At 55.8% G+C, this 55,426-nt stretch carries 60 protein-coding genes and 1 other annotated feature; of the genes, 23 read left to right on the top strand and 37 right to left on the bottom strand.

Features of this window, described 5'->3' with window-relative positions:
• Positions 1–280: 280 nt before the first annotated feature.
• The 12 genes from ACOT1A_RS20655 to thrS form a co-directional block, all read right to left on the bottom strand.
• The gene (locus ACOT1A_RS20655) at positions 281–745 is read right to left on the bottom strand and encodes an NlpC/P60 family protein (protein ID WP_015570730.1); all 465 of its coding nucleotides are present in this window, start codon (positions 743–745) and stop codon (positions 281–283) included.
• 72 nt (positions 746–817) lie between these two features.
• Positions 818–1,573 (bottom strand): vitamin B12 ABC transporter ATP-binding protein BtuD, encoded by a 756-nt coding sequence (gene btuD / locus ACOT1A_RS20650; RefSeq protein ID WP_022647841.1) that lies wholly within the window; start codon positions 1,571–1,573, stop codon positions 818–820.
• Positions 1,573–2,124, bottom strand: a complete 552-nt coding sequence (locus tag ACOT1A_RS20645) for a glutathione peroxidase (RefSeq protein WP_022650905.1) — start codon at positions 2,122–2,124, stop codon at positions 1,573–1,575. The genes btuD and ACOT1A_RS20645 overlap by 1 nt, the downstream gene beginning before the upstream one ends.
• 33 nt (positions 2,125–2,157) lie before the next feature.
• On the bottom strand, positions 2,158–3,138 hold the full coding sequence (gene btuC / locus ACOT1A_RS20640) for a vitamin B12 ABC transporter permease BtuC (protein ID WP_023305965.1): 981 nt from the start codon (positions 3,136–3,138) through the stop codon (positions 2,158–2,160).
• Positions 3,139–3,241: 103 nt separating this feature from the next.
• Complete coding sequence (ihfA, locus tag ACOT1A_RS20635; RefSeq protein ID WP_003857805.1) at positions 3,242–3,541, bottom strand: integration host factor subunit alpha; 300 nt, start codon at positions 3,539–3,541, stop codon at positions 3,242–3,244.
• Positions 3,542–3,545: 4 nt separating this feature from the next.
• Positions 3,546–5,933, bottom strand: coding sequence for a phenylalanine--tRNA ligase subunit beta (gene pheT / locus ACOT1A_RS20630; RefSeq protein WP_105322683.1), 2,388 nt, complete (start codon positions 5,931–5,933; stop codon positions 3,546–3,548).
• Positions 5,934–5,948: 15 nt separating this feature from the next.
• A complete protein-coding gene (gene pheS / locus ACOT1A_RS20625) occupies positions 5,949–6,932 on the bottom strand; it encodes a phenylalanine--tRNA ligase subunit alpha (RefSeq protein ID WP_069596463.1) in 984 nt (327 codons plus the stop codon).
• 62 nt (positions 6,933–6,994) lie between these two features.
• Positions 6,995–7,119: a sequence feature (Phe leader region), on the bottom strand.
• The gene (gene pheM, locus ACOT1A_RS20620; protein ID WP_001386830.1) at positions 7,070–7,114 is read right to left on the bottom strand and encodes a pheST operon leader peptide PheM; all 45 of its coding nucleotides are present in this window, start codon (positions 7,112–7,114) and stop codon (positions 7,070–7,072) included. (Overlaps the previous feature by 45 nt.)
• A 117-nt stretch (positions 7,120–7,236) precedes the next feature.
• Positions 7,237–7,593: a 50S ribosomal protein L20 gene (gene rplT / locus ACOT1A_RS20615; RefSeq protein WP_000124850.1), complete on the bottom strand. Its 357-nt coding sequence runs from the start codon at positions 7,591–7,593 to the stop codon at positions 7,237–7,239.
• Between the two features lie 50 nt (positions 7,594–7,643).
• Positions 7,644–7,841, bottom strand: coding sequence for a 50S ribosomal protein L35 (gene rpmI / locus ACOT1A_RS20610; RefSeq protein ID WP_001124225.1), 198 nt, complete (start codon positions 7,839–7,841; stop codon positions 7,644–7,646).
• Positions 7,842–7,938: 97 nt separating this feature from the next.
• Positions 7,939–8,481, bottom strand: coding sequence for a translation initiation factor IF-3 (infC, locus tag ACOT1A_RS20605; protein ID WP_059443439.1), 543 nt, complete (start codon positions 8,479–8,481; stop codon positions 7,939–7,941).
• 3 nt (positions 8,482–8,484) lie between these two features.
• Entirely contained in the window at positions 8,485–10,413 is a 1,929-nt protein-coding gene (gene thrS / locus ACOT1A_RS20600) for a threonine--tRNA ligase (protein ID WP_006809077.1), read from the bottom strand.
• Positions 10,414–10,736: 323 nt separating this feature from the next.
• Here thrS and yncL point away from each other — a divergent pair, with 323 nt between their 5' ends.
• Both yncL and yniD read left to right on the top strand, forming a co-directional pair.
• Positions 10,737–10,829 (top strand): stress response membrane protein YncL, encoded by a 93-nt coding sequence (gene yncL / locus ACOT1A_RS20595; RefSeq protein WP_071785204.1) that lies wholly within the window; start codon positions 10,737–10,739, stop codon positions 10,827–10,829.
• A gap of 98 nt (positions 10,830–10,927) precedes the next feature.
• A complete protein-coding gene (gene yniD / locus ACOT1A_RS20590; protein ID WP_003857815.1) occupies positions 10,928–11,035 on the top strand; it encodes a small membrane protein YniD in 108 nt (35 codons plus the stop codon).
• Between the two features lie 149 nt (positions 11,036–11,184).
• On the opposite strand, the gene ACOT1A_RS20585 is transcribed toward yniD, so the two are convergent.
• From ACOT1A_RS20585 to ACOT1A_RS20575, 3 genes are all read right to left on the bottom strand, one after another.
• Positions 11,185–11,418, bottom strand: coding sequence for a hypothetical protein (locus ACOT1A_RS20585; protein ID WP_032622263.1), 234 nt, complete (start codon positions 11,416–11,418; stop codon positions 11,185–11,187).
• A gap of 264 nt (positions 11,419–11,682) precedes the next feature.
• Positions 11,683–12,441, bottom strand: a complete 759-nt coding sequence (locus tag ACOT1A_RS20580) for a DUF481 domain-containing protein (RefSeq protein ID WP_022647833.1) — start codon at positions 12,439–12,441, stop codon at positions 11,683–11,685.
• 5 nt (positions 12,442–12,446) lie between these two features.
• Positions 12,447–12,719 (bottom strand): hypothetical protein, encoded by a 273-nt coding sequence (locus tag ACOT1A_RS20575; protein ID WP_032624395.1) that lies wholly within the window; start codon positions 12,717–12,719, stop codon positions 12,447–12,449.
• A 17-nt stretch (positions 12,720–12,736) separates the two neighbouring features.
• Between ACOT1A_RS20575 and pfkB the strand changes: the two genes are divergently transcribed.
• The 3 genes from pfkB to ACOT1A_RS20560 all read left to right on the top strand — a co-directional run bounded on the left by pfkB (position 12,737) and on the right by ACOT1A_RS20560 (position 15,017).
• Positions 12,737–13,669: a 6-phosphofructokinase II gene (gene pfkB, locus ACOT1A_RS20570; RefSeq protein WP_048966334.1), complete on the top strand. Its 933-nt coding sequence runs from the start codon at positions 12,737–12,739 to the stop codon at positions 13,667–13,669.
• A gap of 91 nt (positions 13,670–13,760) precedes the next feature.
• Positions 13,761–14,051, top strand: a complete 291-nt coding sequence (gene ghoS, locus ACOT1A_RS20565) for a type V toxin-antitoxin system endoribonuclease antitoxin GhoS (RefSeq protein ID WP_003857822.1) — start codon at positions 13,761–13,763, stop codon at positions 14,049–14,051.
• A 105-nt stretch (positions 14,052–14,156) separates the two neighbouring features.
• The gene (locus tag ACOT1A_RS20560) at positions 14,157–15,017 is read left to right on the top strand and encodes a fructosamine kinase family protein (RefSeq protein ID WP_276170322.1); all 861 of its coding nucleotides are present in this window, start codon (positions 14,157–14,159) and stop codon (positions 15,015–15,017) included.
• 32 nt (positions 15,018–15,049) lie between these two features.
• On the opposite strand, the gene ACOT1A_RS20555 is transcribed toward ACOT1A_RS20560, so the two are convergent.
• Entirely contained in the window at positions 15,050–15,586 is a 537-nt protein-coding gene (locus ACOT1A_RS20555) for a YniB family protein (RefSeq protein WP_252065745.1), read from the bottom strand.
• Positions 15,587–15,727: 141 nt separating this feature from the next.
• On the opposite strand from ACOT1A_RS20555, the gene hxpB reads away from it, so the two are divergent.
• From hxpB to tcyP, 4 genes are all read left to right on the top strand, one after another.
• Positions 15,728–16,399 carry a hexitol phosphatase HxpB gene (gene hxpB / locus ACOT1A_RS20550; RefSeq protein ID WP_022647828.1) on the top strand — a complete coding sequence of 224 codons (672 nt, stop codon included), beginning with the start codon at positions 15,728–15,730 and terminating at the stop codon, positions 16,397–16,399.
• Positions 16,400–16,527: 128 nt separating this feature from the next.
• The gene (kduD, locus tag ACOT1A_RS20545) at positions 16,528–17,289 is read left to right on the top strand and encodes a 2-dehydro-3-deoxy-D-gluconate 5-dehydrogenase KduD (RefSeq protein WP_276170321.1); all 762 of its coding nucleotides are present in this window, start codon (positions 16,528–16,530) and stop codon (positions 17,287–17,289) included.
• Positions 17,290–17,384: 95 nt separating this feature from the next.
• Positions 17,385–17,975, top strand: coding sequence for a metal-dependent hydrolase (locus tag ACOT1A_RS20540; RefSeq protein WP_015570742.1), 591 nt, complete (start codon positions 17,385–17,387; stop codon positions 17,973–17,975).
• A 127-nt stretch (positions 17,976–18,102) separates the two neighbouring features.
• Positions 18,103–19,494, top strand: coding sequence for a cystine/sulfocysteine:cation symporter (gene tcyP / locus ACOT1A_RS20535; protein WP_180243823.1), 1,392 nt, complete (start codon positions 18,103–18,105; stop codon positions 19,492–19,494).
• Positions 19,495–19,542: 48 nt separating this feature from the next.
• Here the strand turns inward: tcyP and cedA are convergent, their stop codons facing one another.
• Positions 19,543–19,782, bottom strand: coding sequence for a cell division activator CedA (gene cedA / locus ACOT1A_RS20530; protein ID WP_022647825.1), 240 nt, complete (start codon positions 19,780–19,782; stop codon positions 19,543–19,545).
• 201 nt (positions 19,783–19,983) lie between these two features.
• Here cedA and katE point away from each other — a divergent pair, with 201 nt between their 5' ends.
• Positions 19,984–22,233 (top strand): catalase HPII, encoded by a 2,250-nt coding sequence (gene katE / locus ACOT1A_RS20525; protein WP_022647824.1) that lies wholly within the window; start codon positions 19,984–19,986, stop codon positions 22,231–22,233.
• Between the two features lie 92 nt (positions 22,234–22,325).
• On the opposite strand, the gene chbG is transcribed toward katE, so the two are convergent.
• The 7 genes from chbG to osmE form a co-directional block, all read right to left on the bottom strand.
• Positions 22,326–23,075: a chitin disaccharide deacetylase gene (gene chbG, locus ACOT1A_RS20520; protein ID WP_038415892.1), complete on the bottom strand. Its 750-nt coding sequence runs from the start codon at positions 23,073–23,075 to the stop codon at positions 22,326–22,328.
• Positions 23,076–23,086: 11 nt separating this feature from the next.
• Positions 23,087–24,442 carry a 6-phospho-beta-glucosidase gene (locus ACOT1A_RS20515; RefSeq protein WP_022647822.1) on the bottom strand — a complete coding sequence of 452 codons (1,356 nt, stop codon included), beginning with the start codon at positions 24,440–24,442 and terminating at the stop codon, positions 23,087–23,089.
• 109 nt (positions 24,443–24,551) lie between these two features.
• Positions 24,552–25,397 carry a transcriptional regulator ChbR gene (chbR, locus tag ACOT1A_RS20510; protein ID WP_255248587.1) on the bottom strand — a complete coding sequence of 282 codons (846 nt, stop codon included), beginning with the start codon at positions 25,395–25,397 and terminating at the stop codon, positions 24,552–24,554.
• Positions 25,398–25,399: 2 nt separating this feature from the next.
• A complete protein-coding gene (gene chbA / locus ACOT1A_RS20505; protein WP_022647820.1) occupies positions 25,400–25,747 on the bottom strand; it encodes a PTS N,N'-diacetylchitobiose transporter subunit IIA in 348 nt (115 codons plus the stop codon).
• Between the two features lie 47 nt (positions 25,748–25,794).
• Complete coding sequence (gene chbC / locus ACOT1A_RS20500; protein WP_017384664.1) at positions 25,795–27,153, bottom strand: PTS N,N'-diacetylchitobiose transporter subunit IIC; 1,359 nt, start codon at positions 27,151–27,153, stop codon at positions 25,795–25,797.
• 80 nt (positions 27,154–27,233) lie between these two features.
• Positions 27,234–27,557: a PTS N,N'-diacetylchitobiose transporter subunit IIB gene (chbB, locus tag ACOT1A_RS20495; protein WP_225303350.1), complete on the bottom strand. Its 324-nt coding sequence runs from the start codon at positions 27,555–27,557 to the stop codon at positions 27,234–27,236.
• 275 nt (positions 27,558–27,832) lie between these two features.
• The gene (gene osmE, locus ACOT1A_RS20490) at positions 27,833–28,177 is read right to left on the bottom strand and encodes an osmotically-inducible lipoprotein OsmE (RefSeq protein ID WP_022647818.1); all 345 of its coding nucleotides are present in this window, start codon (positions 28,175–28,177) and stop codon (positions 27,833–27,835) included.
• Between the two features lie 231 nt (positions 28,178–28,408).
• Here osmE and nadE point away from each other — a divergent pair, with 231 nt between their 5' ends.
• Positions 28,409–29,236 (top strand): ammonia-dependent NAD(+) synthetase, encoded by an 828-nt coding sequence (gene nadE, locus ACOT1A_RS20485; protein WP_022647817.1) that lies wholly within the window; start codon positions 28,409–28,411, stop codon positions 29,234–29,236.
• A 115-nt stretch (positions 29,237–29,351) separates the two neighbouring features.
• Positions 29,352–30,230, top strand: a complete 879-nt coding sequence (cho, locus tag ACOT1A_RS20480; protein WP_032624399.1) for an excinuclease Cho — start codon at positions 29,352–29,354, stop codon at positions 30,228–30,230.
• Here the strand turns inward: cho and ves are convergent.
• From ves to astC, 7 genes are all read right to left on the bottom strand, one after another.
• On the bottom strand, positions 30,208–30,765 hold the full coding sequence (gene ves, locus ACOT1A_RS20475; protein WP_022647815.1) for an environmental stress-induced protein Ves: 558 nt from the start codon (positions 30,763–30,765) through the stop codon (positions 30,208–30,210). The genes cho and ves overlap by 23 nt on opposite strands.
• Before the next feature lie 167 nt (positions 30,766–30,932).
• Positions 30,933–31,427, bottom strand: coding sequence for an ATP-independent periplasmic protein-refolding chaperone Spy (gene spy / locus ACOT1A_RS20470; protein ID WP_022647814.1), 495 nt, complete (start codon positions 31,425–31,427; stop codon positions 30,933–30,935).
• A 337-nt stretch (positions 31,428–31,764) separates the two neighbouring features.
• Positions 31,765–32,730 (bottom strand): succinylglutamate desuccinylase, encoded by a 966-nt coding sequence (gene astE / locus ACOT1A_RS20465; RefSeq protein WP_276170320.1) that lies wholly within the window; start codon positions 32,728–32,730, stop codon positions 31,765–31,767.
• A 9-nt stretch (positions 32,731–32,739) separates the two neighbouring features.
• The gene (gene astB, locus ACOT1A_RS20460) at positions 32,740–34,065 is read right to left on the bottom strand and encodes an N-succinylarginine dihydrolase (protein ID WP_228338797.1); all 1,326 of its coding nucleotides are present in this window, start codon (positions 34,063–34,065) and stop codon (positions 32,740–32,742) included.
• Positions 34,052–35,539: a succinylglutamate-semialdehyde dehydrogenase gene (astD, locus tag ACOT1A_RS20455; RefSeq protein ID WP_276170319.1), complete on the bottom strand. Its 1,488-nt coding sequence runs from the start codon at positions 35,537–35,539 to the stop codon at positions 34,052–34,054. Before astD ends, astB begins: the two co-directional genes overlap by 14 nt.
• Positions 35,536–36,570, bottom strand: a complete 1,035-nt coding sequence (gene astA, locus ACOT1A_RS20450; protein WP_126490625.1) for an arginine N-succinyltransferase — start codon at positions 36,568–36,570, stop codon at positions 35,536–35,538. The genes astD and astA overlap by 4 nt, the downstream gene beginning before the upstream one ends.
• Positions 36,567–37,787 (bottom strand): succinylornithine/acetylornithine transaminase, encoded by a 1,221-nt coding sequence (astC, locus tag ACOT1A_RS20445; protein WP_022647809.1) that lies wholly within the window; start codon positions 37,785–37,787, stop codon positions 36,567–36,569. Before astC ends, astA begins: the two co-directional genes overlap by 4 nt.
• A 433-nt stretch (positions 37,788–38,220) precedes the next feature.
• Between astC and xthA the strand changes: the two genes are divergently transcribed.
• The 6 genes from xthA to ACOT1A_RS20415 all read left to right on the top strand — a co-directional run bounded on the left by xthA (position 38,221) and on the right by ACOT1A_RS20415 (position 44,396).
• Positions 38,221–39,027, top strand: coding sequence for an exodeoxyribonuclease III (gene xthA, locus ACOT1A_RS20440; protein WP_069596458.1), 807 nt, complete (start codon positions 38,221–38,223; stop codon positions 39,025–39,027).
• 6 nt (positions 39,028–39,033) lie between these two features.
• Complete coding sequence (locus ACOT1A_RS20435) at positions 39,034–39,717, top strand: TVP38/TMEM64 family protein (RefSeq protein ID WP_232934803.1); 684 nt, start codon at positions 39,034–39,036, stop codon at positions 39,715–39,717.
• Positions 39,718–39,723: 6 nt separating this feature from the next.
• Positions 39,724–40,893 carry an ABC transporter substrate-binding protein gene (locus tag ACOT1A_RS20430; protein ID WP_074133725.1) on the top strand — a complete coding sequence of 390 codons (1,170 nt, stop codon included), beginning with the start codon at positions 39,724–39,726 and terminating at the stop codon, positions 40,891–40,893.
• Positions 40,866–42,395, top strand: coding sequence for a thiamine ABC transporter permease (locus ACOT1A_RS20425; RefSeq protein WP_276170318.1), 1,530 nt, complete (start codon positions 40,866–40,868; stop codon positions 42,393–42,395). Before ACOT1A_RS20430 ends, ACOT1A_RS20425 begins: the two co-directional genes overlap by 28 nt.
• Positions 42,395–43,015, top strand: coding sequence for an ATP-binding cassette domain-containing protein (locus tag ACOT1A_RS20420; RefSeq protein WP_276170316.1), 621 nt, complete (start codon positions 42,395–42,397; stop codon positions 43,013–43,015). Before ACOT1A_RS20425 ends, ACOT1A_RS20420 begins: the two co-directional genes overlap by 1 nt.
• 73 nt (positions 43,016–43,088) lie before the next feature.
• Positions 43,089–44,396 carry a sulfurtransferase gene (locus tag ACOT1A_RS20415; protein ID WP_276170315.1) on the top strand — a complete coding sequence of 436 codons (1,308 nt, stop codon included), beginning with the start codon at positions 43,089–43,091 and terminating at the stop codon, positions 44,394–44,396.
• Here the strand turns inward: ACOT1A_RS20415 and ACOT1A_RS20410 are convergent.
• Entirely contained in the window at positions 44,393–45,010 is a 618-nt protein-coding gene (locus ACOT1A_RS20410; protein WP_023299894.1) for a CDP-alcohol phosphatidyltransferase family protein, read from the bottom strand. The genes ACOT1A_RS20415 and ACOT1A_RS20410 overlap by 4 nt on opposite strands.
• The gene (locus tag ACOT1A_RS20405) at positions 45,000–45,572 is read right to left on the bottom strand and encodes a carboxymuconolactone decarboxylase family protein (RefSeq protein WP_276170314.1); all 573 of its coding nucleotides are present in this window, start codon (positions 45,570–45,572) and stop codon (positions 45,000–45,002) included. Before ACOT1A_RS20405 ends, ACOT1A_RS20410 begins: the two co-directional genes overlap by 11 nt.
• Before the next feature lie 75 nt (positions 45,573–45,647).
• On the opposite strand from ACOT1A_RS20405, the gene ACOT1A_RS20400 reads away from it, so the two are divergent.
• Positions 45,648–46,064, top strand: a complete 417-nt coding sequence (locus ACOT1A_RS20400) for a pyrimidine (deoxy)nucleoside triphosphate diphosphatase (protein WP_022647800.1) — start codon at positions 45,648–45,650, stop codon at positions 46,062–46,064.
• Here the strand turns inward: ACOT1A_RS20400 and ACOT1A_RS20395 are convergent.
• Positions 46,024–46,296: a YnjH family protein gene (locus tag ACOT1A_RS20395; protein ID WP_022647799.1), complete on the bottom strand. Its 273-nt coding sequence runs from the start codon at positions 46,294–46,296 to the stop codon at positions 46,024–46,026. The genes ACOT1A_RS20400 and ACOT1A_RS20395 overlap by 41 nt on opposite strands.
• 225 nt (positions 46,297–46,521) lie before the next feature.
• On the opposite strand from ACOT1A_RS20395, the gene gdhA reads away from it, so the two are divergent.
• Positions 46,522–47,865: an NADP-specific glutamate dehydrogenase gene (gene gdhA / locus ACOT1A_RS20390; protein WP_015570765.1), complete on the top strand. Its 1,344-nt coding sequence runs from the start codon at positions 46,522–46,524 to the stop codon at positions 47,863–47,865.
• 114 nt (positions 47,866–47,979) lie between these two features.
• Here gdhA and ACOT1A_RS20385 read toward each other — a convergent pair whose 3' ends face one another.
• The 3 genes from ACOT1A_RS20385 to ACOT1A_RS20375 form a co-directional block, all read right to left on the bottom strand.
• Positions 47,980–49,902 (bottom strand): DNA topoisomerase III, encoded by a 1,923-nt coding sequence (locus ACOT1A_RS20385; RefSeq protein ID WP_276170313.1) that lies wholly within the window; start codon positions 49,900–49,902, stop codon positions 47,980–47,982.
• A gap of 4 nt (positions 49,903–49,906) precedes the next feature.
• On the bottom strand, positions 49,907–50,950 hold the full coding sequence (gene selD / locus ACOT1A_RS20380; RefSeq protein WP_022647796.1) for a selenide, water dikinase SelD: 1,044 nt from the start codon (positions 50,948–50,950) through the stop codon (positions 49,907–49,909).
• A gap of 116 nt (positions 50,951–51,066) precedes the next feature.
• Complete coding sequence (locus ACOT1A_RS20375; RefSeq protein WP_022647795.1) at positions 51,067–51,618, bottom strand: NAD(P)H nitroreductase; 552 nt, start codon at positions 51,616–51,618, stop codon at positions 51,067–51,069.
• 167 nt (positions 51,619–51,785) lie between these two features.
• Between ACOT1A_RS20375 and sppA the strand changes: the two genes are divergently transcribed.
• The 3 genes from sppA to pncA all read left to right on the top strand — a co-directional run bounded on the left by sppA (position 51,786) and on the right by pncA (position 55,372).
• Positions 51,786–53,642 (top strand): signal peptide peptidase SppA, encoded by a 1,857-nt coding sequence (gene sppA, locus ACOT1A_RS20370; protein WP_023299888.1) that lies wholly within the window; start codon positions 51,786–51,788, stop codon positions 53,640–53,642.
• A 62-nt stretch (positions 53,643–53,704) separates the two neighbouring features.
• Entirely contained in the window at positions 53,705–54,721 is a 1,017-nt protein-coding gene (gene ansA, locus ACOT1A_RS20365) for an asparaginase (RefSeq protein ID WP_045307961.1), read from the top strand.
• A gap of 9 nt (positions 54,722–54,730) precedes the next feature.
• On the top strand, positions 54,731–55,372 hold the full coding sequence (pncA, locus tag ACOT1A_RS20360) for a bifunctional nicotinamidase/pyrazinamidase (protein ID WP_276170312.1): 642 nt from the start codon (positions 54,731–54,733) through the stop codon (positions 55,370–55,372).
• Positions 55,373–55,426 lie beyond the last annotated feature (54 nt).

Raw genomic sequence — 55,426 nt, 5'->3', positions numbered from 1 at the left:
GCATTAAAGATGAGAGAGAACATCCTGGAGCAATTGCAGGCACAATTCCACTGTCTTGATTTTAATAAGATTAATTTCATTCTTTCCGTATTAATTTTCAGATTTTTCCCTGAATCTAAAATAATCTTATCCTAGTTATTGAATAATAGCCAGTTTTAGATAAAACAGGCACATGCTGACAAAAATAAGTGGGCAAAAATTTTACTTTAATCCACCCGCAAGAAAAGCCTGACGTCTATTTTCACCGCCAGGCCCTCCGCACTGCATCTTTATGCAGCGGTTAAATACGCCTGGCCTGCCAGAAATTTTTACGCCAGTAAACATTATCGAGAGAGGAGCGCATCACGCCGCGGCTGGTCGAGGCATGAATGAACTGATTATCGGTGTCATAAATGCCGACATGAAGGCCGCTTTCACCGGAACCTGTTTTAAAAAAGACCAGATCGCCGGGCAGGAGTTCGTCTTTATCAATTTCAGTGCCGATTTTCGCCTGCATACGCGTTTCACGCGGAAGCTGTAGGTCAAATTTATCGCGGAAAGTCATCAGAACAAATCCCGAGCAATCCACCCCGCCCCGGCTCATCCCGCCGTAGCGATAAGGGGTGCCGCGCCAGTTGCTGAGCTGATCGTTCAGGCTGGCAATGACCGTAATGGAGTCAGAAAGCCGTGGGTTAGGCGGAGGTGCACGATGGCTACTGCATCCTGCAAGAAATAGCGCCGCAACAAGGAGAAACCAGAATCGCATTTCAGACGAATCCTCTGCTTTTTTTGTTCTTTCGGTAATTTAGCGTGCATCTATGCGGCTGTGCAAGAAAGGTTATTCCTGCGCCGTGGAAATGAGCATCTTGTGGCCTTCAATATCCAGCCTCCGGAACGACATGTGGTAAGCACTCGCAAGATTGGGGGCCGTCAGCACGCTGTCGCGCGTTCCGCTGGCAATCAGTTTGCCACGCGCCAGCAACCACACCCGATGCGCGTGGCGCAACGTATGGTTTAAATCATGGCTGCTCATCACAATGGCGATGCCCTTGCGACACAGCGCGCTGAGCAGAGTATCCAGCGCTGCCTGCTGGGCAACGTCCAGTCCGCTCATCGGCTCGTCCAGCAGCAGCAACCGCCCGTGAGGATTTCCCACCGGATGAACCTGAAGGATGACGGCGGCCAGACGCACGCGCTGCCATTCGCCACCGGAAAGCTGGCTGGCCTGTCGGGTGAGCTTATCGTCTAACCCGAGCGCCGCAGCAACGTCATGGAGCAATGCTACCTGATTTTTATCAGGCAGGTGCAGCGTCAGGTAGTGCCAGACGGGCATTGCAAAGGGCGGAACCTGCTGCTGAACCAGATAGCTTCGACGGGAGGCGAGTGTAGAGGGTAGCCAGTTGACGAGCGATTGCCCGAGAAAGGTAATCTCCCCTTCCCCGCGGGTCAGCCCCGCCATGCGCGCCAGCAGCGTGCTTTTTCCGGCGCCGTTAGGCCCAACCAGGTGAAGGATTTCACCTGCGTTGACTGCGGCGGTAACAGGCTCAAGACGTCCCTTCCCGGCAACGCCTGTGAGCTGCATAAGCAGCGTCATTATTTCGCCAGCGCCAGTTTGATTGATTCCATCACGATAGGATCTTCAGGCGTCATGTCAGGCGAGAAACGCTGCACGACCTGACCGTCACGGCCAATCAGGAATTTTTCGAAGTTCCACAGAATATCGTCCGGATAGAGCGGCGCGCGACCTTTGCTCGCCATACGCTCATAGAAACCACTCTCTTCAGGCGCAACGGCGGTCGGCGCCGCAGCCACCAGTTTGGCATACAGCGGATGACGATTTTCCCCGTTCACATCAATTTTGCTGAACATCGGGAACGTCACACCATAGGTTGTGCTGCAAAAGGTCTTAATCTCCTCTTCGCTGCCCGGCTCCTGGCCCAGGAACTGGTTGCACGGGAAGCCGAGTACGGTAAAGCCGTCTTTTTCCCAGGCTTTATGAATGTTTTCCAGCTGTTCATACTGCGGTGTAAGGCCACATTTCGATGCCACGTTCACGATGAGCAGTACCTTGCCCTTGTAGCCTTCCAGCGTGGTTTTCTCGCCGTCAATGGTAGTCACTTCGGTATTCAGAATATCAGACTGCATAGCATTCCCTCAGGTTGACTTACAGGTTGTGTTTTAACGTCCAGCTTTTAATAGTAGCCAGATAAAGACCGGTGCGCCCAGCGTTGCGGTCACCACGCCTATCGGCAACTCAGCGGCCGTCAGCGCAAGCCGGGCGATGATATCGGCAATCAGCAGTGTTGCCGCCCCGGCAACCGCCGAGGCAGGAAGCAGGGTTCGGTGGTCCGTAATACCGCACAGGCGCAGCATATGCGGGATCACCAGCCCAATAAAGCCAATCGCCCCCGCCAGCGCCACGCTTACGCCCACCATCCAGCCGATAGCGATAACCAGCACGTTGCGCCAGAAGCCAATCGGCATCCCGAGCTGGCGAGCAGACGTTTCGCCCAGCGCGAGAATATTAAGCGGCTGCGCCTGGAACGCCGTCCACAGGATGACCGGGATCAGGAGCACCATCAGCCACCCCTGACGCCAGTCAACGCCACCAAATCCCCCCATCATCCAGTACATTAACTGGCGCAGATCGAAAGAGGTGGAGAAGTAGACGGCCCATGTCATCAGCGCGCTACAGATGATCCCCAACGCTACCCCGGCAAGCAGCAGCCGGCTGGTGGATAAATGGCGACGAGCAAAGCGCAGAAGGATAAGGGTTATCAACAGCGCGCCAAGGATGGCGCTGAGGCTAATCCCCCAGGCGGAGAGCTCGCCTCCCCCCAGCATCACGGCGGCGATAAGCCCGACGCCTGCGCCATTCGACACCCCGAGAAGTCCGGGTTCCGCCAGAGGGTTTTCAAATAATGCCTGCATGATCGTGCCGCACAGCGCCAGCGCAGCGCCGACTAAAAGCACAGCCAGCGTCCGTGGCAGGCGGATCTGCCAGACAAAGAGCTGTCCCTCAGGCGTAAACCAGCTTTCCGGTCCCAGCCACCGATCGCCCGCACACAGGCTGACGGTGGTGGCGACAATCATCAGCACCCCGAGCAGACACAGGCGGCGGAGATCGGAGCGGTGCTGAAGACGGGCAAGATCAAGCATAGACGATAGGTTATCCGGTTGAGATATCATTGATTTTACGGCGGGTTTAGCAAATAGCGCAAAGAAAAAAGGCCGCGTGAGCGGCCTTTTTAGTTAGTTCATATTACTCTGCTTTGGGCGTTGCGTTTTCGACACGGCTTTTTAACTTCTGTCCGGGTCTGAAGGTCACCACGCGGCGGGCTGTAATGGGAATATCTTCCCCCGTCTTCGGGTTACGGCCCGGACGTTGGTTTTTGTCTCGCAAATCAAAATTGCCAAAGCCGGAGAGTTTAACCTGCTCACCATTTTCCAGAGCACGACGGATCTCTTCGAAAAACAGCTCTACCAGCTCTTTGGCATCCCGTTTGCTAAGCCCAAGCTTATCAAACAGATATTCTGACATTTCAGCTTTTGTAAGCGCCATAGGTTCAATCCCTCAATGATGCCTGGAATCGCTCTTTTAATGCCTCTACACATTTGGCGACGGTAGCGGCAATCTCCTCTTCTTCGAGTGTACGGCTGGTATCCTGAAGGATAAGGCTAATAGCGAGGCTCTTGAAACCTTCTGCTACGCCCTTGCCGCGGTACACGTCAAATAAGTTTACGCCAACTACCTGATTTACGCCAACTTTCTTACATTCGGCCAAAATATCTGCTGCGGGCACATTTTCAGCGACCACAACCGCGATATCACGGCGGTTTGCCGGGAAGCGTGAGACGTCCTTTGCCTGAGGAATGACGCGGTCTGCAACCGGGTTCCACTCCAGCTCGAATACGATGGTACGACCATTCAGATCCAGCTTACGTTCCAGCTCCGGATGAACAACCCCAATAAAACCAACACGTTTGCCGTCTAAATAGATCGCCGCACTCTGGCCCGGATGCAGGGCTGGAATCGCTTCTGCGCGGAATTCAATTTCGGATAATTTACCGGTCAGATCGAGAATCGCTTCCAGATCGCCCTTCATATCGTAGAAATCAACCGTCCCTTTTGCCAGGTCCCAGTGCTCTTCATAGCGGTTACCGCTGATGGCGCCGGCCAGCATGAGATCCTGACGGATGCCTAAATTGGCCTGAGTATCCGGTACAAAGCGCAAACCGCTTTCGAAAATACGCACGCGGTTCTGCTGACGGTTCTGGTTATAAACGATAGTACCCAGCAGTCCCGTCCACAGGGACAGACGCATCGCTGACATCTCGCTGGAGATCGGGCTTGGCAGGATCAGCGCTTCCTGACCCGGGTGGATCAGCTGTTGCAGCTTAGGATCAACGAAGCTGTAGGTGATCACTTCCTGGTAGCCTTTGTCGTTCAGCATGGTTTTCACACGCTTCAGTGATAGATCGGCTTCGCGATGGCTGCCCATCACCAGACCCGCCTGCACCGGCTCGTCAGGGATACTGTTGTAGCCGTAAACGCGGGCCACTTCTTCCACCAGATCTTCTTCGATCTCCATGTCGAAACGCCAGGATGGCGCAACGGCTTTCCACTCGTCCTGACCTTCAGTGACTTCGCAGCCCAGACGCGTCAGAATGTCGGTCACCTGCGCATCGGCAACGTGGTGACCAATCAGGCGATCCAGCTTGCTGCGGCGCAGGGTAATGGTCGCACGCTTCGGCAGTGTCGCTTCGTTGGTCACATCAATTACCGGACCCGCTTCACCGCCGCAGATATCGATCAGCAGGCGAGTCGCACGCTCCATCGCTTTGTATTGCAGCGCAGGATCCACGCCACGCTCATAGCGGTGAGAAGCGTCAGTGTGCAGACCGTGACGGCGTGCGCGGCCGGTGATGGAGAGCGGGCTGAAGAACGCGCATTCCAGCAGGACGTTTTGCGTCTCGTCGTTAACGCCAGAGTGCTCGCCGCCGAAAATACCGCCCATCGCCAGCGCTTTGTTGTGATCGGCAATCACCAGGGTGTCGGCGTTCAGTTTCGCTTCGCTGCCGTCCAGCAGAACCAGGGTTTCGCCCTCTTTCGCCATGCGCACGACGATCCCACCTTCGATACGATCTTTATCAAAGGCGTGCATTGGCTGGCCCAGCTCCAGCAGAACATAGTTGGTGACGTCAACCACGGCGTCGATAGAACGGATACCGCAGCGACGCAGTTTCTCTTTCATCCACAGCGGGGTTGGCGCTTTAACGTTAATACCTTTCACCACACGACCGAGGTAGCGTGGGCAGGCCTCAGGCGCGTCTACCTGAATCGGCAGCACGTCACTGATGGTTGCCTCAACCGGAGCGATCTCCGGCTCGTTCAGTTCGGTCTGGTTCAGAACGGCCACGTCGCGGGCTACACCGATGATACCTAAGCAGTCGGCACGGTTTGGCGTCACGCTGATTTCGATGGTGTTGTCATCAAGCTTCAGGTATTCGCGGATATCGGTACCCACTGGTGCATCCTGCGGCAGCTCGATAATCCCGGAGTGATCGTCGGAAATGCCCAGCTCGGAGAAGGAGCACAGCATGCCTTCAGACGGCTCACCGCGCAGCTTAGCCGCTTTGATTTTGAAATCGCCCGGCAGTACCGCGCCGACGGTCGCCACGGCTACCTTCAGGCCCTGTCGGCAGTTTGGCGCACCGCAGACGATATCCAGCAGACGGTCACCGCCCACATTGACTTTTGTTACGCGCAGTTTGTCGGCGTTAGGGTGCTGGCCACACTCAACCACTTCACCTACCACGACGCCGGTAAAGGCGCCAGAAACAGGATCCACGCCATCAACTTCCAGACCCGCCATGGTGATCTGGTTAGAAAGCGCGTCGCTGTCCAGCGTGGTGTTAACCCATTCGCGTAACCACAGTTCACTGAATTTCATTGTTCTTTCCTGCCCTTATTTAAACTGTTTGAGGAAACGCAGATCGTTTTCGAAGAACGCACGTAAGTCGGTTACGCCGTAGCGCAGCATGGTAAGACGCTCCATGCCCATACCGAACGCAAAGCCGGAGTATACTTCCGGATCGATACCTACGTTGCGCAGTACGTTTGGATGCACCATGCCGCAGCCCAGCACTTCCAGCCATTTACCGTTTTTACCCATCACGTCAACTTCCGCAGAAGGTTCAGTGAACGGGAAGTAGGACGGACGGAAACGAACCTGCAAATCTTCCTCAAAGAAGTTGTTCAGGAAATCGTGCAGTGTGCCTTTCAGGTTGGTGAAGCTGATGTTTTTATCAACAATCAGACCTTCCATCTGGTGGAACATTGGGGTGTGGGTCTGATCGTAGTCGTTACGGTATACGCGACCCGGCGCGATGATGCGGATCGGTGGAGCCTGCTCCTTCATGGTACGGATCTGAACGCCAGAAGTCTGAGTACGCAGCAGACGGGTGGCGTCAAACCAGAAAGTGTCGTGGTCAGCGCGTGCCGGATGATGGCCAGGAATGTTAAGGGCATCGAAGTTGTGGTAGTCATCTTCAATTTCCGGGCCAGTCGCCACGGTAAAGCCGAGCTCACCGAAGAAACTTTCAATACGATCGATAGTACGGGTAACCGGATGCAGACCGCCGTTTTCGATACGGCGACCCGGCAGAGAAACGTCAATCGTTTCTGCCGCCAGACGCGCATTCATTACTGCGCCTTCCAGCTCGGCTTTACGTGCGTTCAGCGCCTGTTGTACCTGCTCTTTGGCTTCGTTAATCACCGCACCTGCTGCCGGGCGCTCCTCTGCTGGCAGTTCACGCAGGGTAGTCATCTGAAGGGTCAGATGCCCTTTCTTGCCCAGATATTCGACGCGGACATTGTCTAACGCGGCAACATCTGAGGCCTGGTTAATGGCGGCCGTTGCACTGGCAACCAGCTCTGCGAGATGTGACATGGTTTTCCTCATTATGTCGGTGCAGACACCGAATTGTTGGACGTAATCTCTCAAATTCAGGCACAAAAAAAGCCTCCATCGGGAGGCTTATCTGGCGCTGTTTTTCGTTTCATCTTTCACGCGCTAGCCTCCTGAAGTCAGGTGCTAAAGTAAAAGAAGAAGCGGAAAATAGCAGCATTCATGCTTGCGTTACCTTGTAGGGTAAAAACCGTTAAGACCTTATTGAAAAGCCTGGACGGGTAAATGTCAATCTTCTGATAAGGCGATATGAAAAGAGGGAGCAAAGCCCCCTCTTTCAACTGGCTTATGCCAGTGCTGCTTTCGCTTTTTCGACCAGAGCGGTGAACGCTACTTTGTCGAATACTGCGATGTCAGCCAGGATCTTACGGTCGATTTCAACAGAGGCTTTTTTCAGGCCGTTGATGAATTTGCTGTAAGAAATACCGTTCTGACGTGCTGCTGCGTTGATACGCGCAATCCACAGTTGACGGAACTGACGCTTACGCTGACGACGGTCACGGTAAGCGTACTGACCTGCTTTGATAACAGCCTGGAAGGCAACGCGGTATACGCGTGAACGCGCACCGTAGTAGCCTTTAGCTTGTTTCAAAATTTTCTTGTGACGTGCACGTGCAATTACACCACGTTTTACGCGAGCCATGTGTGCTCTCCTGTATCTATTCTAAGTTAAAAAAGTTAAACGTTAACGACTTATGCGTACGGCAGGCACGCGATGACCAGGCCCAGATCGCCTTTAGAAACCATGGCTTTTGGACGCAGGTGACGTTTACGCTTGGTAGCTTTCTTAGTCAGAATGTGACGCAGGTTAGCGTGCTTGTGCTTAAAACCACCTTTACCGGTTTTTTTGAAGCGCTTAGCAGCACCGCGTACGGTCTTAATTTTTGGCATTTTAATAACTTCCACTTCGCATTGTTAAATAAACGAAACATAGGCGAACAAAACCTATGGGGCCCGAAGGCTCCACAGATTTTGCTGCTTGAAGGCCTTACTGTTTCTTCTTAGGAGCGAGCACCATGATCATCTGGCGGCCTTCGATCTTCGTTGGGAAGGATTCGACTACTGCCAGTTCACTCAGATCTTCACGGACGCGGTTAAGCACTTCCATACCAATCTGTTGGTGGGCCATCTCACGACCGCGGAAACGCAGCGTGATCTTGGCCTTATCGCCATCTTCCAGAAAGCGAATCAGGCTGCGGAGTTTTACCTGATAATCGCCATCGTCGGTACCAGGACGGAATTTGATTTCCTTAACCTGGATAACTTTTTGCTTCTTCTTCTGTTCCTTAGAAGATTTACTCTTTTCATAAAGGAACTTGCCGTAGTCCATAATACGACAAACTGGCGGTTCGGCGTTAGGGCTGATTTCAACTAAATCTACTCCAGCTTCTTCAGCTTTTTCGATCGCTTCTCTCAGACTCACAATCCCCAGTGGTTCACCTTCAAGATCTGTTAAGCGAACTTCCTGGGCGCGAATCTCGCCATTGATACGATTCGGACGTGCCGTTTGAACTCGTTTTCCGCCTTTAATACCTTATTCCTCCAGTTGTTGAAGACTGCGGCTGCGAATCTCTTGTTGCAGCTTCTCAATCACTTCACTTACGTCCAGGCTCCCCAGGTCTTTACCACGGCGGGTGCGAACGGCAACTTTGCCTGCTTCCACCTCTTTATCACCACAGACCAACATATACGGGACACGACGTAAAGTGTGCTCGCGGATTTTAAAGCCAATCTTCTCATTTCTCAAGTCTGCTTTTACGCGAATGCCCGCATTTTGTAGTTTCTGCGTCAATTCTTTAACGTAATCCGCCTGAGAATCGGTAATGTTCATCACAACTACCTGCACTGGCGCAAGCCAGGTTGGGAAGAAGCCCGCGAACTCTTCAGTCAGGATGCCGATGAAGCGCTCCAGTGAACCGAGAATCGCACGGTGAATCATAACCGGCACCTGACGCTCGTTGTCTTCGCCAACATAAGAGGCGCTTAAACGCTGCGGCAGGGAGAAGTCCAGCTGTACCGTTCCGCACTGCCATGCGCGATCGAGGCAGTCATACAGGGTAAATTCAATTTTTGGACCGTAGAATGCGCCCTCGCCCAGCTGGTATTCGAACGGAATACCGTTCTCTTCCAGCGCCACGGCGAGATCCGCCTCTGCGCGATCCCATGTCTCATCGCTACCGATACGTTTTTCCGGACGCGTTGAGAGTTTGACCACGATCTTCTCGAAGCCAAAGGTGCTGTACATATCGTAGACCATACGAATACAGGCGTTAACTTCATCACGTACCTGATCTTCAGTACAGAAGATATGCGCATCATCCTGAGTAAAGCCACGAACACGCATCAGCCCGTGCAGCGCACCTGATGGCTCGTTACGGTGGCAGCTACCGAACTCCGCCATACGCAGCGGTAGATCGCGGTAGGATTTCAGACCCTGGTTGAAGATCTGAACGTGGCCCGGACAGTTCATTGGCTTGATGCAGTATTCACGGTTCTCAGACGAAGTGGTGAACATCGCATCTTTGTAGTTGTCCCAGTGGCCGGTTTTTTCCCACAGCACACGGTCCATCATAAACGGGCCTTTCACTTCCTGATACTGGTACTCTTTCAGCTTGGAGCGCACGAACGTTTCCAGTTCACGGAAGATTGTCCAGCCGTCGTTATGCCAGAACACCATCCCCGGCGCTTCTTCCTGCATATGATACAGGTCAAGCTGCTTACCGATTTTACGGTGGTCACGCTTAGCCGCCTCTTCCAGGCGTTGCAGGTACGCGTTCAGGGCTTTCTTATCGGCCCACGCGGTACCATAGATACGCTGCAACATTTTATTGTTGCTGTCGCCACGCCAGTAGGCGCCTGCGATTTTCATCAGTTTGAAGTGATGACAGAAGCGCATATTCGGCACGTGCGGTCCACGGCACATGTCGACATATTCTTCGTGATGGTACAAGCCAGGCTTGTCATCATGAGCGATGTTTTCATCAAGAATCGAGACTTTATAGCTCTCGCCGCGCTTCACGAAGGTTTCACGCGCTTCATGCCAGCTGACTTTCTTCTTGATGACGTCATAGTTCGTTTCGGCGAGCTCATGCATACGTTTTTCGAGCGCGTCGATATCTTCCTGTGTCAGGGTGTGGTCAAGGTCAACGTCGTAGTAGAAGCCGTTGTCGATAACCGGGCCGATCGCCATTTTGGTGTTGGGCCACAGCTGCTTAATAGCATGACCTAACAGGTGCGCACAGGAGTGACGAATGATCTCCAGACCTTCTTCGTCTTTCGCGGTGATGATCGCAAGCGTTGCATCGCTTTCAATCAGATCGGACGCGTCTACCAGTTCACCGTTTACGCGGCCTGCAATGGTTGCTTTTGCGAGTCCAGGACCGATATCCAGTGCAACATCCATTGGGCTTACAGCGTGGTCGAAATGGCGTTGGCTGCCATCAGGAAGAGTAATTACAGGCATTTTATATCCTTATTTGCAGTGATGCCCCACACATAAGAGCATATACAAAGAAAATAATCGTGATTAAACAGTAGATTACGAAACCATCTGACCAACAATCGTCAAATTGGTTCGTCATCATGCACCTGCCGATTCAGATAAATGCGGATTTACGGCAAGCAGCGTAATGGTAACACTATTAACAGGGCGAATGCACCTTCCCGCGACCGATTTGAACCGCTCATCCTTATGTCTGCGTTCATGAACTTTTGTTGACGGGGGCTCGCAATCCGAAAGTGCTGAGCTATTCTTGATCTGGTCCTTAAACATCGAAGGGGTATCACATGAATGTATCGAGCAGAACCGTTGTGATATTGAATCTACTTTCCGCTGCTGGTCTGGTATTGATACTGGCCGACAGATTCCACTGGTTTTAAGCCGAACCGCTGTTCTGGCATAACCTGTTGTCCCAGGTAAAGCGCTTTCTGGCGCAGACTTTGGTAGACTAAGGGTATCAACTGACAAGGATTGGGTTATGCCAACAAAAAGATTTGCCGTTAAGCACTGGAAAATGGTCGTGGTGTTAATCGCTATTTGCGGCGCGATGTTGCTGCTGCGCTGGGCCGCGATGATCTGGGGCTAATATTATGTCAGCGAAAACGTGCCGTGAATTTACTGAATAAATCTTAACTATCTTTACGATAATTTATGGTCCAAAACCGGTACGTCATAATCCGGTTTTCGCCAGGCTGGGACAGCGTATATATTCCATCACATGTGGCAATTGAAATATCAGGACCACTCACCCGCCACCAGCTTGTGTACATCAAATGCATCATTCATTGACTGGCCGGTAGACTGGGAGCCAGGGGCAATGTTGGAGCCTGCTTCAACATCAGAGGCTTTAGCGATCCCGACTGGGCTGTTAACGTCACTGGCAGGTTGCGTCATATTATCAGCAGCAAATACGCCAAATGAAAGTGCGGAAAGCACCATCGCTGCTGTAGCGGTTTTGATTTTTTTCATAATTCTGTTCTCATACTTAATTAATGCAGAAATGCCTGAGGCGAGTTTTTTGCCTGTGCCGTAAGTGTAGATCTGGATCACACTTTTGCCTAGTCAAATTATTTATCAAATCGTGTCAAATAAACTGAATAAGGCCTGGTCGCCTAATTATGGAGAAATTATGAAGACGAAACCATGCCTATTATTTCAAAACGCCGTTTAATATAAATAAGCACAGTTTCAAAAAATAAAAAACAGGCCGAGAATAGTCCCGGCCCGAAGAAATTACATTTTATAACCTAAAGAAATCGTGGTTCGGCGATCGGTATGTTCCGGCGCGGAATCAGGCGGTGAAGAGTTCCAGGTTACGTTGTACGCCACCTTGAGTCCAAAGTGTTCGTTGATAGCCACGTTCAACGCACTTTCAGAGTTCAGCGTTGTATCTTCAGCACCAAACACCGACACACCCTGGGTGAATTTCGCGTTGTCAGTCATTTGCCATGCGTAGGTGCCCGATGCATAACCCAGCGGCTGGGTTTCATCTTCGCCGTTGGTGTACTCGTCGTAACGGACACCCGGACCGAATTCAAAACGGAGGCTGTGCACCGGTCCATTCAGGAACTGACGACCATAACCCGCAGTCATGACATCGCGCTGGCGATAGCCGTTGTAGCGGTCAGTAAGCCAACTCGCCTGCCCAAACAGGTAGTCATAATCTGTCATGTTGTAACGGCTACGCCCACCTACCGCGTATTTCTCAGAGGAGCGTTCATCGTTAGCAGACGTGTTGCTGGCATTGCCCCACAGCGACCAGGCCGTGGTGTTGCCGTACCAGGTCAGGGTGCTGTCTGCGGTCATGGAGGAGCTTTTCGTGTTACCGGATTGCGCCAGATACCCGGCATTCACGTTACCTTCAAAGGGTTTTTTGGCAGTGGAGGGATCGTCCATGACAGTAAAAACGGTATCATCGGCGGTTGCATTCAGTGACGCAAATACGCCACCCGCCAGCATCAGTGCTGCGGGTACTGTCTTCAAAAGCTTCATTTATTTTAGGAGTCCGTACAACATAAAAAGAGACCGTCACGGTCTCGGAAACTTTCTTGCGGATCAATGACAAGGCGATCATAGAAAGGTAACAAATTATAAAAAGCCGCAAATAACATAGCAATAATTTCTTCTTTCATTTTTTGAATAAGAACGATCCCAAAACGCGATTTAATGTATATACCCGGCCAAGGTTTTTTGTCAGCATTCATTTTTAAAATCATACTGTTATTTACGTTGCCTTCCTGCCAAACGGTGCCAGGCTTAAAATAACCCATGATAAAAGGAGGTCATGATGGCTTCGATTTACACGCTGACACTCTCCCCTTCCCTCGACTCTGCGACCATGACGCCGCAAATCTATCCGGAAGGTAAGCTGCGCTGTAGCGCGCCGGTGTTTGAGCCGGGCGGCGGCGGCATTAACGTGGCGCGCGCGATTACCCATCTCGGCGGAAAAGCAACCGCCATCTTCCCCGCTGGCGGCGCCACGGGTGAGCATCTGGTTGCGCTGCTGGCAGATGAACAGGTTGCCGTAGATACCGTTGACGCCAGAGACTGGACCCGGCAAAACCTGCATGTCCATGTTGAATCCAGCGGCGAGCAATATCGTTTTGTGATGCCAGGGGCGAAGTTGAGCGATGATGAGTTTCGTCAACTGGAAGAGAAAGTGCTGACCATTGAAAGCGGCTCATTGCTGGTGATCAGCGGTAGCCTGCCGCCGGGCGTCAAAACAGAAAAGCTGACGGCACTGGTTCAGGCGGTGCTCCAGCGCGGCATCCGCTGCATTGTCGATAGCTCAGGCGATGCCCTGAAGGCGGCGTTAGAGCCCGGACAACTTGAACTTGTCAAACCTAACCAGAAAGAGCTCAGTGCGCTTGTCAATCGCGAGCTCAACCAGCCTGATGACGTGCGTACTGCCGCAGAAGAGCTGGTACGCACGGGCAAAGCGCATCGCGTTGTAGTCTCTCTCGGTCCTCAGGGTGCGCTGGCCGTCGACAAGACGGGCTGCGTGCAGGTTGTTCCACCGCCGATGAAAAGTCAGAGTACCGTGGGTGCCGGTGACAGTATGGTTGGCGCGATGGTGCTGAAGCTGGCGCAGGGCGCTTCGCTTCTGGAGATGGCACGCTATGGCGTCGCGGCAGGGAGCGCTGCCACCATCAATCAGGGAACCCGTCTGTGTTCGCTTGCGGATACCCAGAAAATTGTCGATTACCTGGCGAAAAGCTGAACGTGCTTCCCCTTCCCGTGGAGGGGGAAGTCGCCAAATATGGCTTATCGACTATGCTAAGAAAACTTTCAGGATAACAACGAGGTGAATTATGAGCAGTGGTGATATCACCCGCTACGTCGTAACCGTCAATATTCATGAAGCATCGCTGACCGAACTGAATGAACTCAACAACGCTTTCACGCGGGCGAATTTTCTGCTCACGCTGACGGACGATGAGGGCAATATTCACGATCTCGGCTCGCTGGCCTTTGGCCTGATAAGCCCGCTGAGTCAGGAGGAGGTAAAGGCGCTGGCCAGTAGCCTGGTGGAAAGCGTGACTGACAAAGCCACGGAAATTGATGTGGATAGCTGGGAAAACTGGCATAAAAAAGAACAATAAGTGCCCTGTACAAAATTAAACCGCTCAGTTGTGCGTTAGTTCCTGTTTTTTTATAGCCGTTTTGCGCTAACTTTATGATCTGGCAGACAACATGGGAGAGACATCATGTGGCAGGCTATCAGTCATCTTTTAAGTGAGCAACTGGGTGAAGGTGAAATTGAACTGCGTAACGAACTGCCAAGCGGAGAGATCCATGCCGCATGGCATTTACGTTACGCCGGGCGCGATCTCTTCGTGAAATGTGATGAGCGCGAATTGCTCCCCATTTTTACGGCCGAAGCCGATCAGCTTGAGTTGTTATCGCGCAGTAAAACAGTCAACGTTCCACAGGTTTTAGCCGTTGGCAGCGATCGTGACTACAGCTTTCTGGTGATGAACTATCTTCCGGCGCGCCCTCTGGATGCGCACAACGCCTTTATTCTCGGCCAACAGATCGCCCGTTTGCACCAGTGGAGCGATCAACCTCAGTTTGGGCTCGATTTCGATAACGACCTCTCTACCACCCCACAGCCAAACGCGTGGCAACGCCGCTGGTCGACTTTTTTCGCCGAGCAGCGCATAGGCTGGCAGCTGGAGCTGGCCGCTGAAAAGGGACTAGCGTTCGGCAACATCGACGCGATTGTTGAACACATTCAGCAGCGTCTGGCTTCGCATCAGCCTCAGGCTTCCCTTCTGCACGGTGATTTATGGTCGAACAACTGCGCGCTTGGGCCTGATGGTCCCTATATATTTGACCCGGCCTGCTACTGGGGCGACAGAGAATGTGACCTCGCGATGCTGCCGTTGCACCCTGAACAGCCGCCGCAAATTTATGATGGCTATCAGTCTGTCTCGCCGTTACCTGCGGGTTTCCTTGAACGTCAGCCGGTTTATCAGCTGTACACCTTGCTAAACCGGGCGATTTTGTTTGGCGGGAGTCATCTGGTGAATGCCCAGCGGGCGCTGGACCGTATCCTGGCGGCATAGCGGGAGGGGGCGGAAATACGCCCCCTTTGACATTACAGGAAGCCGAGCAGCGTAAAGAAGAAATACCCGGCCACAATGATAATAACCGGCAGGATGTAGAGCGGGAAAAACTGCACAAAAATGGTATGACGCGGAACGACAATGCGCGATTCGATCTGCTCGCGGCTCATCCCGTCAGGGCCTTTCGCCTTCTCAAGTATCAGCTGATCTTCCACCCCTTCGCGTAAAAAGCGGGTCTGGCGACTCATGCGCGCGCCGGAGGCTTGCAACGCCATCGCGATAAAGATCAACGCATAGATTATCCAGAACCCGACATTCAGCTGGTGGTGAAATTCCGGGGTGGGCGAGTTGAACCAGAAGACGTTCAGGAATGGGGTGTTAAACCGCATCATCTCAATCATGACGTGGGCAAAATCGAGCATGACGGCATTAATGCCCGGCTGTTTTTCGCTGTGATCGTACATAAATTTAAGTACGGAGATCAGCGTTGAAATCAGGGCGGGAATGAAAATAACCCAACCAGCAATACGTTTTAAGACTGCGATGCGTCCAGCTTGTTGATACGTCATTAGTTCCTCTTCATAAAGACGCGTTATTTGTGCCTAAGTCTACCTGCTGTCGGTCATTTTCGCCCGATCTTTGAATGCAATATGCTAAATTGCTTGTGCTTAGCACCGTTCGTCTTACCCCCAAGATAAGGAGATGTTGTAATGTCGACACCGCGCCAGATACTTGCCGCTATTTTTGACATGGATGGATTGTTGATTGATTCCGAACCCCTGTGGGATCGGGCTGAACTGGACGTGATGGCCAGCCTCGGCGTCGATATCAGTCGTCGTAATGAGCTTCCCGATACCCTGGGGCTGCGCATCGATATGGTGGTTGACCTTTGGTATGCCCACCAGCCATGGGTTGGCCCGGATCGCGACGAAGTTACGGCGCGCATTATCAACCGTGCTATCTCCCTTGTAGAAGAGAATAAGCCTCTGTTACCGGGCGTACGCGACGCTATCGCCCTGTGCAAGGCGCAAGGGCTGAAAGTGGGGCTTGCCTCTGCCTCACCTCTGCATATGCTGGAAAAAGTGCTGACGATGTTCGGGCTGCGCGACAGCTTCGACGCGCTGGCCTCGGCCGAAAAGCTTCCTTACAGCAAGCCACATCCGCAGGTGTATATGGACTGCGCCGCGAAACTGGGGCTGGATCCGCTTACCTGTGTGGCGCTGGAAGATTCGGTTAACGGCATGGTGGCGTCCAAAGCCGCACGTATGCGCTCCATCGTTGTGCCGGCTGAAGAAGGCCGACACGATCCCCGCTTTGCCCTCGCGGATGTCAGGCTGACGTCTCTTGAAGAATTGACTGCCCGCCATCTGCGCGGAGAGTAACGCTCTTTCAGGCAGCTTCGGCTGCCTGCATAACAAAATCAAAACAACGTTTTACTTTATTTGCTTTTCTCATTCCAGACTCCTATCCTTACGTGCAGAATGACAATAACCTGACTTCTGAGGCGCGTATGATACTGGATGCTTTTACTCTGGCAGGAAAAGTGGCGATGGTGACCGGGTGCGATACCGGTCTGGGGCAAGGCATGGCCGTTGCCCTCGCCCAGGCAGGATGCGATATCGTGGGGGTAAACCGCAAGGTTCCTGACGAAACGGCAGCGCGCGTCACGGCGCTGGGACGGCGCTTTATCGCAATTCGCGCCGATCTCGGCAAGCATGAGAGTATTCAGAGCGTCGTGGATACCGCCGTCACAGAGATGGGCCGCATCGATATTCTGGTTAACAATGCCGGCACCATTCGTCGGTGCGATGCGCTGGAATTTAGCGAGAAAGACTGGGACGAGGTCATCGATCTCAATCTGAAATCGGTCTTTTTCCTCTCTCAGGCAGTAGCGAAACAGTTTATCGTGCAGGGTCAGGGCGGCAAGATCATTAACATTGCGTCCATGCTCTCCTTCCAGGGCGGCATTCGGGTGCCGTCCTATACGGCTTCGAAAAGCGGCGTCCTCGGGCTCACCCGCCTGCTGGCAAACGAATGGGCGCCGCTAGGTATTAACGTGAACGCTATCGCGCCGGGTTATATGGCGACAAATAACACCCAACAACTTCGCGATGATGAGCAGCGCAGCCAGGCGATCCTCGACCGTATTCCGGCGGGCCGCTGGGGACTTCCGGGGGATTTACAGGGTCCGGTGGTGTTTCTGGCCTCGGCGGCGTCGGATTACGTTAACGGCCATACCCTTGCCGTAGACGGTGGCTGGCTGGCGCGCTAACCGCCGGTTTGTGACAAAGAGTTACACCGTCACCTCTTTCACACACTGTATAAAAACCCTATACTGTATGGATTGACAGTTTACCGGGTTTTATCATGACGGCGGAAGGCCACCTGCTTTTTTCACTTGCCTGTGCAGTGTTTGCTAAAAACGCTGAACTGACCCCTGTGCTGGCCCAGGGGGACTGGTGGCATATTGTCCCTTCTGCCGTGCTGACCTGCCTGCTGCCGGACATCGATCATCCAAAATCATTCCTTGGTCAGCGGCTGAAGTGGATTTCAAAACCCATCGCCAGAGCCTTTGGTCATCGCGGGTTTACCCACAGCCTGCTGGCCGTATTTGGCCTGCTTACACTCTTCTATTTGAAGGTTCCCGAGAGTTGGATAGTCCCGGCGGATGCCATTCAGGGCATGGTGCTCGGCTACTTAAGCCATATCCTCGCCGATATGCTGACGCCAGCGGGCGTTCCGCTGCTCTGGCCCTGCCGCTGGCGTTTCCGCCTGCCAATCCTCGTGCCGCAAAAAGGCAACCAGCTGGAGCGCGTTCTGTGCATGGCGCTGTTTGCCTATGCCGTCTGGATGCCGCAGACATTGCCCGAAAATGGTGCAGTGCGCTGGTCATCGCAGATGATCAACTCGCTGCAATTTCAGTTCAATCGTTTTATTAATCACCAGATTGAGCATTAAACCGGCAATACAATCACTTTTGTCATAAACCATTCCATATGGATATAAGCGCCACATCACACTTCTGATAACCTTGCGCCAACAGGTTCGGTAAAAACCGACCGTATAATAAATCAGGAGAACGGGGATGAATTTTCCACTCATCGCGAACATTGTTGTGTTCGTCGTATTGCTATTGCTTCTCGCCCAGGCTCGCCACAAACAGTGGAGCCTGGCGAAAAAGGTACTGGTTGGTCTGGTCATGGGCGTGGTGTTTGGCCTGGCCTTACACGCTATTTACGGCTCCGACAGCCAGGTACTGAAAGATTCCATTCAGTGGTTCAACATTGTCGGTAACGGCTATGTACAGCTGCTGCAAATGATCGTTATGCCGCTGGTATTCGCCTCAATTCTGAGCGCCGTAGCCCGCCTGCATAATGCTTCTCAACTGGGTAAAATCAGTTTCCTGACCATTGGCACCCTGCTCTTCACCACGCTGATTGCGGCGCTGGTGGGTGTGCTGGTTACCAATCTGTTTGGCCTGACTGCTGAAGGTCTGGTGCAGGGTAGCGCTGAAACCGCGCGTCTGACGGCGATTGAGACCAACTACGTGGGTAAAGTGGCCGATCTGACCGTTCCGCAGATGGTGCTCTCCTTCATTCCGAAAAACCCGTTTGCTGACCTGACCGGTGCAAGCCCAACCTCCATTATCAGCGTAGTGATCTTCGCTGCGTTCCTGGGCGTGGCTGCGCTGAAGCTGCTGAAGGACGATGCGCCGAAAGGCGAGCGGGTTCTGACTGCCATCGATACCCTGCAAAGCTGGGTAATGAAGCTGGTGCGTCTGGTCATGCAGCTGACGCCATACGGTGTCCTGGCGCTGATGACCAAAGTCGTGGCAGGTTCTAACCTGCAAGACATCATCAAGCTTGGCAGCTTTGTGATTGCCTCGTACCTCGGTCTGGGCATCATGTTTGTTGTGCACGGCATCCTGCTGGCGGTGAACGGCGTTGGCCCGCTGAAATATTTCCGCAAAGTCTGGCCGGTGCTGACCTTCGCCTTCACCAGCCGTTCCAGCGCGGCATCGATTCCGCTGAATGTGGAAGCACAGACACGTCGTCTGGGCGTACCCGAGTCTATCGCCAGCTTCTCGGCCTCCTTTGGCGCCACCATCGGGCAGAACGGCTGTGCGGGTCTCTACCCGGCGATGCTGGCCGTGATGGTTGCCCCAACCGTGGGTATTAACCCGCTGGATCCGGTCTGGATTGCGACGCTGGTCGGTATCGTGACCATTAGCTCCGCCGGTGTTGCGGGCGTGGGCGGCGGCGCGACCTTCGCTGCGCTGATCGTTCTGCCTGCGCTGGGGCTGCCGGTAACGCTGGTTGCCCTGCTTATCTCTGTTGAACCACTGATCGATATGGGTCGTACCGCGTTGAACGTGAGTGGTTCAATGACCGCCGGTACCCTGACCAGCCAGTGGCTGAAGCAGACCGACAAAACGATTCTCGACAGTGAAGATGATGCCGAACTGGCACATCGTTAATCACTGCTGAAATAAAAAAACCGCCATCGGGCGGTTTTTTTATGGCTGTTATTCTTCAACCTCTTCATCCTGGCGGGTCTGCATTGCCCATCGCTGCGCCGATTCCGGCACCGTAAACGCAGGGGAGCGACGGAAGTGCTCGCCAATCAGCACGAAGGCAACGTATTTACCCCGCAGCATCCAGACATCGCGAAAACCATCCACCTTCAGGGCATGGTCTGGCGGCGCGGGCTCAACGCGGGGTACATAGCTAATAACCTGGCGGTTTTGTTGACGAAGAGGTTTCATAAGCGACGGGTTCACTAAAGCAAATTCTTAAAGCAGGAAATTTCTATCATAGCCGATTCTCCCCCCGCCCGTCGCGCCTGACGTATCGCAGATGGCTCCTTTCGCTAATCAATATCTGAAAACGCTTAGTTCGCCTGCTAATTCTTAACATTGTTCTATCCTTAATAGGGTTTTTAGGAATGAACAAAGGAGAAGCGTGCAATGTCGAACAATGATAAACCACATCAGTCACCCATTCATGGGACTGAAGAATCTCAACCGGGAATGGACTCACTTGCCCCAGCCGACGGCTCACACAAACCATCACCGGGTCCTTCCGCACCGGGTGAACAGCCTACCGCCCCGGGCAGCATGAAAGCCCCGGAAACGGAAAACGAAAAGCTGAAATCGCTCGATCCTCACCGCAAGGGCGGTGAAGGCCATGCGCTGACCACGAACCAGGGCGTTCGCATTGCCGATGATCAGAACTCCCTGCGCGCCGGAACGCGCGGCCCGACGCTGCTGGAAGATTTCATCCTGCGCGAAAAAATCACCCATTTCGACCATGAGCGTATCCCTGAGCGTATCGTCCACGCTCGCGGCTCCGCGGCGCACGGCTATTTCCAGCCGTACAAGAGCCTGAAGGAGATCACCAAAGCAGATTTCCTTTCCGATCCGAATAAAATCACACCGGTGTTTGTGCGTTTCTCTACCGTACAGGGCGGCGCGGGTTCGGCCGACACGGTGCGTGATATCCGCGGCTTCGCCACCAAATTCTATACCGAAGAGGGCATTTTCGACCTCGTCGGGAATAACACCCCGGTTTTCTTCATACAGGACGCGCATAAGTTCCCTGACTTTGTCCATGCGGTAAAACCAGAACCACACTGGGCCATACCGCAGGGACAAAGTGCGCATGACACATTCTGGGACTACGTCTCCCTGCAACCGGAAACCCTTCACAACGTGATGTGGGCGATGTCTGACCGGGGGATCCCACGCAGCTATCGCACTATGGAAGGCTTTGGTATTCATACCTTCCGTCTGATTAATGCTGAAGGTAAAGCGACGTTTGTGCGTTTCCACTGGAAACCGGTCGCGGGGAAAGCGTCCCTGGTGTGGGATGAAGCGCAGAAGCTGACCGGACGCGATCCGGACTTCCACCGTCGCGAACTGTGGGAATCCATTGAAGCCGGTGATTTCCCGGAATACGAGCTGGGGTTACAGCTGATCCCGGAAGAAGACGAGTTCAAATTCGACTTCGACCTGCTCGACCCGACCAAGCTTATTCCTGAAGAGTTGGTGCCGGTTCAGCTGGTGGGTAAAATGGTGCTTAACCGCAACCCGGATAACTTCTTCGCGGAAAATGAGCAGGCAGCGTTCCACCCGGGCCATATTGTGCCGGGGCTGGACTTCACCAACGATCCGCTGCTGCAGGGTCGTCTGTTCTCTTACACCGATACGCAGATCAGCCGTCTTGGTGGACCTAACTTCCATGAGCTCCCAATCAACCGTCCGACCTGTCCGTACCATAACTTCCAGCGTGACGGGATGCATCGCCAGGATATCGATACCAACCCGGCGAACTACGAGCCGAACTCCATTAACGATAACTGGCCGCGTGAAACCCCGCCGGGGCCTAAACGTGGCGGATTCGAGTCGTATCAGGAGCGCGTGGACGGAACAAAAATTCGCGAGCGCAGCCCGTCATTCGGCGAATATTACGCTCAGCCTCGCCTGTTCTGGAACAGCCAGACCCCGATCGAACAGCAGCACATTATCGGCGGCTTCAGCTTCGAGCTGAGCAAAGTGGTGCGTACCTACATTCGCGAGCGCGTGGTCGACCATCTGGCGCATATTGATATCCAGCTTGCTCAGGGCGTGGCGAATAATCTCGGCATTACGCTGACTGACGAGCAATGCCATGCTGCACCGCCTAAAGACGTGAACGGGCTGAAGAAGGATCCGTCCCTGAGCCTGTACGCGGTACCTGGCGGGTCGATCAAAGGCCGCGTAGTGGCTATCCTGCTGAACGATAAACCGCGCGCCAGCGACGTGCTGGGGATCATGAGGGCGCTCAAGACTCAGGGCGTACATGCCAAACTGCTTTACTCACGCATGGGTGAAGTGACGGCCGATGATGGCTCCGTCCTGCCGATTGCTGCGACCTTCGCCGGGGCACCGTCCCTGACGGTTGATGCGGTGATTATGCCGTGCGGCGACGTTGAGAGTTTGCTCGGTAACGGTGATGCCGCCTATTATCTGCTGGAAGCCTATAAGCACCTGAAGCCAATCGCCCTCGCAGGCGATGCGCGGAAGTTTAAATCGCTGCTGAAGGTACCGGATCAAGGGGAAGAAGGCATTGTCGAAGGTGATAACATTGACGATGCGTTTATGACCCGGCTGTTTGACCTGCTCGCCGCGCACCGCGTGTGGTCGCGCAGCAGCAAGATTGACCAGATACCGGCGTAAAAAAAACCGGGTGGCGCTACGCTTACCCGGCCTATATTTCGACTGATGTTGTAGGCCCGGTAAGGCGAAGCCGTCCCCGGGCTTTATTTTGCTCACAAATCCCTGAACGTCCCCAGACGATACCCACGCTCGGCAATCGCATACTTCAACGACGCCGACGTTAGCACGTCCAGTTCCGCCAGACGCGGCCAGCAGTAGGCGCTCTTACGTACGATGTTATCGACAAACGCCGGATGCGCCATTACCTCAAGCGAGCGCTCCCCTTTTGCGGCGGAGGCATCCAGCACCTTCAGGAACAGCGCTTCGTCGATATCGTCGCCATAAAATGCGCTGCTGAACCCCTCCGTTGACGTCACCGCAACGTCCGGCAGTCCGCGCACCTCCCGATCCACGCGCATCGCCACGCCTTTACGTTTGGCAAATTCTGCCACAAGCGGGAAAATCGCCGGGATCATATGCACATGATGATGACTGTCGATATGGGTGGGCTCGCGGCCAAACACATCCACAAAGCGGTTAAACTGGCAGTCCAGCTCGCGGGCAATCTCATCAAGCGGCAAAGCGTCCTGCTCCGCCATTTCCCAAATCCATTTACCCAGCTGCCCGTCGCGCGTCAGCCCCGGCATCGGTGAAAGGGGCAACCCAAGCGTCAGCACAAAGTGCATGCCCACGCCCAGTTCGGGCAGCTCACGGCTTAACTGCGCCGCATGTTCCACCGCCTCACCGTTGATGAGCGCTGTTGTAGAGGTCACGACGCCCCGGCGACAGGCTTCGATAATGCCGTAGTTCTGCCCTTTTGACAGGCCGAAATCATCGGCATTGACGATCAGCAGGTTTTCCATCGCGCCTCCTCTTAACGGTGTGTGAGTTTCAGTTTCTCAACCGTTGCAGCAAAGTTTGGCAGCCATTTCTCATGCGCCAGGATCATCTCACTCGCGAGTTTTTCAGCGTCACGGTCAGAATGCACCAGCGGGCTCAGGTTCAGCGCCAGCAGCACGTCATTCAGCTCGCCGCTCAGGGCCGCATTGCTCGCCGCCACTTCAAAGCCTTTGATGGTGTGAATCAGGCCCATCACCTTATCGTCGAAGTGGGTAATGCGGGGATGCGGTTTTGCACCCTCGCGCCCAAGGATGCAGGTCATCTCCACGGCCCAGTCTGCCGGGATATTGTCGATGTGCCCATGATGCGGAACGTTCACATAGTGCTCGGCCTGCTTGTCATTGTAAATGGCGTTGATCACTTCACACGCGGCATCTGAATAGTATGCCCCACCGCGCTGCTCAAGCTCTTTCGGTTTGACGTTCAGGTTCGGATCTTTATACAAATCAAAAAGCTGCTTCTCTACTTTCTGTACAACCTGAGCGCGTGCGCCACCTTTGTAGTATTCGCCCATTTCAATCGCCAGCATCTCTTTCTGCTTGAAGTAGTAAAGCAGATACGAGCACGGCAGCAGATTCAGGGAGCGGATCAGCCCTTCGCTGAACGGCAGATCGAAGATGTTTTTCACCGAGGCCGCGGTCAGGCGACCAGAGGCAACGCCATCAAGCAGTTCCGCAAAGCGCGATTGCCCGTTCACAATCACATCTTTGATAAAGACCATGTGGTTCAGGCCGAACAGGTCAATGGACAATTCATCGTTATCGGTTAGCGCCAGCACATCGCGGATGAACATCTTCATGCCGATCGGAATATTGCAGACGCCGATAAAGCGTTTGAAACCGGTGTGACGATAGACTGCCTCGGTGACCATCCCGGCCGGGTTGGTAAAGTTAATCACCCACGCGTTCGGGCAGATCTCCTCCACGTCTTTAATGATGTCAAAAATGACCGGAATCGTACGCAGACCTTTAAACAGGCCACCTGCCCCGTTGGTTTCCTGGCCCAGATAACCGTGGCTCAGCGGAATACGCTCGTCCAGCTCACGCGCCTTCAGCTGGCCGACGCGCAGCTGGGTGGTCACGAAGTCAGCATCTTTCAGCGCCAGGCGGCGATCCAGCGTTTTATGCACGGTTAAAGGCACGCCTGCTTTTTCAACCATGCGTTTGCACAGTTCAAAAATAATATTTAGCTTCTCCTGACCTTCTTCAACATCCACCAGCCATAATTCGCTGACCGGTAATTCATGATAACGTTTCAGGAAACCTTCAAGTAATTCCGGGGTATAGCTGCTGCCGCCACCAATGGTTACGACTTTTAATTTCTTTTGCATAAACTCTCCCTTAGCTTATCAGGGTAATCGCCTGCAAGGTATAGCGTACTCTTCCCGCTATTTGGGCAAGCCATTACGTCAATATTCCTGGCGGATAAACCGCCGAAAGTTAATTAATTACCGTTAAATTTTTGCGGTAACTGTTCGGTGTGAATGAAGTCATTTTCTTAAAGGTTTTAATAAACAGGCTGGGGCTGCTGTAACCCGATTCGTAAGCGATATCGGTGACAGAGTAGTTAGTAATTTCCAGCTGTTTTTTGGCAAAATTGATGCGGATTTCATTAATAATTTGAACAGGCGTTTTACGGTAATAGCGCTGCGTGGCGCGCGTTAAATATTCCTGCGATTTACCCGACAGCGCCACCATGTTTTCCAGGGCGTTATCGCTGAACTGTCCTTTATCGTGCATCAGCTCCACGGTACTGCGCAGCCACTGAGGAATATCATCCACCACCTGCTGTTCTTCACGGTGATGGCGAAGACGGTTCATGACGTAGAACGTCACGGTTTCAATAAATTCATCAAATTCATTGTCGCGGAAATTCAGCGAGGCGATAACCGTTTCAATCCAGGTCATAAACTCATTTTTAACGCGATACACCTGTGACGCCACAAAGCAGAACGGAACCAGCGGCAGATAGTGCTTCTCGAAGAAACGCCTGCTCACCCCTACGTTAAGAATGCGCGTCGCACCAAACTCATAAAAGCTCTGGTGATAGGACCCCATCGGCAGGAAGACGAAATCGCCACGCTCAAGCAGGACGCGCTTACCGTTAATCTCCTGATAGTAGCGGCCGGTCAGAACAATCGTGAACTCGTAGTAGTCATGCTGGTGCAGACCGCTGGCGCTCTCCGTTTTGTTGTAAATCACCACGTGAAAATTCTTGCCATTAAACAGCTGCTGCTCATGTGCGGTTTTGATTTCCATCGTGCTGACCTCCTGGTGCCTGTTCAGACTTACTGCATCTTCTCGTGAAGCTCGATGAGCTCCGCTACCATCTCGCGCGCCAGCATGGAGGTCATCAGGTGATCCTGCGCATGTACCAGCACCAGACTCACTTTCATCTTTCCTTCGCCCTGGTCGCTTTCGATGAGTTTCGTCTGCACCAGATGCGCTTCGTTTAACGCCGTACGGGACTGCTCCATCATGGTTTTCGCGGCAACAAAATCGCCCTGCTTAGCCTGCTTAAGCGCCGCATACGCCAGGCTTCGCGCCTGCCCGGAATTGATGATGAGCCCCATCACCACCTCTTCCAGATCGTTCACTGCGGTTTCTTCGGCAACGATACTCTCTAAATCTAACATCTTTAAGCTCCTTTACGCTGGCGCGGGTTGCCCCGCGCCGTGCAATTTTAGAATTTCAGTGCGAGGGCGATATCCTCCTCGCTCTCTTCTTCATCGATAACCGTTGCAGCCTTGTTCGCAATCGCCACGAACGGCATGTAGAGCAGGGTTGCAATCCCGAGGTTGAATATCGCCAGCAGGAAGGCGGCCACGCTACCGTTGGTGTTGAAGAACGCGCCCAGACCAGCTGGCATCGTCCACGGCGCAATGTTGGTCACCGGCGGGATAATGCCCAGGTAATACGCCGTCAGCGTAATCGCGGCCAGCAGCGGCTGAACCAGGATGAATGGAATGAACATCACCGGGTTCATGATAATTGGCAGACCAAACAGGATCGGCTCGTTAATCTGGAAGATGCCTGACGGCAGGGCCAGCTTCGCAACCTGACGATGGTCGGCGCGGCGAGAGACAATAAAGACCGCGATGATCAGACCCAGCGTCGCCCCGGTACCGCCCAGGAAGATATAGGAGTCAAGCATCGGCTTCGCCCACACATGGAAGGTTTTACCGGCCGCCAGCGCCGCATCGACGGAGCCGTACTGCTGGTAAAGCGCGACGTTTTCCAGTGCCCACGGGGTCATAATACCGCTGTCCAGCGCCGCCAGTGCCAGTGAACCATGCACGCCGAAGAACCACAGCAGGGAGGTAAAGATGACATACGCCCAACCGACCACGCTACCCATCGACGCCAGCGGCGTTGAGATAGAGTCCATAATGATCTGGTGGAAGTTAGTCCCCCAGTGAGAGAGCGCCCAGGCAATAATCCCCATGATGGAGAGAATAATGAAGCCCGGTATCAACGCGGAAAATGAACGAGAAACGGAGGCCGGAACGCTATCCGGCAAGCGGATAACCCAGTTGCGGCGAATGATAAAGGTGAACATTTCGGCCACCACCAGTCCGATAATAATACCGGAAATGATGTTTGCCCCACCCAGCCAGTTGGCGCCCACGGCGTAAGCGTCGCCCACACTGTACGGCGTGACGGTCATAAACGCGGCAATGGACAGTAAGCCCGCCGCCAGCGGATCCACCTTACGCTCTTCCGCCAGCGCCATTCCAATAAAGAAAGGCGCCATTAGCGACATAATACCCAACGTACCGTTGTATACGTTGCCGCCAATGGCTTTTAAACCATTAAGGGTTTCAATAGTGGAAGCATCTAACCTAATTCCTAATGAATAAAAAAAGGAACCTTCTCCAAAGCTGAGAAAAACGTTGTTAATTAAAACGAACATTGCCCCGGCTAATGTCAACGGCATTAATTTAATAAAGCCGTTCTTAATGGCATTAACGTGAGGCTGCTTTCCTATTTTAACAGCAAAAGGAAGGAGTACCTTTTCAAGTGAAGCGATGACTTTACTCATAGGAAAATACCCTTAAATGCCGCAACGACCGTTACGGCGTATTGTGTGTGAAATAACTCTTTGACGGGAAAAATAAAAAATTAATTAGCAGCTTTTTTAATCGCCGCAACAGCAGCTTTTAATACACCTAAACCATCAATCTTGCCGTATAAAACGGAATCGATCACTTCGACCGGCTTATTAGGGAGCAAACGTTGAATTTCTGGCAGCATATAAGCGATTTGCGGCCCGAGTAAAATTACATCTGCTGTCTGGCCCTTTTCGCCCGCCAGCGTTTCCGGAAACGCCTCAATCACCACAGGGACTTCATATTTTTCGGCCTGCGCGCGCATTTTTGAAACCAGCAGCGAAGTGGACATGCCCGCAGAGCAGAACAAGTAGATATGTTTCTTTTCCATGATAATTTCCCTCTTATTGGTCTGACCGCCGTCGCGCTATCACTCGACTCGCTATCCTGGCTGACGGGCAGTGTGCTGAACATTGTTTGTCGTTGAAGTGAGTATACGCAATGGTACAGGGAGGGGATAATTCTGGATAGACTCAAATTGTCTCTCATTGACCTGGCTTGTTGACTACCTTCACATTTCAGGCAAATATTTCGCGCTAAGAAATAAGATTTACGTATGCATAAAAAAACCGGCCATCAGGCCGGTTTGTTAACACTTTCAGGCAAGCGCGGTTACTGCGCCTTAGGTGCCTGTGGATCGGTGTCGTATTCAGCGCAGGTCTGGTAGCCCGAATTGATCACGTGACCGGTATCATCCAGGGCGACAAAGTAGGTTTCTGCCTTACCATTACGTTGACCCAGAATATAGGTCTGGCAGGTGCCACGCGCGTGGATCATAGTGACTTCTGAAGAAGGTTTACCGGCAATGGCTGCAACCTGGGAACGCGTCATGCCTTTTTTGACGTCTTTTACCACTGGCTGTGTGAACTGATCTGTGGTGCGATCGTAAGCTGTACACCCAGCCAGCATAGTCAGTACCGCCGCTGCGCTTAAAATTCCTGCTACGTTCTTGTTCATATTCCGTCCTCTTGTTTATCAGCGTGTTAACTAAGCATGGGATAAAAATTACTATTGTTCAACTTTGCGAGTTACGCCAGACGAATTTCGGAAAATTCTAATAAAACAACGATAAGCTGCTAAATCGCTGTAAAACAGTACACTCAAAACTGTGATCCTTGTCGTTTCCCCGACAAAGGGTTAGTTTTAACAGATCACACTTTCTGTTTGGTTCTGCATAGGGAGGGCGTAATGGCTCTGCAACAAGAAATTATTCAGGCGCTGGGCGCGAAACCTGCGATTAATGCCAATGAAGAGATCCGTCGTAGCGTTGATTTTTTGAAAGCTTACCTGTCCGCACACCCTTTCCTGAAGACGCTGGTACTGGGTATCAGCGGCGGTCAGGACTCCACTCTGGCCGGTAAACTAAGCCAGATGGCCATCACCGAGCTTCGTGACGAGACCGGTGACACCGCACTGCAATTTATTGCCGTACGTCTGCCGTATGGCGTGCAGGCCGACGAGCAGGACTGTCAGGATGCGATCGCCTTTATTCAGCCGGACCGAGTTCTAACCGTGAATATTAAAGGTTCGGTGCTGGCAAGCGAGCAGGCCTTGCGTGAAGCCGGTATTGAACTGAGCGATTTTGTTCGTGGCAACGAGAAAGCCCGTGAGCGCATGAAAGCGCAGTACAGTATCGCAGGGATGACCAAAGGGGTCGTCGTCGGCACCGACCACGCCGCGGAAGCCATCACCGGTTTCTTCACCAAATACGGCGATGGCGGCACGGACATCAACCCCCTCTTCCGCCTGAACAAGCGTCAGGGTAAGCAACTGCTGGCGGCGTTGGGCTGCCCGGAGCACCTGTATAAGAAGGCGCCAACGGCAGACCTGGAAGACGATCGCCCTTCCCTGCCGGATGAAGCCGCGCTGGGTGTGACCTATGACAACATCGATGATTATCTGGAAGGCAAAACGCTCGACGAAGGTACCGCAAAAATTATTGAAGGCTGGTATCTGAAAACCGAGCACAAACGCCGTCCACCCATTACGGTGTTTGATGATTTCTGGAAAAAGTAAAAGCAAAACGGTAACTCAGTTTTGCAGGCCGGGTAAGGCGTAGCCGCCACCCGGCTCTTTTTTAACCACCAAACACCTGCTACACTGTATGCCTGAACAGTATATGGAGCAGTATGTGAGCAGGCGTCAATCCGCCCCGCGTCTTGAGTTTGAAGCGGCGGCTATCTACGAATATCCCGAGCATCTTCGCCCCTGGCTTGAGGCGCTGCCTAAACAGCCTGGCGTCTATTTCTTCCACGGCGACAGCGACACCATGCCGCTCTATATCGGCAAAAGCGTAAATATCCGCAGTCGGGTGATGTCGCACCTGCGTACGCCGGACGAAGCGTCGATGCTCAGACAGTCCCGGCGGATCACCTGGATCGAGACGGCAGGTGAACTGGGCGCGCTTCTGCTCGAAGCCCGGCTCATCAAGGAACAGCAGCCGCTGTTTAACAAACGCCTGCGCCGCAACCGCCAGCTGTGTTCCTTGCAGGTTAACGCGGGAAAACCGCAGGTTGTTTATGCCCGGGAAGTGGATTTTTCGCATGAACCGAATCTTTACGGTCTGTTTGCCAACAAACGTGCCGCACTGCAAACTCTGCAATCCCTTGCTGATGAATTACAGCTTTGTTACGGCCTGTTAGGACTGGAAGCGACTACCCGCGGTCGCGCCTGTTTCCGCTCCGCGTTGAAACGCTGCGCCGGGGCGTGCTGTGGAAAAGAGAGCGTTGAAGAACATCATGCCCGGTTTATGGCTGGCCTGGCCTCAATCAGCGTCAACTGCTGGCCGTGGGAAGGCGCGGTGGCGTTGAAAGAGACCCGCGATGCGATGACGCACTATCACGTCATCCGCAACTGGCTCTGGCTTGGCGCGGTTGAAAGTCTGGATGACGCTGCCGCCCTGCTGCGCACACCTGCCGGGTTCGATCAGGATGGCTACAAAATTCTCTGTAAGCCGCTGTTAACCGGTAAATATGAGATAGTCATGCTCAATGACCCGGCAGCCAGGTAATTTCACTGAACAGCAGCGACCCCTTCGTTTCCAATAGACGGAGGGTATGGCTGCCCTCTTGCCAGCTGGCGCCCTGATCGGCGGTCAGTAATTTATCGCCCAGTTGCCAGGCGCCGCTTAATACGAACGCCACGCCACCGCGTGATGCGAAGGTAGTGAACGTCCGGGTAGCAACGCGCACCTTTGCCTGGCAGTGCTCCCGTCGGGTCATGACATTGAAATCCATCGACATCTGCCCCTCCGTGAGCACGGCTTTCACCGTCAAATCGCCCGCAAAGCCGTAAGGCTGATGGTGTTTCAGGGTATGGCAAAACGCCCTCCCCGCATCCAGCGTCACCTCGCCGCCTTCCAGCAGCGTAATCACCCGGTCAACGCCCGGAAACGCGGAGAATTCGCCGTTACTGGCGATGGAGGCGATGCTGGCCCGCCAGGAAAAATCCCGCGTCGCGGGAGGGAAACAGCAAATCTCACGCGTCTCACCCGCGCCGTTACGCCAGAGACTGACGGGTATTTTACGGATATCAAAGAATTCCATGACCACTCCTGAAGGACGCACCGTGCGCCAGGGCATTTTCACAGACGTATTATCGGCAACGGTAAGGCCAGACCTTAGGCATGGGGCAAAAGAAAAACCGCCGGTCCTGTCCACAGCGTTTTCGCTTGTGTAGACAGGAGCCCGGCGGTCTTAAGAGAGTGAACCGATTATTCGGCTGGTGCAGGCATTTTACCTTCCGGCGCTGCACGTTCTGTCAGACGCTTCTCAAAATTGGCATTAAATTGCTTTTTCTGTTCCGGCGTCAGAATGTTGTAAATCTTGTTCTGGGTTTCCATGTGGGCCAGCATGCGCGCTTTATGCTGCTCGGCCATTTTGTCGATCTGCGCTTCTGCTTTTGCTTTGTCGAAGCTGTCGCTGGCAATGATGTCATGCATCGCGCGGCGCTCTTCCAGCGGAGGACGTTTCATCTGGTCACGCTGACTTTTCCTGATGTCGCGGATCTGCTGCTTCTGCGCATCGGTCAGGTTCAGATCTTTAAACATCATCATCTCATGATGCATACCCGGCTTGCCTTTATGATGCATCATCATTTTGCCTTCTGCCGGCGCGGCGGTAGTGGTCGCGGTATCGGCGGCGAACGCCATGCTGGTAGCGCCCAGAGCCAGGGTAGAGGCAACAAACAGTGCAGTTAATTTACGCATAATGTCTTTCCTTACTTTCAGTTATTCTTCGGCGCTATGCCGTGTTGACGAGATTAACTTTACGGGGTTTATCGTCAATTAGTCAGAGCAACGGTAAAACAATGAAAGTATAAAAAACACGTTTTCGCCAATTATGGAGAAATTAAGGAAAAAGCGTGGAGAGATGAAACAAAAATATTCAACAGGATGATTTTAAAGAGATTGTGGAGGAGTATAGCGAAGTACCGTTTAATAATAAAGCAATTCTCCAGGAATATTCCGCAAACACTTCCAGAGCGCTTTTAACGTTAAGAAATTAATTCTTCGTTTCCCCTCCGGTCTGCGCGAGGGGAGACGATCAGGGCATTTTTTCCAGCATCAACCCGGCTCGTAAACCAAACGCGACTGACGGGTTAGGAAATAAAACATATTCCGTGGGGTTCTGTACCGCATAGCGCGTCTCACCATCTTCCGCCAGCAGGACGCCCTGGCGAAACGGCGTGAAGTTCAGCGTATGGGGCGCCATATGAAGCTGGAAAGCTTCACTTTGACGCGTGATCTGCTGTACGACCCGATAGCGCACGACGGGTTCCCGGGTGGGTTCCGGCGCAACCCCTGCGAGCAACGCCCGAAGCGCCTGATGCGTAGGGGTAAAACGCGTCAGGTCGTTTTGCCCGAACGGCAGCGCTTTTCCCAGCTCCAGCGTGCAGGACAGCGCGCCGAAATTCTCGCAGGTGAAGTGGGTAAACGTGCCGCCCGGCGTCTGGTGGAAAACCAGCGCTTCCAGTCCCGCGTCGCCAAGCCAGGTCAGAAACGCCTCATCCCACGGCTGATGGCGCTGCGGTAACACGCCAAAACGTACGTGGTACGAGGCGCGGATGGCGGTATGCAGATCGAGGTGCCAGCGCGTCTCCCCCGCCCCGGCAAAAAACGCCGTGACCACCTTCTCCAGCCATTGCGCACGTGTCGTTTCATCACTCTGTGGAAATTGCGCCCAGCGGCCACCAAACATTCGGTTGATGTCGCTCACGAGATACCGTTTGTTTTGCGCCAGCGCAGGCGGATTTCCCAGTGCCACCAGCAGACGGCAGTGCAGCGTGATCTCTGCGCGATAAAGCGCGCGCAGCAACAGATCGACAATCTCCACGGGCGCGGTTTCATTCCCGTGAATGCCGGTAGAAAGCAGCAGCGACAGGTTATATTGCCCCGTCGGCGTCAGTTCAAGCACGCCCGGCCCCAGCCATCGCCAGTGGAACGAAGGGCCTTCCCCCTCGTGCCGCTCCGGTGTCTCTTCAGCCAGCGTCAGCGCCAGAAAGTTTTCCATATCGTCTCCTTAGCGCTGGAACGGATAAACCGCTCCCAGTTGCAGGATGGTCGATAATGCATCCAGCGCCTCGCGGCCTTCGCGCAGCAGCTGCGGATCAACCAGATCGGCCTGAACCAGACGGTCACGATAGTAGCGGTCCACCCAGTCATTGAGGGTATTGAACAGCGTGTCGTTCATCATCACCGACGGATTCACGGCCTGCATTTCCTCCGGCGTTAACACCACGCGCAGTCGCAGGCACGCCGGTCCCCCGCCGTTAGCCATACTTTCCCGCAGATCAAACACGCGCAGTTCATCAATCGGGTTATCCGCCTGCACCAGTTCGCTGAGATAGCGCCAGACACCCTGATGGTTGCGGGACTCCTGCGGCAGCACCAGCATCATGCTGCCGTCATCCCGGCTCAGCAGCTGGCTGTTGAACAGATACGTTTCGACCGCATCCTGCACGCTTACCGCCTGCGTGGGCACCTGAATCGGCATAAATCCCGGCACGCGTTCGCGCAGCGTGGCCAGCAACTTTTCCTGATGGGCAAACGCCTGCTCGTGGCAGAACAGCACCTGACGGTTGGAAACGGCAATCACGTCGTTATGAAACACGCCCTGGTCGATCACCTGCGGATTTTGCTGGGCAAAAATCACCTGAGTAGGATTAACCTGGTTCAGCCGTGCAACCGCCTGGCTTGCGGCTAAGGTTTGTCTCGCCGGATAACGAACCGGCGCGGCGTGGCCGCCCTCTTCCCGTCCATAGATAAACAGCTGCAAGCCTGGATCGCCGTAATCGCCACCCAGACGGTTGTGGTTTGCCGCCCCTTCGTCGCCAAACATCGCGACCTGCGGCAGCGCCGAATGCACCTCAAAATGCGCATCATGATTAAAAATGGCGCGCAGCACGCGCCCGGTGGTCTCCGCTTCGCTGGCGCGGTGGAATTTGTTGTTCAGGTTAGCGACAGTCAGATGCACTTTGCCGTCCAGCGTATCCGCCGACGGCGCGACGGTGGCGGCATTCGCTACCCACATTGAAGAGGCTGAACTGGCCGCGGAAAGCAGCTGTGGGGACTGCGTACCGGCTTTTTCAACCACCTGTTCATCCGTACCGCTGAAGCCCAGCTGGCGCAGCACGGCCACGTTCGGCCGCTCCTGCGGCGGGATCACCGCCTGCGGGAAACCGGCATCGGACAGCGCCTTCATTTTCAATAGCCCCTGCTTGGCCGCCAGCTTCGGGTTCGAGACCTGGAAACGGTGCTTCGTCGAAGCTTCATTGCCGAACGACAGCCCGGCATAGTGGTGCGTCAGCCCCACCAGTCCGTCAAAGTTAACCTCACGCGCTTTCATGGGCGTCACCCTCTGTAAAATCCAGCCCCGGATTCAACGTCTCCGGCAGCGTCAGCGCCGGGGTTTCCAGGCTTGCCATCGGCCACGCGCAGTAATCGGCGGCATACCAGGCGCTGGCGCGATGGTTGCCCGATGCCCCTACGCCACCAAACGGCGCGGTGCTCACCGCGCCGGTCAGCGGTTTGTTCCAGTTCACGATCCCGGCGCGCGCTTCCAGCAGCAGCTGGTCGAATTTCTCGCGATGCGGGGATATCAGGCCGCTCGACAGGCCATAGCGGGTGTTGTTGGCCATCTCGATCGCCGATGCAAAATCGTCATAGCGCCAGACGCACAGCAGCGGGCCAAAGACCTCTTCATCCGGCACGTTGCTCGTCGCACTCATCTCAATAATCCCCGGCGTCAGCAGCGATGTGCCCGGCAGAACTAGCTTCGGCTCCAGCAGGGTTTTCGCCCCGCGCGCCACGTGCTCCTGCCACGCTTTCAGCACGTTCAGCGCCGCCTGCCCGGAGATCAGCCCGCCGATAAACGGCTGCGGCTCGGTATCCCATTTCGCGGGAACCAGACGCCCGCTCACCTCCACCAGACGCTTAAGAAACGCATCCCCCTGCGCGCCGCGTTTAACCAGCAGGCGGCGGGCGCAGGTGCAGCGCTGTCCGGCGGTAATGAATGCCGACTGAATGGTCAGGTGGACCGCAGCATCGATATCATCCGGATCTTCCACAATCAGCGGGTTGTTGCCACCCATCTCCAGCGCCAGAATTTTTTCCGGCTGCCCCGCCAGCTGACGATGCAGCTGATAACCCGTTCCGGCACTGCCGGTAAACAGCAGACCGTCAATGTCGCTCAGCGCACTCAGCGCCTGACCGGTTTCACGCCCGCCCTGCACCAGATTCAGCACGCCCGGCGGCAGCCCCGCCTGCTCCCAGAGTTTTACCACCGCTTCTCCGGTTAAGGGGGTTAACTCACTCGGCTTGAAGATGACGGTATTTCCCGCCAGCAGCGCAGGCACAATATGCCCGTTCGGCAGATGCCCGGGGAAGTTGTACGGGCCAAACACCGCCAACACCCCGTGCGGACGGTGGCGCAGCGTGGCGGCGCCGTCCGGCATCCCGGTATGCTGCTCACCGGTGCGGGCGTGGTACGCCTTCACCGATATACCGATTTTATTGATCATCGCCGTCACTTCTGTTGTTGCCTCCCAGCGCGGCTTGCTGGTTTCGCAGGCAATGATGCGGGTCAGCTCTGCTTTATTGGCCTCCAGCAGCGCAGCAAATTTCTCAACCAGCGCCTGGCGCTCGGAGAATGGCCGTTTCGCCCATGCCGGAAACGCGCGGCGTGCAGCCTGGCAGGCCTGCTCAACCTGCCCGGCGCTGGCGTCGCTCCCCGACCAGAGCACCTCCTGGCCGACCGGGTTAGTTTTTGTCCGCGCATCACCTTCGCCCGTTACCCAGTCACCGTTAATCCATAGAGTCATGCTGTTTTCTCCTCAGGGCAGAGCCGCACCAGGCGAACCGTGTCGCCAGCGTTACATTTCAGGGCATCCAGGTGCGCAGCCGTCAGTACCAGACGCTCGCATGTTGGGTTGGTTCGCACCAGCATGGCGCGGAAGTTGGCGTAATTCTCGTTCGAGACCAGGCAGGCTGGCCACTCGCCCGGCGCGGGCTGGCCTTCTGAAACCTCAACCAGGCGGCTTTTTCGGATGGCGCGTACGCGGTCAATATCGCATTCCAGCGTCGGGCCGCCGTCAAAGATGTCGACGTAATTGCGGTAGCGAAAACCCTCTTTCTCCAGCACTGCACGGGCCGGGGCGGTTTGCGGGTGAACTTCGCCGATCACCGCCTGCGCTTCCGGCGTTAAGAAATGGGTATAAATAGGATGCTTCGGCATTAACTCGGCGATAAACGCCTTCTGACCGGTACCGCACAGGTAATCCGCCCGGCTAAATTCCATGGAGAAGAAGCGTTCGCCCAGGCTCTCCCAGAACGGCGAGTAGCCCGTCTCATCAATTACGCCGCGCATCTCCGCGACCACTTTTTCGTTGAAGCGGTCGCGAAAGGCGGCCATAAACATGAAGCGCGATTTGGAGAGCAGATAACCGTTACCCTCTTTGCGCCAGTCCGGATCGAGAAACAGGGTGCAGAGTTCGCTGGCGCCGGTATGGTCATTACAGAGAAAAAGCGTCGGCAGCGCGTTGTAGACGTTCAGCTCTTTCGAGGCGTGGACCATCGTGCCGACGCGGTAGTTGTACCACGGATCGTTGAGCCCGACGGCCACCTCGATGGCGCAAATCCCCGCCACGGTTCCCGTGTCGGTCTCTTCCAGCACGAACACATAGCCCTGTTCGCTTTTTGGCAACGTCCCCTGCCAGGTTTGCAGGGCGCGCTCAATGCGCGCCGACAGCGTTTTTTCATCGGCAGGCAGCGAGGTCAGCCCGCCCCCTGTCTTACCGGCAAGCTGCATAAGCCCGGCGAGATCGCCGTGCGCAACGGGACGGATGACCATCATGATGACACCCCGGACTTCACCTGTTCGCAGGCCAGCGCAAAACGATCTAACCCGGTTCTGACCTCTTCCTCACTGACGATCAGCGCAGGGGCAAACCGCACCACGTTAGCGCCGGCAATCAACACCATCACGCCCTGCTTTGCCGCTTCCTGTGAAATCAGCTTCGCTTTGCCAGCAAACTCAGGGGCAAGCTCACAACCTATCAACAGCCCCAGACCGCGGATCTCTTTGAACATGCCGGTCTGGTTATTGATGGCGGTAAGACGCTCAACAAACCACTGGTGACGCTGCTTCACGCCGCTAAGCACCTCAGGAGTGTTGATGATATCCAGCACCTGTCCGGCGACAGCGGTTGCCAGCGGGTTACCGCCGTAAGTGGTGCCATGGGTGCCCACGGTCATCACGCTGGCGAATGTATCGGTGGTCAGCATCGCCCCCACCGGGAAGCCGCCGCCGAGCGCTTTAGCTGTTGAGAGCACATCCGGGGTCACGCCATAGTGCATGTAGGCGTACAGCTCACCCGTACGGCCCACGCCGGTCTGGACTTCGTCAAAAATCAGGACCGCGTTATGCCGATCGCACAGCTCGCGCAGCCCTTGCAGGAACGCTTTCTGGGCGGGCATGACGCCGCCTTCCCCCTGCATGGGCTCGACAATCACCGCACAGGTGGTGTCGTCAATCAGCTCGCTGGCAGAGTGTAAATCGTTATACGCCGCATGACGGATATCCGGCGGCAGCGGCGCAAAATCCTGAGAATATGAGGGCTGACCGCCCGCACTGACGGTAAATAGCGTGCGGCCATGGAAGGCATTTTTAAAGGCTACGATGCCGCTCTTGTGCGGGCCGAATTTATCGTGTGCATATTTGCGCGCCAGCTTCAGCGCCGCTTCGTTCGCTTCCGCGCCGGAGTTACAGAAAAAGACTTTTTCTGCGAAAGTGGCGTCGATCAGCTTCTTCGCCAGACGTAACGCCGGTTCGTTGGTATAACCGTTGCCGGTATGCCAGAATTTCGCCGCCTGATCATTCAGCGCCTGCCGCAGCGCCGGGTTTGCATGCCCCAGCGCATTCACCGCAATCCCACCCGCAAAGTCGATATACTCTTTGCCCTGCTGATCCCACAGGCGAGAGCCTTCCCCACGTACCGGAATAAAAGCCGCCGGAGCGTATACCGGCATCATCCATTCATCAAAATTTTCACGCGTAACTGACAGAGACATAGCGACCTCATCCGGTAAATAAAAGGTTGTTTAAATGTTAAATAATTGAGTGTTTGCACTGTGAATGTAGATTGCAGCGTTCGTGCCAGCCAGCGATAAAAATGCATAAACGGATTTGGGTAACAGAATATCAATGAGTTACAATATGGAGTTATTCACTATTAATGCATAAATAGTGAATATTTTTACAGCAAGCGGCGCTTTGCCGCACGAAAACAAGAAAGAGTATGCACATGCCAAATATAATTCTGGAATTGTGATCGCTCGCGAAATTTATCGGTCCTTTACGCCCTGTTCGAGGGCAAAACGCGTCGAAATGGTGCAAATATTGCACCGTCGGCATTATCTGTCGCAGTAATTGGGCGAAGCGGATAACAGACGACGTAAATTCTGCTACCATCCTTGCACTATTCACCTTGCATTGGCAGCGACTATGAAATTTGTCTCTTTTAATATCAACGGCCTGCGTGCCCGCCCTCACCAGCTCGAAGCGATTGTTGAGCAACATCAGCCAGATGTGATCGGCTTGCAGGAGACAAAAGTTCACGACGATATGTTCCCGCTCGAAGAGGTAGCGAAGCTGGGCTATAACGTTTTTTACCACGGTCAGAAAGGCCACTACGGCGTTGCGCTGCTGACCAAAGATACGCCGGTGTCGGTGCGTCGTGGCTTCCCGGGTGACGGTGAAGAAGCACAGCGTCGTCTCATCATGGCTGAGCTGCCTTCCCCGCTGGGTAACATCACTGTGATTAATGGTTACTTCCCGCAGGGTGAAAGCCGCGACCACCCGACCAAATTCCCGGCCAAAGCCAAATTTTATCAGGATCTGCAAATCTACCTTACGACCGAACTCAACAAAGATAATCCGGTGCTGATCATGGGGGATGTGAATATCAGCCCGACTGATCTGGACATTGGCATTGGCGAAGACAGCCGCAAGCGCTGGCTGCGCACCGGGAAATGTTCCTTCCTGCCGGAAGAGCGCGAGTGGATGCAGCGCTTGCTTGACTGGGGGCTGGTGGATACCTTCCGCACCGCTAACCCGGAGACGCAGGATCGCTTCTCGTGGTTTGACTACCGCTCTAAAGGCTTCGATGACAACCGGGGCCTGCGTATTGATCTGCTGCTGGCGAGCGCCCCCCTGGCCGAACGCTGCATCGAAACCGGTATCGACTATGATATTCGCAGCATGGAAAAACCGTCCGACCATGCGCCGGTATGGGCAACGTTCAAGCTGTAATCCTCAGTGAATATTAAAAAAATCAGTCTCCTGTGCGCCCTTCTGGGCGCATTTGTTTTGATCGTTGTTTTGCTTCCTCCGGGCATGCTCTCCCTCGACACGTTAAAAATACACCAGCATACATTGCTCGATCGTGTGGAGCAGGCGCCCCTTCAGAGCGCACTGATCTATTTTGCGGTTTACGTTCTGGTCTCTGCGCTGTCGATACCCGGGGCTGCGCTTCTGACGCTGCTCGGCGGGGCGATTTTCAGCCTGTGGGAGGCGATGCTGTTGGTGTCATTGGCCTCGACGCTCGGCGCCACGCTTGCCATGCTCGTCAGCCGTTATCTGCTGCGTGACTGGGTGCAACGGCGCTTTGCCGCACAGATGAACACGATCGATGTGGGGATGGTTCGCGATGGCGCGCGCTACCTTTTTGCCCTGCGCCTGATGCCGTTGTTTCCGTTCTTTCTGGTCAATTTGCTGATGGGGCTAACCCGTATCCAGGTGCGTCACTACTGGTGGGTCAGCCAGCTTGCGATGCTACCTGCCACCGTCATTTATCTGAACGCCGGACGCGAGCTGGGAAAACTCACCACGCTGCGCGATATTGTGTCGCCGGGACTGCTGTTCGCCTTTACACTATTAGGGTTATTACCGCTGGTCACTCGCTGGCTGTTTTCCCGTTACATCCCTTCGATTAAAAAGTGAGGCATTATGCGCCGGGTGCGTTTTTGCGCGTTTCTGACGAGTCTGCTGCTGGCAACCTCTGCCTTCGCCGCAGAAAGCTGGCAATCCATTCAGCAACAGGCCACCGGGCAGACCGTCTGGTTTAACGCCTGGGGCGGTGACGAGGCCGTTAACCGCTACCTCGACTGGGTGAGCGGCGAGATGAAAACGCACTATGCCATTAACCTGAAGATCGTTCATCTGGCCGATGCCGCCGATGCGGTGAAGCGGATCCAGACGGAACAGGCCGCAGGACGTAGCAGTAACGGGTCGGTGGATCTACTCTGGGTAAACGGGGAAAACTTCCGCACGCTGAAGGAGGCAAACCTGCTGCTCACCGGCTGGGCGCAAACCCTGCCCAACTGGCGTTACGTCGATACCCGTAAACCGGTCACGGAAGATTTTGCCATCCCGACCGATGGGGCGGAATCCCCATGGGGCGGCGCGCAGTTAACCTTCATCGCCCGTAAAGCGAGTATGCCGACGCCTCCGGCAGATCCCCACGCGCTGCTGGCTTACGCTCAGCAGCACCCTGGCAAGGTGAGCTATCCGCGACCGCCGGATTTTACCGGCACGGCGTTTCTTGAACAGCTTCTGCTGGCATTGACCGCACATCCGGAGGCGTTAAAAAACGCGCCGGACGGCACCTTTGCAGAGATCACCGCGCCGCTGTGGGACTATCTTGATACGCTGCATCCCCTGCTGTGGCGCGAAGGGAACGATTTTCCTCCGTCGCCTGCGCGCATGGATACGCTGCTTGCCAGCGGCAGCCTGAACCTGTCGCTCACCTTTAACCCCGCCCATGCGATGCAAAAGGTGGCGAGCGGTGAACTGCCTGCCGACAGCTACAGTTTCGGCTTTCTCAAAGGCATGATCGGCAACGTCCATTTTGTCGCTATCCCGGCAAATGCCAGTGCGAGCGCAGGGGCGAAAGTGGTGGCAAATTTCCTGTTGTCACCGCAGGCGCAGATCCGCAAAGCCGATCCTGCCGTCTGGGGTGACCCGAGCGTGCTGGATGGTGCCAAACTACCTGCGAAAGCGGCAAAACAGCTTCATGCCTTTACCCCTTCAGGCACGCCTGATGTGCTTCCCGAACCGCACGCCGCCTGGGTTAACGCCCTGGAGCAGGAATGGCTTCGCCGCTACGGAACCCGCTAAGCGGGCTGGTCTGGGCGGCAATGGCGGTCATCTATCTGCCACTGCTTCCCGCCAGCGGCATGCTGCTGGCCCCGGCGTTTTCTCTCAGTAACTGGGCGGCGCTGTTTGCCGACCCGCAGCTGCCGCAGGCGCTGGCCGCTACGCTGGTATCAACCCTCATCGCGACGCTGGGTTCACTGTTTATCGCCCTGAGCCTGCTTGCGCTTCTCTGGCCGGGTGATGGCTGGCAGCGCCTGAGCACCCGTCTGCCGTGGCTGTTAGCCGTGCCGCACGTCGCCTTCGCCACCAGCGCGCTGCTGCTGTTTGCGGAAGGCGGTCAGTTTTACCGGATCTGTACAGTCTGTTCGCCGCAGCTTGACCGCTACGGTATCGGGCTTGGCCTGACGCTTGCGGTCAAAGAGAGCGCGTTCGTTCTGTGGGCAATCTACGCCGCGCTGCCTGAAAAGCGCCTCGCACAGCAGAAAATTGTCCTGCATACCTTCGGCTACGGACGAATGCAGGCGCTCAACTGGCTCGTCCTCCCGGCTATCGCCCCCGCGCTGGGCGCCGTGATGCTGGCGGTGCTCGCCTGGTCGCTTTCCGTGGTGGATGTGGCGATCGTGCTCGGGCCGGGCAACCCACCTACGCTGGCGGTGCTGGCCTGGCAGTGGCTCACCCAGGGCGATGCGCAGCAGCAGTCAAAAGGAACGTTGCTGTGTCTGGTGTTGCTCCTGCTGCTGGCCGCACTTGCCGCGGTGGGATACGGCCTCTGGACGGCATGGCGGCGCGCCCAGCCTGACCCCTCCGGGGTACGTCGCGCTTCGCATACCGCGATGCCCGCACGGACGCTGGGCGGGTTACTGCCGTTGTGCGGCGTGCTCTGTGCGCTGGTTCTGCTGATGCTGGCACGCCGGGGCGACATCGGCCCCGTCAGCGACAGCCTTTCACTGGGACTGCTGTCCAGCCTGACAGCGCTGGCCATCCTCATGATCTGGCTTGAGTGGGGACCCCAGCGCGGCGCGGTGTGGATCTGGCTGCCGCTTGCCCTCCCGGCGCTGCCCCTCGTGTCCGGGCAGTATGCCGTGGCGCTGTGGCTGGGCATCGACGGCCAGTACGCTGCGGTGCTCTGGAGCCATATGCTCTGGGTTCTCCCGTGGATGCTCCTGGTGCTGCAACCGGCCTGGCGCAGGCTCGATCCCCGGCTTATCCTCACCGCCAGAACGCTGGGCTGGCGACAGGCGAAAATTTTCTGGTTAGTGAAATGTCCCCTGATGGTTCGTCCGGCCCTGCTGGCCTTTGCGACCGGCTTTTCCGTGAGCATGGCCCAGTACATGCCCACCCTCTGGCTGGGAGCGGGTCGTTTTACTACCCTGACGACGGAGGCGGTCGCCCTCAGCAGCGGCGGCAGCGTTCCGATCCTCGCCAGCCGGGCGCTGGGTCTGTTGCTGTTAACCAGCAGCGTATATGCCCTTGCCGCGCTGCTCGCCCGGTTCGTGGGCCGTCACAGACAAGGATTACGTTAATGCTGAACGTGAAAAATCTCACCATTGCGCCACTCTTACGTGAGGTCAACTTCCGCGTCCCGGCAGGGGAGATTCTCACGCTGATGGGACCCTCCGGGAGCGGGAAATCGACCCTTTTCGCCTGGATGGTGGGGGCGCTATCCACTGATTTTAAGGCGCACGGCGAGCTGTGTCTGAACGATCGTCGCTGCGATCTGCTCCCCGTGGAAACGCGCGGGATCGGCATTCTGTTTCAGGATGCCCTGCTGTTTGACACCTTCAGCGTGGGGCAAAACCTGATGCTGGCGTTGCCGGCGCACATCGCCGGACGCGCGCGGCGCGACGCGGTAGAACAGGCTCTTGAATCTGCCGGGCTGGCAAACCTCTACGCCAGCGATCCGGCGACCCTTTCCGGCGGCGAGCGCGCCCGGGTCAGCCTACTGCGCGCCCTTCTCGCCCAGCCGCAGGCATTGCTGCTCGACGAACCGTTCAGCCGACTGGATAAAACGCTGCGCGCCTCATTCCGGGCGTGGGTATTCGAAACCACTCGCCAGCGCAAGATCCCGGTGGTGCTGGTCACGCATGATGAGGAAGATATCCCGCCCGGCGGAGAGGTGATTGAGATTTCTCGCTGGCAATAATGTGCTAACGCAATGTTTTTGGCTTCAGGAGAGACGACAATGCCCCCCTCTTTTAATGACGTCAGGTTTTTCGATGAAACGTGTTTCTCAACTGACCGCGCTGGCTCTGATCTGCGGCCTCGCCTCACTCTCCTCCATGGCGGCTGATATGCCCCACTCCCTCACGCTGGACCGGCTCCAGGCGCAAAACGGCGCGGTAATTGATACGCGCATCAGTGCGTTCTATAACGGCTGGCCGCAGACGCTGCGCGGAACGTCCGGGCATGAACCCGCCGCGCTTAATCTCTCTGCAGGCTGGCTTGGGGCAATGAGCGATGAACAGCTCAGCGGCTGGGCAAAGCAGCATCGGATTACGCCCGACATGCCGGTTGCGCTCTATGGCAACGATGATGACAACAAGACCGTCAAAACGCGGCTGGAAAAAGCGGGTTTTACCCACGTTTCCATCCTGAGCGATGCCCTGCAACAATCCGACCGTTTGCAACGTCTGGCACATTTTGAACAGCTGGTTTATCCGCAGTGGATCCACCTGTTGCAGCAGGGCAAACCCGTTACCGCCGCACCAGCCGGAGAGTGGAAGGTGATCGAGGCTGGCTGGGGTGCGCCGAAGCTTTATCTCCTCAGCCACATTCCCGGCGCGGACTACATCGACACCAATGAAGTGGAAAGCGAACCGCTGTGGAATAAGGTCGCTGACGAAAAGTTGAAAGCGATGCTGGCGAAGCACGGGATCCGTCACGATACCACCGTCATTCTGTACGGTCGCGACGTATATGCCGCCGCGCGCGTGGCGCAGATCATGCTCTACGCGGGCGTGAAGGATGTGCGAATTCTGGACGGCGGCTGGAAGGCATGGTCAGACGCCAGCCTGCCCGTTGAGCGCGGAACGCCTGAGAACGTGAAGCCAGCCCCTGATTTTGGCGCGCCGATCCCGGGCCAGCCCCGGCTGATGGTGGATATGGAACAGGCCCGGGGAATGCTGCACCGTCAGGACGCCTCACTGGTGAGCATTCGTTCCTGGCCAGAGTTTATCGGTGAAACCAGCGGCTACAGTTATATCAAGCCAAAAGGTGACATTGCCGGTGCGCGCTGGGGCCATGCGGGTAGCGACGCGACCCACATGGAAGATTTCCACAATCCGGATGGCACCATGCGCAGCGCCGATGACATCGCCGCCATGTGGAAGACGTGGAATATCCTGCCGGAGCAGCACGTTGCGTTCTACTGTGGTACCGGCTGGCGCGCGTCTGAAGCCTTCATATATGCCCTCGCCATGGGCTGGCAAAACGTTGCCGTCTACGACGGCGGCTGGTACGAATGGAGCAGCCATCCGCAGAACCCGGTCTCCACCGGCGCGCGCGGCCCGGAGAGTACACGCTAGCGGGGGAGTGACTTCAGCGTCACGTAACCGCTCCAGATGCGCGTTGTGGTGGTCAGCCAGCACAACGCGCCAAACGCCCAGGCAAACAGCGTGAAGTGTGCCGGAAACAGGCAGCACAGCACAAACAGCGCGATGGTCTCCGTTCCTTCCGTTAATCCTCCAATGTAATAAAGCGACTTGTGCGCGTAGCCGGGGTTGTCGATATTATGCTTCCCCGCCAGCGCGGCAAAGGCCAGGAAACTGCTGCCCGTCCCCATAAACGCGAACAGCAGCCAGGCGGCGGCGATCGCATTGTCAGCCGGAGCGGCCAGCGCGAAGCCAAACGGTACCAGCGCGTAAAACAGGAAGTCGAGGGCGATATCAAGAAATCCTCCCGCGTCCGTCAGGCCACGGCGACGCGCCAGCGCACCGTCCAGACCATCCAGCAGCCGGTTCAGCACAATGGCGACCAGCGCTGGCAGATACCAGCCCAGCGCCAGAAACGGTAACGCCAGTACGCCAATCGCAAACCCGGCGAGCGTTAACCCATCAGGCGTAATAAACGGTTTATCCAGCGCGGCGGCCAGCTGATTTAACCCGGGCTTCAGCCGTGGATGCAGATGTTTATCCAGCATGCGGTTCACCTTTAAACGTGGCACACAGGCCCTGAGCCGGGATATCCAGCGCGGAGTTAAAGCGGGCGGAAAGGTTCTGAAAGGCAATCAGAGCCGTCATTTCGGTGATAGTCTCTTCGCTAAAGTGGCGCTTCAGCTGGTTTTTGATATTTTCATCCACCTGAGGCGGCGTGGCGGTGACCGCTTCCGCATAGGCCAGCGCCGCGCGCTCCTCTTCGCTGAACAGGGTGGAATTTTGCCAGTCGTTGACGGCCTGCACTTTATCCAGCGCCCCGCTCCGCTCGGCCAGACGCAGGCTGTTGGCATCAATACAAAATGCGCAGTGGCAGATCTGCGAGACCCGCGTCATTAGTAACGAACGCAGAACCGGCGTCAAACGCGCCTTGCGCCGCTCCAGATAGCCGACAAATAGCGCTACCAGCCAGAAAAGACGCGGCATACGCCCCCACCAGCGCGTGGGGTTCAGCACCGCGCCGAAGTGTTTTTTCTGCATGGCAGCAATGGGCTTGAGGCTGACGGGAAGGGTTTCCATGGGCGCAACCCAGGCGGCTGTCTCTTTCACCTGATTCTCCTGATGACTGGACTCTTTGGCAGGGCACGATAATATGTCGTTTTTCGCTATTAATTATTGACGAACATGCTGAAAACACTCGATGTTGTTGCGGCCATCCTCGAAAAAGAGGGCAAGATCTTGCTGGCGCAGCGTCCCGAACATGCCGATCAGCCAGGAATGTGGGAATTTGCGGGCGGGAAGGTTGAAGCCGGTGAGACCCAGCAGGAAGCGCTGATCCGCGAACTACGCGAAGAGCTCGGCATTGAAGCCGTGCCCGCGCGGTATGTGGCAAGCCACCAGCGGGAAGTGTCGCAGCGGCTGATCCACCTCCACGCCTGGCACGTGCCGGAATTTAGCGGCGAGCTGAAGGCGCACTACCACTCGGCGCTGGTGTGGTGCACGCCAGAAGACGCGTTCACGTATGATTTAGCCCCGGCGGATATACCGCTCCTGGAAGCGTTTATTCTTTTACGCGACGCCAGACCAGCGGGTTTGTACTGAGGGTGCGCTCATCACGCTGGCACTGCAACAGCACGCCATCCGCCCTGACCACTGCGCCTTCGGAATAGTTTTGATCCTGATAGATACAGCACTGATTACACGGCTGCGCACGCTGGCCGCCAGCGCTAAAAACCTCTGGCGGCACGTTAACTTCGACATCCGGGCGAATGCGATCAGCCTGTGCCCCGGCGGACACCATCAAACATAACGCGGCCATTGCGAAACGGTTCATATACTTAATTTCCTTTGCATCGTTTATATCTATAACGGTAGATCCTGACGGGATCTTTAATTTATCTCGTCATCGCTTTTGGTTATGACGCGCGCCTTGTCATTAATTTCCCTTTCGGCCTAAATTTCTGCTTGCCTCTCAAAGCGGTGCGGGTGGTATAGTCAAAAAAACGACACAAAACATCTCCGCCACACGCATAAATTATTATAAGAGGTTCTTATATCTATGGATCAGACACGCTCTCTGGAAAGCTTTCTTGCCCATGTACAGCAGCGCGACCCGCACCAAAGCGAGTTTGCCCAGGCCGTTCGTGAAGTCATGACCACCCTGTGGCCCTTCCTTGAGGAAAATCCGCGCTACCGCCAGATGGCGCTGCTTGAACGTCTGGTGGAGCCGGAGCGCGTCATCCAGTTCCGCGTGGCGTGGGTGGACGATCGCAATCAGGTACAGGTCAACCGCGCGTGGCGCGTGCAGTTTAACTCCGCCATTGGGCCGTTTAAGGGCGGGATGCGCTTCCATCCCTCGGTGAACCTGTCGATTCTGAAATTCCTCGGCTTCGAGCAGACCTTTAAAAATGCGCTCACTACCCTGCCGATGGGCGGCGGTAAAGGCGGGAGTGATTTCGATCCGAAAGGCAAGAGCGAAGGCGAAGTGATGCGCTTCTGCCAGGCGCTGGTCACTGAGCTCTATCGCCACCTTGGGCCGGACACCGACGTTCCTGCCGGGGATATCGGCGTGGGTGGTCGTGAAGTGGGCTTTATGGCCGGGATGATGAAAAAGCTCTCCAACAACAGCGCCTGCGTCTTTACCGGCAAAGGTCTGTCGTTTGGCGGCAGCCTGATTCGTCCGGAAGCGACGGGTTACGGTCTGGTCTATTTCACTGAAGCGATGCTTAAGCGTCACGGGCTGAGCTTCGAGGGGATGCGCGTGGCGGTCTCCGGCTCCGGCAACGTGGCGCAGTACGCTATCGAGAAAGCGATGGCGTTTGGCGCGCGCGTAGTGACCGCCTCCGACTCCAGCGGCACCGTGGTGGATGAAGCTGGCTTCACAGCAGAAAAACTGGCGCGTCTGTGCGAAATCAAAGCCAGCCGTGACGGCCGCGTGGCGGATTATGCCCGAGAGTTTGGCCTGACCTATCTGGAAGGTAAACAGCCGTGGGGTGTGCCGGTGGATATCGCCCTGCCGTGCGCGACGCAAAACGAGCTGGACGTGGATGCCGCCCGGACGCTGATTAGCAATGGCGTGAAGGCGGTAGCGGAAGGGGCAAATATGCCCACCACCATTGAAGCGACCGATTTGTTCCTGGACGCGGGCGTACTCTTTGCGCCAGGCAAGGCGGCGAACGCGGGCGGGGTGGCAACATCCGGTCTGGAAATGGCACAAAACGCCGCGAGAATGGGCTGGAAGGCGGAGAAAGTGGATGCCCGTCTGCACCACATTATGCTTGATATTCACCATGCCTGCGTGGAGTACGGCGGTGAGGCTTCACAGACCAACTACGTGCGCGGCGCCAACATCGCCGGGTTCGTGAAGGTGGCCGATGCGATGATCGGGCAGGGTGTGATTTAGTTTCGCTGCATTCTCGCCCTTGCAGGCCCGGTAAGCGTTAGCGCCACCGGGCTTTTTTCAGGCCGCAGAGCTGCTTTTTGCCGGGTGGCGGCTTCGCCTTACCCGGCCTACGGTTTAAGCGGTGGTATTTTTGGCTGCGCTTTTTTTCTTTTTGAACGGTTTCTTCGCCCCGCCACCCGGGGCAACCATCCCCCGGAATCGCTTCACTGGCGTGCTGCGCGCCTGATCAATCAGCTGATAAAGCGTCCCCACCAGCGGCTGCATAAAGTCCTGGTAACGGCACTGCTTTTCGCTGATCTGCGTCAGCACCGACTCCCAGTGCGCGGTCATGTCCGGTCTGGCGGCCAGCTCTGGCAAGGAGTGAATCAGTGCCCGGCCCGGCTCTGTCGAATGGATATAGCGCCCTTTTTTCTCGAGAAAACCACGCTTAAACAGCAACTCGATAATCCCCGCGCGGGTTGCTTCCGTACCCAGACCGTCGGTGGCGCGGAGGATCTTCTTCAGATCTTTATCCTGCACAAAACGGGCGATCCCGGTCATGGCCGAAAGCAGCGTCGCATCGGTGAAGTGGCGCGGCGGCTGGGTCTGACGTTCAACCACTTCGCCTTTTTCGCACAACAGTTCATCGCCTTTGGCTACGACCGGCAGCGGCGTGCCGTCGTTCTCTTCGTCACGCTCTTTGTTGCCGAGCAGCGTGCGCCAGCCCGCTTCCGCGAGGAAACGCGCTTTGGCGATAAATTTGCCTTTGGCAATTTCCAGCTCAATAACGCACTTGCGGAAAACCGCGTCCGGGCAGAACTGCATCAGATACTGACGCGCGATCAGGTTATAGACCTTTGCTTCGTTGTCGTTCAGGTTGACGTTGCTGGTGCGCGCCGTCGGGATTATCGCGTGGTGGGCATCGACTTTTTTATCGTCCCAGCAGCGGTTATGGGTATCCGGGTTTACCGCCGGTTGCGGCAACAGATCCGGCGCATGGACACCAATGGCATTCATCACCGAGTGGCGTCCGGCGAAGTGTTCCTCCGGCAGATAGCGGCTGTCCGAACGCGGATAGGTGATCAGCTTGTGGGTTTCATAGAGCTTCTGGCAGATATCGAGCACGTTCTGCGCGCTCAGGCCAAACTTTTTCGCGGCCTCGATCTGCAACGCCGAAAGGGAGAACGGCAGCGGTGCGGGCTCTGATTCCCGTTTGTCGTTATAGCTGGTAACGATCGCGGGCTGGCCGGTAATGCGGTTAACCACGTGCTCTGCCAGCGAACGATGTAGCAGCCGCCCCTCTTCGTCCTGATATGACTCACAGGCATCGCTCGGCTGCCAGACGGCGGTAAAGCGTTCGTCTTTCGGCGTGACGATATGCGCTTTGACTTCGAAGAAGTCTTTGGCGACGAAATTTTCGATCTCTTCGTCGCGACGCACCACCAGCCCCAGCACCGGGGTTTGAACACGCCCAACAGAGAGTACGCCCTGATAGCCCGCATTGCGTCCCAGGATGGTGTAGGCGCGGGTCATGTTGATCCCGTACAGCCAGTCCGCGCGAGCACGCGCCAGCGCGGAGACACACAGGGGAATAAATTCGCTGTTGGCGCGCAGGCGCGAAATCGCGCGCTCCACCGCCTGCGGGTTGAGGTCGTTAATTAAACAGCGCTGCACCTGCTGGCGCTTTTCCGGTGCCAACTCCAGGTAGTCGAGCACTTCGTCGACAAGCAGTTGCCCTTCCCTGTCCGGGTCACCCGCGTGGACCACTTCCGTCGCCTCATGCAGGAAACGCTTAATGACGTTGAGCTGTTTGGTGACGGAAGGACGCGGTTGCAGACGCCACTTTTCCGGCACGATCGGCAGATCGTTGAGGTTCCAGCGGGCGTAGCGGCTGTCGTAGACATCCGGCTGCGCCTGTTCAAGCAGGTGACCGATACACCAGGTGACCACCTGCCCGTTACCGCATTCGATAAAGCCATCACCTTTGCGATGCGGCTTGGGCAGCACGTCGGCGATGGCTCGCGCCAGACTCGGCTTTTCGGCAATAAACAACCGCATCGAATTAACGGATCTCAATCATCGGGCGGCCACCGCGGGCGGTCACCAGCTCGCCAATGGCCGTCAGGGTGATGCCAAACTCGGCCGCCGTTGCCTGAACGTCAGCTTCTGCTTCCGGCGTCACCGCCAGCAGCAGGCCGCCGGAGGTTTGCGGATCGCACAGCAGATTGCGCCACGCTTCCGGCATTTCGCCCATTAAATGGCCGTAGCTGGCGAAGTTGCGCTGCGTCCCGCCCGGAACGGCGCCCTGAGCAATGTACTCTTCCACGCCCGGCAGCTTCGGCACATCCTGATACCAGACCTGCGCCTGCACGCCCGCGCCCTGACAGACTTCAGAGAGGTGTCCCAGCAGACCAAAGCCGGTCACGTCGGTCATGGCCTTCACGCCGTCGATACTGGCGAATGCCGCACCGGCAAGGTTCATCTGGCACATCACTTCCGTTGCCAGACCAATATGCTCGGGCTTCAGCAGGGACTTTTTCTCGGCGGTTGTCAGTACGCCAATGCCCAGCGGCTTGGTGAGGAACAGCTTGCAGCCCGCCTGCGCGGTGCTGTTGCGCTTCACGCGTTCGGTTGGCACCACGCCGGTGACGGCCAGGCCGAAGATCGGCTCCGGCGCATCGATAGAGTGACCACCGGCCAGGGCAATACCCGCCTGCTGGCAGGCAAAGCGTCCGCCTTCGATGACATCGCGGGCAATCTCCGGCGGGAGGGTGTTAATCGGCCAGCCCAGAATGGCGATCGCCATAATCGGCTTACCGCCCATCGCGAAGATATCGCTGATGGCGTTGGTGGCCGCAATGCGTCCGAAGTCGAACGGGTTGTCGACAATTGGCATAAAGAAGTCAGTGGTGCTGATAATGCTGGTGCCGTTACCTAAGTCATAAACCGCTGCATCGTCACGCGTTTCGTTACCGACAAGCAGGTTCGGGTCGACAAACTTCGCCTGTTCACTGTGCAGGATGGTCTCCAGCACTTTCGGGGAAATTTTACAACCGCAACCGGCTCCGTGGCTGTATTGCGTTAAACGAATGGTTTGCTCGCTCATGGACGTCTCCTGTCATCTCAATCGCGCTATGGTAGCGCTCATTCCATAAAGAGGTAAGTATGACTGTCTGAATTCTGCGGCGGATGCTCAGAATCCAGACAGTTTAGCGCGTGTAATTAAAAACGGCTGACGAAAGGCGTGGTGTCCGGCACGCTAATGGTGCTGGAGGCTTTAAGCTGCGGGGTGCCGAGATAGAGGAAGCCGACAATTTTATCGTGTTCACCGCAGGAGAAGCCTTCCCGCACGGCGGCGCTCCCGGTCAGCGGCCCGGTACGCCAGATGCCGTTAAAGCCCTGCGCGACGGCGGCCATCTGCATTGCCATTACCGCGCAACCGGCAGACATCTCCTGCTCCCAGACCGGCACTTTATGGTCGGCCTGGCATTTAGCGACTACCGCGATGATCATCGGCGCACGGAACGGCGCGTTGCGGGCTTTATCAATCCCCTTCTCATCCTGGCCTGCGGCAACCGCCCCCTGCTCCAGCAGCTGGCTGAAGCGGTCGCGCCCTTCGCCTTCAATAATAAAGAAGTGCCACGGCTGCAATGTGCCATGGTCCGGCGCACGCATTCCGGCACGCAGAATGTTTTCCAGCTGTTCGCCGACGGGGGCCGGGTCGGCCAGGCGGGAAGCGCTACGACGGTTAACAAGCAGTTCAAGTGCGTCCATTGGTTAACTCCTTTCGTGAAATTTACTCACAAAATTAACACGACAGCAGAATTTGTTACAGCGTGGCAGGCGATTCCTGCTGACAAGTGGCGGTTGGGTCATTACGATAACCGCACATTACCGTCCCGTGGCGACGGAAACAGTCCTTTTCTGGTTAGGGAGAATACATGCGAACCCTTTGGCGAATCTTTGCCGGTTTCTTTAAATGGACGTGGCGACTGCTCAACTTCGTCCGCAACCTGGTGATGAATATCTTCTTCATCTTCCTGGTCCTGGTATGCGCAGGTATCTGGATGCATCTCAGCAGCGCCAGCCAGGCGCAGAATTCGACGCGCGGCGCACTGCTCCTCGATATCACCGGTGTGATTGTTGATAAGCCATCGACCAGCAATCGTCTGGGCGTGATTGGCCGCCAGCTGTTCGGCGCGACTTCAGACCGCCTGCAGGAAAACTCCCTGTTTGATATCGTCGACACGATCCGTCAGGCCAAAGACGATCGCAACATTACCGGTATCGTGCTGGATCTGAAAGATTTTGCCGGAGCCGATCAGCCTTCGATGCAGTACATCGGGAAAGCGCTGCGGGAATTCCGCGACAGCGGTAAACCGGTCATTGCCGTCGGCGACAGCTACACCCAGGGGCAATATTATCTGGCGAGCTTTGCTAACAAAATCTGGCTCTCTCCGCAGGGCACGGTCGATCTGCATGGCTTCGCCACAAATGGTCTGTACTACAAATCGCTGCTCGACAAGCTGAAGGTCACTACCCACGTCTTCCGCGTCGGGACCTATAAATCTGCCGTGGAGCCGTTTATCCGTGATGATATGTCCCCTGCCGCCCGTGAAGCGGACAGCCGCTGGATTGGCGAGCTGTGGCAGAACTATCTCGGCACCATTGCCGCTAACCGTCAAATGACCGCTGAGCAGGTCTTCCCGGGCGCGCGCGGTGTGCTGGAGGGCCTGCGCAAAGTGGACGGCGATACAGCGAAATACGCGCTTGATAACAAACTGGTCGATCGGCTGGGTTCCAGCGCTGAAATCGAAAAAGCGCTGACCAAACAGTTCGGCTGGAGTAAAGAGGACAAGAACTACAGCGCCATCAGCATGTATGACTACGCCGCGAAAAAGCCGGATGACAGCGGTGACAGCATCGCCGTGGTGTTTGCTAACGGGGCCATTATGGACGGTGAAGAAACGCCGGGGAACGTCGGCGGGGACACCACCGCGTCGCAGATCCGCGATGCGCGTCTGGATCCGAAAGTGAAGGCGATTGTCCTGCGGGTGAACAGCCCTGGCGGCAGCGTCAGCGCCTCCGAGGTGATCCGTGCTGAGCTGGCCGCCGCGCGTGCCGCGGGCAAGCCGGTCGTGGTCTCGATGGGGGGCATGGCGGCTTCAGGGGGGTACTGGATCTCGACGCCAGCCAACTACATTGTGGCTAACCCAAGCACGCTGACCGGCTCGATTGGCATCTTCGGCGTGATCAACACCGTAGAGAACAGCCTGGATTATCTCGGCGTTCATACCGACGGCGTTTCCACCTCGCCGCTGGCGGATGTGTCCGTGACTAAATCTCTGCCGCCTGAGGTGTCCGAGATGATGCAGCTCAGCATTGAGAGTGGCTATAAGCGCTTCATCACGCTGGTGGCGGATTCCCGTAAAAAGACGCCAGACCAGATTGACCAGATCGCGCAGGGCCACGTCTGGACCGGCCAGGATGCGAAGAGCAACGGTCTGGTAGACAGCCTGGGTGACTTCGACGATGCCGTGAAGAAAGCGGCGGAACTGGCGAAGCTCAAGCAGTGGCACGTTGACTATTATCAGGACGAACCGACGTTCTTCGATATGGTCATGGACAGCATGTCCGGCTCCGTCCGCGCCATGCTGCCGGAAGCGCTTCAGGCGTATCTGCCGGCGCCGGTGGCGACGGCGGCTAAAGCCATGAAAGCGGAGAGCGATAAGCTCGCGACTTTCAACGATCCGCAAAGCCGTTACGCGTTTTGCCTGACCTGTGCGAACGTGCGTTAAAAACCGTCCCCTCTTCCCGTGAAGAGGGGATTTTTTCTTTTGAAGAACAAGAACTCATTACCATGCAGAAGAAATCAATTTATGTCGCCTATACCGGCGGTACCATCGGTATGCAGCGCTCAGAAAATGGCTATATCCCGGTTTCTGGCCACTTGCAGCGCCAGCTGGCGCTGATGCCTGAATTCCACCGTCCGGAAATGCCGGACTTTACCATCCACGAATATGAGCCGCTGATGGACTCCTCCGACATGACGCCGGAAGACTGGCAGCATATTGCGGACGATATTAAAGCCCATTACGACCAGTACGACGGCTTCGTGATCCTGCACGGCACCGACACCATGGCGTTCACCGCCTCGGCGCTCTCCTTCATGCTGGAGAACCTGGGCAAGCCCGTCATCGTGACCGGTTCGCAGATCCCGCTGGCGGAACTGCGTTCAGACGGGCAGATCAACCTGCTTAACTCCCTGTACGTGGCCGCTAATTACCCGATCAACGAGGTAACGCTGTTCTTCAACAACCGACTGTACCGCGGGAACCGTACCACTAAAGCGCACGCTGACGGCTTTGACGCGTTTGCCTCACCTAACCTGCAACCGCTGCTGGAAGCGGGGATCCATATCCGTCGTCTGGGCACGCCGCCCGCGCCAAATACTGCAGGCGAGCTGATCGTTCACCCGATCACCCCGCAGCCGATTGGCGTGGTGACGATTTATCCGGGTATTTCCGCCGACGTGGTGCGCAACTTCCTGCGCCAACCGGTGAAGGCGCTGATCCTGCGCTCCTATGGCGTGGGTAACGCCCCGCAGAACGGTGAGTTCCTGAAAGAGCTTCAGGAGGCGAGCGAGCGCGGGATTGTGGTGGTCAACCTCACCCAGTGTATGTCCGGAAAGGTCAATATGGGCGGCTACGCCACCGGCAACGCCCTGGCGCACGCTGGCGTGATCAGTGGTTTCGATATGACCGTTGAGGCAACGCTGACTAAACTTCACTATTTACTGAGTCAGGATCTGGATATTGATTCCATTCGCCGCGCCATGATGCAAAACCTGCGCGGTGAACTGACGCCGGACGAATAAGGAGTTCCCATGAAGCAACGCGCCCTGTTACTGGTCGATTTGCAAAATGATTTCTGTGCGGGCGGTGCGCTGGCCGTCGCGGAAGGCGACAGCACCGTAGACGTCGCGAATTCGCTGATTGAGTGGTGTAAGGCTCGTGATGAAGCGGTGGTGGCGAGTCAGGACTGGCATCCGGCAAACCACGGCAGCTTTGCCAGCCAGCACAACGTTGAGCCTTACAGCCAGGGCGAACTGGACGGACTGGCGCAAACCTTCTGGCCCGATCACTGCGTGCAGCAGACGGAAGGCGCTGAGCTGCATCCGCTGCTGAACCAGAAAGCCATCGACGCGGTGTTCCACAAAGGTGAAAATCCAACCATCGACAGCTACAGCGCATTCTTCGAAAACGGTCACCGCCAGAAGACGGCGCTGGACGCATGGTTACGCCATCATGAGATCACCGAGCTGATTGTGCTGGGCCTGGCGACGGATTACTGCGTGAAGTTCACCGTGCTGGATGCGCTCCAGCTGGGCTATACCGTGAATGTCATTACCGATGGCTGTCGCGGGGTGAATATTCAGCCGCATGACAGCGCCCAGGCGTTTATGGATATGGCCGCAGAAGGCGCAACACTGTATACGCTGGCTGACTGGATGGAGACGCAGGCGTAAGCTTTTTTAGCCGGGAGGCGGCTTCGCCTTACCCGGCCTACTTTCTCTGGTTTT

The organism is Enterobacter cloacae complex sp. SYL003 (assembly GCF_049236925.1).
GTDB lineage: Bacteria > Pseudomonadota > Gammaproteobacteria > Enterobacterales > Enterobacteriaceae > Enterobacter > Enterobacter intestinihominis.
The sequence above is the reverse complement of the archived record's forward strand: the minus strand, read 5'-3'. Positions and strand labels throughout refer to the sequence as shown.

Bases quoted from the DNA above. Each gene is read 5' to 3' on its own strand.
- ACOT1A_RS20515 (WP_022647822.1), bottom strand. From the start codon at position 24,442: ATGCAAAAGAAATTAAAAGTCGTAACCATTGGTGGCGGCAGCAGCTAT.
- ghoS (WP_003857822.1), top strand. From the start codon at position 13,761: ATGAGCAGTGGTGATATCACCCGCTACGTCGTAACCGTCAATATTCAT.
- sppA (WP_023299888.1), top strand. From the start codon at position 51,786: ATGCGAACCCTTTGGCGAATCTTTGCCGGTTTCTTTAAATGGACGTGG.
- gdhA (WP_015570765.1), top strand. From the start codon at position 46,522: ATGGATCAGACACGCTCTCTGGAAAGCTTTCTTGCCCATGTACAGCAG.
- astB (WP_228338797.1), bottom strand. From the start codon at position 34,065: ATGAAAGCGCGTGAGGTTAACTTTGACGGACTGGTGGGGCTGACGCAC.
- chbG (WP_038415892.1), bottom strand. From the start codon at position 23,075: ATGGAAAACCTGCTGATCGTCAATGCCGATGATTTCGGCCTGTCAAAA.
- ACOT1A_RS20585 (WP_032622263.1), bottom strand. From the start codon at position 11,418: ATGAAAAAAATCAAAACCGCTACAGCAGCGATGGTGCTTTCCGCACTT.
- btuD (WP_022647841.1), bottom strand. From the start codon at position 1,573: ATGACGCTGCTTATGCAGCTCACAGGCGTTGCCGGGAAGGGACGTCTT.
- ACOT1A_RS20400 (WP_022647800.1), top strand. From the start codon at position 45,648: ATGCTGAAAACACTCGATGTTGTTGCGGCCATCCTCGAAAAAGAGGGC.
- xthA (WP_069596458.1), top strand. From the start codon at position 38,221: ATGAAATTTGTCTCTTTTAATATCAACGGCCTGCGTGCCCGCCCTCAC.
- cedA (WP_022647825.1), bottom strand. From the start codon at position 19,782: ATGAAACCTCTTCGTCAACAAAACCGCCAGGTTATTAGCTATGTACCC.
- nadE (WP_022647817.1), top strand. From the start codon at position 28,409: ATGGCTCTGCAACAAGAAATTATTCAGGCGCTGGGCGCGAAACCTGCG.
- spy (WP_022647814.1), bottom strand. From the start codon at position 31,427: ATGCGTAAATTAACTGCACTGTTTGTTGCCTCTACCCTGGCTCTGGGC.
- ACOT1A_RS20430 (WP_074133725.1), top strand. From the start codon at position 39,724: ATGCGCCGGGTGCGTTTTTGCGCGTTTCTGACGAGTCTGCTGCTGGCA.
- ACOT1A_RS20415 (WP_276170315.1), top strand. From the start codon at position 43,089: ATGAAACGTGTTTCTCAACTGACCGCGCTGGCTCTGATCTGCGGCCTC.
- ACOT1A_RS20385 (WP_276170313.1), bottom strand. From the start codon at position 49,902: ATGCGGTTGTTTATTGCCGAAAAGCCGAGTCTGGCGCGAGCCATCGCC.
- kduD (WP_276170321.1), top strand. From the start codon at position 16,528: ATGATACTGGATGCTTTTACTCTGGCAGGAAAAGTGGCGATGGTGACC.
- astE (WP_276170320.1), bottom strand. From the start codon at position 32,730: ATGGAAAACTTTCTGGCGCTGACGCTGGCTGAAGAGACACCGGAGCGG.
- ACOT1A_RS20655 (WP_015570730.1), bottom strand. From the start codon at position 745: ATGCGATTCTGGTTTCTCCTTGTTGCGGCGCTATTTCTTGCAGGATGC.
- ACOT1A_RS20395 (WP_022647799.1), bottom strand. From the start codon at position 46,296: ATGAACCGTTTCGCAATGGCCGCGTTATGTTTGATGGTGTCCGCCGGG.
- tcyP (WP_180243823.1), top strand. From the start codon at position 18,103: ATGAATTTTCCACTCATCGCGAACATTGTTGTGTTCGTCGTATTGCTA.
- thrS (WP_006809077.1), bottom strand. From the start codon at position 10,413: ATGCCTGTAATTACTCTTCCTGATGGCAGCCAACGCCATTTCGACCAC.
- chbC (WP_017384664.1), bottom strand. From the start codon at position 27,153: ATGAGTAAAGTCATCGCTTCACTTGAAAAGGTACTCCTTCCTTTTGCT.
- ACOT1A_RS20375 (WP_022647795.1), bottom strand. From the start codon at position 51,618: ATGGACGCACTTGAACTGCTTGTTAACCGTCGTAGCGCTTCCCGCCTG.
- ACOT1A_RS20580 (WP_022647833.1), bottom strand. From the start codon at position 12,441: ATGAAGCTTTTGAAGACAGTACCCGCAGCACTGATGCTGGCGGGTGGC.
- rpmI (WP_001124225.1), bottom strand. From the start codon at position 7,841: ATGCCAAAAATTAAGACCGTACGCGGTGCTGCTAAGCGCTTCAAAAAA.
- ihfA (WP_003857805.1), bottom strand. From the start codon at position 3,541: ATGGCGCTTACAAAAGCTGAAATGTCAGAATATCTGTTTGATAAGCTT.
- astC (WP_022647809.1), bottom strand. From the start codon at position 37,787: ATGTCTCTGTCAGTTACGCGTGAAAATTTTGATGAATGGATGATGCCG.
- ACOT1A_RS20420 (WP_276170316.1), top strand. From the start codon at position 42,395: ATGCTGAACGTGAAAAATCTCACCATTGCGCCACTCTTACGTGAGGTC.
- pncA (WP_276170312.1), top strand. From the start codon at position 54,731: ATGAAGCAACGCGCCCTGTTACTGGTCGATTTGCAAAATGATTTCTGT.
- ves (WP_022647815.1), bottom strand. From the start codon at position 30,765: ATGGAATTCTTTGATATCCGTAAAATACCCGTCAGTCTCTGGCGTAAC.
- rplT (WP_000124850.1), bottom strand. From the start codon at position 7,593: ATGGCTCGCGTAAAACGTGGTGTAATTGCACGTGCACGTCACAAGAAA.
- pfkB (WP_048966334.1), top strand. From the start codon at position 12,737: ATGGCTTCGATTTACACGCTGACACTCTCCCCTTCCCTCGACTCTGCG.
- ACOT1A_RS20575 (WP_032624395.1), bottom strand. From the start codon at position 12,719: ATGGGTTATTTTAAGCCTGGCACCGTTTGGCAGGAAGGCAACGTAAAT.
- pheT (WP_105322683.1), bottom strand. From the start codon at position 5,933: ATGAAATTCAGTGAACTGTGGTTACGCGAATGGGTTAACACCACGCTG.
- selD (WP_022647796.1), bottom strand. From the start codon at position 50,950: ATGAGCGAGCAAACCATTCGTTTAACGCAATACAGCCACGGAGCCGGT.
- pheS (WP_069596463.1), bottom strand. From the start codon at position 6,932: ATGTCACATCTCGCAGAGCTGGTTGCCAGTGCAACGGCCGCCATTAAC.
- ACOT1A_RS20560 (WP_276170322.1), top strand. From the start codon at position 14,157: ATGTGGCAGGCTATCAGTCATCTTTTAAGTGAGCAACTGGGTGAAGGT.
- katE (WP_022647824.1), top strand. From the start codon at position 19,984: ATGTCGAACAATGATAAACCACATCAGTCACCCATTCATGGGACTGAA.
- btuC (WP_023305965.1), bottom strand. From the start codon at position 3,138: ATGCTTGATCTTGCCCGTCTTCAGCACCGCTCCGATCTCCGCCGCCTG.
- ACOT1A_RS20410 (WP_023299894.1), bottom strand. From the start codon at position 45,010: ATGCTGGATAAACATCTGCATCCACGGCTGAAGCCCGGGTTAAATCAG.
- hxpB (WP_022647828.1), top strand. From the start codon at position 15,728: ATGTCGACACCGCGCCAGATACTTGCCGCTATTTTTGACATGGATGGA.
- yniD (WP_003857815.1), top strand. From the start codon at position 10,928: ATGCCAACAAAAAGATTTGCCGTTAAGCACTGGAAAATGGTCGTGGTG.
- osmE (WP_022647818.1), bottom strand. From the start codon at position 28,177: ATGAACAAGAACGTAGCAGGAATTTTAAGCGCAGCGGCGGTACTGACT.
- chbA (WP_022647820.1), bottom strand. From the start codon at position 25,747: ATGTTAGATTTAGAGAGTATCGTTGCCGAAGAAACCGCAGTGAACGAT.
- ACOT1A_RS20425 (WP_276170318.1), top strand. From the start codon at position 40,866: ATGGCTTCGCCGCTACGGAACCCGCTAAGCGGGCTGGTCTGGGCGGCA.
- ACOT1A_RS20645 (WP_022650905.1), bottom strand. From the start codon at position 2,124: ATGCAGTCTGATATTCTGAATACCGAAGTGACTACCATTGACGGCGAG.
- yncL (WP_071785204.1), top strand. From the start codon at position 10,737: ATGAATGTATCGAGCAGAACCGTTGTGATATTGAATCTACTTTCCGCT.
- ansA (WP_045307961.1), top strand. From the start codon at position 53,705: ATGCAGAAGAAATCAATTTATGTCGCCTATACCGGCGGTACCATCGGT.
- astA (WP_126490625.1), bottom strand. From the start codon at position 36,570: ATGATGGTCATCCGTCCCGTTGCGCACGGCGATCTCGCCGGGCTTATG.
- ACOT1A_RS20555 (WP_252065745.1), bottom strand. From the start codon at position 15,586: ATGACGTATCAACAAGCTGGACGCATCGCAGTCTTAAAACGTATTGCT.
- ACOT1A_RS20540 (WP_015570742.1), top strand. From the start codon at position 17,385: ATGACGGCGGAAGGCCACCTGCTTTTTTCACTTGCCTGTGCAGTGTTT.
- astD (WP_276170319.1), bottom strand. From the start codon at position 35,539: ATGACTCTATGGATTAACGGTGACTGGGTAACGGGCGAAGGTGATGCG.